Genomic DNA, 57,671 nt, shown 5'->3' with positions numbered 1-57,671 from the left:
GCGGGGACGCCTTCGCGACGGACGCGGACGCGGTCGCGGAACAGGTGCTGGACGGGGTACGGCCCGGCTCGCTCGTCGTCATGCACTGCACCCGCAGCGCGGCACCGGTCACGGCCGAGGCGGTCCGCGAGGTGGTGCCTGAGCTGCGCAAGCGCGGATACCGGTTCATCAAGGTGTCGGAGCTGATGGCCGGCTGACGCGCCTCAGCCCGAACAGGCCGTGCGCTGGGCCTCCTGCCATTCGCAGACCGGGCAGAGGGTGATCCCCTTGACCGACTCTGCGTACTCGGTCGGCTTGCGGCACTGCACGCACTCGGCGTACGGGGGCCCTGCGGCCTTCTCCCGCGACGCGGCCGGCGTCTCGCAGTACGCCCCGCCGGCACGCCCGCCCGCCTGGTCCCGCGTGCCCTCGTTCCCGTGCTCGTTCATGGGTACGAGCCTACTCAGCCGCGTACCGAAGTGAGTCTGCAGGCGAGCGCGGCCGCCGCGGCCGCGACGGCGGCGGCGCCCAGGAGCGGCAGGACCGGGACATGGACCGTGCCGGTGAGCGAACCGGTGACCAGCCCCGTCACCGCGTACTTCGCGGGCGATCCGGTGGTCACCAGCGCCAGCAGCGCCGCGAGCACCGTCGCGGCGACCGACCAGCCGCGCCGGTGCAGCAGCGGCCTGGTGCAGAGCGCGCCCACCGCCGCGCCCAGCAGGACACAGCAGGCGGTGGCGAGCAGTCCGGCGGCCCCGGCGGGCGGCAGCGGAACCCGGACCGTGTGACCGGTACTGGCCGGTTCACTGATCAGCAGCACGACCGCGGTGGCCGCCGTGCCCAGCAGCCCGGCGCACCCCGCCGCCGTGAGCAGGGCCGCCAGATGGGCCCGCGGCTGCCCGCCGGCCGCCGCGGCGACGACGCTCCGGGCGGCGGGCGGTTCCTGGGTGACACAGATCTGCACGAGCCATGCGGTGACGGGCAGCAGTCCGGCGGCGGTGTAGCCGAGCGAGTCCAGCACGGGCTGTCCCGAGCGGACTCCGACGCCGAGGAAGGCCGCGTACAGCAGGACGGGCGCGAGCCAGCGCTGGGAGCGCAGCAGGAGGGAGGCCTGGTAGTGGATCAGAGCGGTCATGGTGCCTCGCCGGGGTTGCCGGGTGCGGTCGAGAGATGCCTGATGTGCCAGGGCGGGCGGGCCGTGAGCAGGGCGCTCAGCAGGGGGTCGGAGTACGCGGCCGCGACGGTGAGCCCGATCGCTCCGTCCGGCGCCGGCGCACGGACAGGGGCACCCGGCAGTCCGTCGGGGAGCGGGGCGCCCGGCGGGCCCGTCACCTCGATCCGTACCCGGGGGCCGGCTGTCGTTCCGGAGGGGGCGGGGGGCGCCTCGGCCAGTCCGGTCCCCTCGATGCGCAGGGCGGTGTCGACGGCGCCCGCCAGCCGGCGGGGGTCGTGGTCGACGAAGACGACGGCGGCCCCGGCGGCGACACGTTCGGTGACGGCCCGGTCCAGTTCGCCGCGGGCCGCGGTGTCCAGGCCGGTCCAGGCCTCGTCGAGGACCAGCAGCTCCGGACCGGCGAGCAGCGCCTGGGCGACGGCGACCTTCTGGCTGGTGCCCTTGGAGAGCTCCGCCAGCGGTGTGCGGGCGTGGCCGGCGGCCCCGAAGCGGGTCAGCCACTCCTGTGCGCGCCCGGCCGCCTCCGCCGGGCGCAGTCCGTGGATCCGTCCGAGGTGGACGAGGTACCCGGCGGCGGTGAAGGGCAGCGCCGCCGGGAACCGTTCGGGGACGTACGCCGTGCGCGGCCGCGCTCCGGTGATCCGGCCCTCGGTGGGGGCGTCGATGCCCGCCAGGATCCGCAACAGGGTCGACTTCCCGGTGCCGTTGGCCCCTTCGACGCGGACGAGGGCGCGCGCGGGCAGGACGAGGTCGACCCCGCGCAGCACCCAGGGTCCGGCGAGGCCGTACCGCCGGCCCACTCCCCGCAGCCGCAGGACCTCGGTGACCGGACCGGCTTGCGTACTCAGTTCGACGACGCCTTCTCGGTCTTGAGCTCGCTGGGACGTACGATCACGAACCCCTCGCCGTCCAGACGCAGTTGGACGGCCTCTCCCGAGCCGCCGCGCAGCATCGAGCCGACGCTCTGCGAACGGTGCAGCGAGGTGGTGAGGTTGGCGCTCCAGCCGACGACCGCGTCCGTGTCGACGCACACCGGCTGCTGGGGAGTGACGGGGATCACTATGGGGTGCCCCTCACACATCAGGCCGAGCTTCCCGTAGCCGGTGAAGACGCTGTTGAAGAGACCGCCGCCGGTCATTCCGGCACCCTTCACGACCTTGATCTCGTAGGCGATCGTGGCGTCGAAACACAGGACGTTGCGGCCGTTGACGGTGAGGACGTCGCCCTGCTCCATGTCCACGATGAAGCAGTTGGCCGCCTCGTGCGCGAACCATGCCTCGCCCTGGCCGCGCACCGCCATCAGCGGCAGGCCCTCACCCGTGACGGCGCGCTTGAGCATGCCGCCGAGCCCCTGGCCCTTGCGTTCGAACTGGAGATCACCGCGGAAGGCGACCATGGATCCCTGGCGGGCGTGCATCTCCCCGCTGACCGCGTACTTGATGGATTTGGCGTTCTGCAGGGTCATCCCGGGGGCCGTTGCCTGCTGCACCATGTGCTCGCTGGAAAAGAGATCGCTCTTCATGCGGTGCATCCTCACCCGGACGGTTTCATTCCGCCAAGAACGGGTTTGGGGACGGCTGGCAGACTGGACGGGTGAGCACCAACGACACCCCCGCGTCCCCGTCCGCCCCGCTTCCCGCGCCCGCCGCACCGGACGCGTCCGCCCCGCTTCCCGCGGACAGCCCGTTCCGGTCCGAGCGCACCGGCCGGGACGAAGCACCGCAGTACGTACTGCCGTTGGTGGTGCACATCGAGAAGGCGGCGCCGCCGGCCCGTACCGACGCGCTCCGCACGGCCGCCCGTGCGGTGCTGGTCATGCTCAGCGACGAGCGGTCCGTGGGCGAGGGCGAGTGGGCGCAGCTGATGCGCGACTGGCAGGACGCCCGGATCCGCAAGGTGGTGCGCCGGGCGCGCGGCGCGGAGTGGCGCAAGGCCTGCGCGCTGCCCGGGATCACGGTCACGGGTGACGAGGCCGAGGTGCGGGTCTTCCCGCCGGTGCCGCTGGACGGCTGGCCCAAGGAGCTCGCCAAGCTCCAGGTCTCGGGCACGGACCTGGACGACCCCGAACCGCCGCCCGCCCCCGACCTCGCCGGCCCGGTCCTCTGGCTGAACCCGGAGCTCGGCATGTCGGCGGGCAAGGAGATGGCCCAGGTGGGGCACGGGGCCCAGCTCGCCTGGTGGGAGCTGTCGGAGACGGAGCGCAAGGCGTGGCGCGAGGCCGGCTTCCCGCTCTCGGTCGCCACCCCGGAGCCGGGCCGCTGGCAGGAGCTCACGGTGAGCGGGCTGCCGGTGGTGCAGGATGCCGGGTTCACCGAGATCGCCCCGGGGTCGTGCACGGTGGTCGCGGACCATCCGGCCCTGCGCCGCTGATCCGTCCGCACCCGTTGCGGGTTTCCGCCCGGTCCGTTGAACGGTCCGTTCCGTTTGCGGGTTTCCGGCCGGTCCGTTGAACGGTCCGTTCCGTCGATGCGTACCTCCTGACGCGGAACCTCAAATCGAGCTCTGAACGTCCCCCTATTCGGATTCACCGCCGCGCGGCGGGGCCATGACCCCTGCACGGAGTGGAGGAGGGGGACTCACCATGAAGCTGGGAATCGGGATCGGCTGGCGGCCGGAGATCGCCGACGCGGTGGAGGCACTGCCGGGCGTCGACTGGGTGGAGGCGGTCGCGGAGAACCTCTGCGCCGACCATCTGCCCGCCTCGCTGGCGCGGCTGAGGGAGCGCGGGGTCACCGTGGTTCCGCACGGGGTCTCGCTCGGCCTCGGCGGGGCCGACCGCCCCGACCCGGGCCGGCTGGCGGACCTCGCCGCGCGCGCCACGCTGCTGGGCGCTCCGCTGGTGAGCGAGCACATCGCGTTCGTCCGGGCGGGCGGGCCGCGCACCGGATCACCGGCGCTGGAGGCGGGGCACCTGCTGCCCGTGCCGCGCACATGGGCGGCGCTGGACGTGCTGTGCGAGAACGTGCGCGTGGCGCAGGACTCGCTGCCGGTGCCGCTGGCCCTGGAGAACATCGCGGCGCTGATCTCCTGGCCCGGCGAGGAGCTCACCGAGGGGCAGTTCCTGGCGGAGCTGGTGGAGCGCACGGGGGTGCGGCTCCTCATCGACGTGGCCAACCTGCACACGAACCGGGTGAACCGGGGCGAGGACCCCGCCGGGGCCCTCGACGAACTGCCGGTGGAGGCCATCGCGTACGTGCATGTGGCGGGCGGCGTCGAGAAGGACGGGGTGTGGCACGACACGCACGCCCACCCGGTCACCGCCCCGGTCCTCGCCATCCTCGCCGAACTGCGCTCCCGTGTCGCCCCGCCCGGGGTGCTGCTGGAGCGCGACGACGACTTCCCGCCGGCCGGTGAACTGGCGGACGAGCTGGACGCGATCCGCACCACGCTCGACGCGGGCCCCAGCGTCGTACGGCCGCCGGGGGGTGGCAGGGCGGCCGCGGGGGCGGCGAAGCCCACTGACCCGGCGGGCGGGTCCGGGGCCGGCGGGGTTCTCGCCGAGCCGACGCGGGCCCCGGCCCCGGAGGGCCCGTCCGGGAACCTCATCGCGCCCGTCGGGGCGACGCGGATCCCAGCCCCGGCAAGCGGGTCCGTGGGCACGGAGGGCGCCCGGGACCGGGTCGCGGTCGCGCAGACCTCGCTGCTCTCCGCCCTCGTCGCGGGCACCCCCGCCCCGGAGGGCTTCGACCACCGCCGGCTCGGTATCCAGAGCCGGGCCCTGGCCGCCAAACGCGCCGATGTCGTCGCCAAAGTGGCGCCCGAGCTCCCGGAGATCCTGGGGCACGGCTACCGGGACGCGTTCCTCGCGTACGCGAGGAGGCGTCCGATGACCGCCGGATACCGGCGCGACGCCCTGGACTTCGCCGAGCAGCTGCTCCTCGCGGGACGCCCCGCCGACGACGCGGCCCGCCGCCGGCTGACCCACTGGTGGCAGGACCGGGCGGCGCCGCGGCCGCCCCGCCGCACCACCCGGCTGGTCCGGGCCGCCCGTTCCGTACTCGTAGGAAGGTGACCGGGATGAACACACTGGCCCTGGTCCTGACACTCGCCGTGGCGGTCTCCTCGACGCTGCTGCTCCGTGGGCTCGCCCGCCTCCAGCAGGGGCCCGGCGGCCCCGCCCTCGACCTGTCCGAGGTGGCGTTCCTGAACGGCGGTCCCGGCCGGGTGGTGGACACCGCGCTCGCCGCGATGCACGAGGACGGCCGGCTGGTCGTCGGCGGGCCGGGCATCGTCGCGGTCCAGCGGCCGGTCGCCCACGACCCGGTGGAACGGGCCGTGCTCCAGGAGCAGGCCGCGGCCCCCAACGGCGCGCTGCACACCCTGCGGGCCGCGGTGATGCGCCATCCCGCGGTGCAGGAGGTCGGCGACGGACTGGCCGCACGCGGTCTGCTCAACGTGCCGGGGGCGAACCGGAAGTGGCGCCGCTGGGGAATGACGCAGGGGGTGGTCTGTCTGCTCGGCTTCCCGGTCTCCTTCGTGCTGACCATCAGCCAGGTGGTCGGCACGGACGACTACTCCGACATGACGTTCCCGTTCTTCCTCATGGCGTTCCCCGCCCTGGTCGCCGGGACCCTCATCGGGCTGATCGGCGCGGGCACCGCCCGGTCGCGGGTCACCCGGGCGGGCCGCAGGACGGCGGCGGAGTTCCGCACCGCCCACGCGTACCGGACCGACGCGGCCCATCTGATGGCGACGGGCGGGCCGCGGGCGCTCCCCGACCCCGTGCTGCGCATGCACCTGGTCACGGCGGCCCGGATGCGGCCCGCGGGGCCGCACACCCCCTCGCCCCACTCCTCGGACTCCTCCGGGATACTGCTCGTGCCGACGGTGTGGTGTGCGGGATCGAGCCCCGGCGGCAGCGGCTGCGGCAGCTCGTCCGGAAGCAGCGGCGGGGGGTGCGGTTCGGGATCGAGTTGCGGCTCGGGGTCCGGTTGCGGCTCGGGATCGAGTTGCAGCTCGGGGTCCAGCTGCTCCAGCGGTTCGGGGTCGAGTTGCGGGAGCAGCTCCGGATCGAGTTGCGGCAGCAGCTCCGGGTCGAGTTGCGGCAGCAGTTCCTGAGACGTCACTGTCCGCATGATGAACAGGCCATGGCGCCAGGGGCCCTTCTCGCATAGAAATCGGCCATGCTCTGGGTTCTGTTCCTGCTGGTCGCATGGGGTGCGGCAGCCATTTCCTGTATCCGGCTCTGCCTCGCGTCGGCCCGGCTGCCCGCCACCTCGGCCGAGGACGTGCGGCGCACCGCGGACGACCGTGAACTCACCCTGTACGAGACCGCGTTCCTGGCCGGCGGCCCGCACCGGGTCGCCGACCTGGCTCTCGTGACCATGCATCTGCGGCGGCGTCTGCTCCTCGCCCACACCGGCTGGGCGACGGTCGTCGACCCGGACGGCCGCGACGAGGTGGAGCGGACGGTGATACGCGCCATCGGCCCGCAGGGCCAGTCACCGATACCGCCGGTACGTGCGGCGGCGGCCGCGGCGGACTCCGTACGGGCCCTGGCCGACCGGCTCGTCGCCGCGGGTCTGGCCCGGCCCGGCGGCGCCGGGGCGGATGTCGCGTCGGCGGTCCGGGCGGTGCGCGGCGCGGCGCTGCTGGTGGTGGCGACGGGCGCGGCCGCGCTGTTCACGCCCGGCCGGGAGCAGCGTCCTGGCGGCGATGCGGTGCCGCTGCTCGTCTGGTTCGGGCTGCCGCTCGTGCTGAACCTGGGATGCCTGGCCATCGCCCGGATGGAAGTGCATCCGTACAGCTCCTGGGCCTCCCCCGCCGGTCAGCGGCTGCTGGACGCGTGCGCGGGGCCGGCGGACGGCGCGGCTCACGACGTGCTGGTGGCGGTCGCCGTGCAGGGCGTGGGCGCGGTGGACGATCCGGAGTTGCGGGCCGCGCTCACGGGCCGTCGGGTCCCGTAAAGGACAACGGTGCGGCGCGCAGGACGCGCGCCGCACCGGAAGCCGAACCCGGTGTCGCTGGAACAGCGGGCGGCACAGTGTGCCGTGTGCCCGCCGTCTGATCTTCCGGGTTGGGGTGGTCGGAACCCGCTCGCTACGCGAGCCCGGCCACCAGGTCAGCGACCGACTTGCGCCGGCCGGTGTAGAAGGGGACCTCCTCGCGGACGTGCATCCGCGCCTCGGAGGCCCGCAGGTGACGCATCAGGTCGACGATGCGGTAGAGCTCGTCGGCCTCGAAGGCCAGCAGCCACTCGTAGTCGCCGAGGGAGAACGAGGCGACGGTGTTGGCGCGCACGTCGGGGTAGCCGCGGGCCATCTTGCCGTGGTCGGCGAGCATGCGGCGACGGTCCTCGTCGGGCAGCAGGTACCAGTCGTAGGAGCGCACGAAGGGGTACACGCTGACGTAGTTGCGCGGCGTCTCGTCGGCGAGGAACGCCGGGACGTGCGACTTGTTGAACTCGGCGGGGCGGTGCAGCGCCATGTTCGACCAGACCGGCTCGAGGCTCTTGCCCAGCCGGGTGCGCCGGAAGAGGTTGTACGCCTCCTGGAGCTCGTCCGCCGTCTCGGCGTGCCACCAGATCATGACGTCGGCGTCGGCGCGCAGGCCGGAGACGTCATAGGTGCCGCGGACGGTGATGTCCTTGGCCTCGAGCTGGTCGAACAGCTCCTGGACCTCACCGGCGTACGCCGCGCGGTCCGTGTCGGCCGGCAGTACGTCGCGCAGCTTGAAGACGGACCACAGCGTGTAGCGGATGACGTCGTTGAGGTCCTTGGCCTTCTTGCCGGCGTTCGGACCCTTGCTTGATGTCACGGTCTCAGGAGCAGTCATACGGCTATTGTCCCGCCTCGCTCCGTGTGCCCTGAACCAGGGTCCCCGTGGCGATGATCTCCCCCGTGATCTCGCGGACGATCTCGTCCGCGGCGCGGTGGGCGCTCGCGATGCAGGCGGGGATGCCGACCCCGTCGTAGGCGGCGCCGCAGACGCGCAGCGCGGGCAGTTCGGCGACCTCCTCGCGGATCCGGGCGACCCGGCCGAGATGGCCCACGGGGTACTGGGGCAGTCCGCCGATCCACCGGGTGACCTCGGTGGCCACGGGCTTCGCGGTCAGTCCGGTCGCCGCGGCGAGGTCGGCCAGTGAGACGCCGGCCAGCTCGGCGTCCTCGCGGTGCAGATGGTCCTCCTCGCCGTAGCGGCCCACCGAGGTCCGCAGGAGGAACAGGTCAGGTGCCGCGTCGGCGACCCACTGCCACTTGTGGGTGGAGAAGGTGGCGGCCTTGATGGTGTGCCCGTCGACGGGGGGCACCAGGAAGCCGGAGCGGCCCTCGAAGGCCGCGAGCCCCGTCACCTCGGAGCGCCGGAAGGCCATGGTGACCAGGGCCATCGACGCGTACTCGACGCCCGCGAGATCGGCGGAGGCGGCCGGGGACTCGGCGGCGAGCAGGGTGGACGCGGACCAGGCGGGGGCGGCGAGGACGATGCCGTCGGCGGTGATCACCCGGCTGTCGGTGCGCACGTCCCAGCCGTCGGCCCCGCGGGTCAGGCCCAGCACGGGGGTGTCGGTGAGGATCTCGCCGCCCCCCGCGCGCACGGCGTCGGCGACGGCGCCGGGCAGCGTGCCGATGCCGCCTTCGATGCCCTGGAAGACCGGTCCGGTCTGCTGCCGGGCGGCGGCCTGCTCCTGGATGCGGGTGACCCCGTCGAGCAGCGAGCCGCCCTGCCGGGCGACCTCGAAGAGCTGGGGTACGGCGGCGCGCATCGAGATCCGGTAGGCGTCGCCCGCGTACACCCCGCCCAGCAGCGGCTCGATCAGCCGGTCGACGACCTCGCGGCCCAGCCGGTCGGCGACGTACGCGCCGACGGCGACATCGTCGCCGACGGCCGTCGGGGTGAGGTCGCGTTCCTGTGCGATCCGGGCCAGACCCTCGGGCGAGAGCACCCCGCCCAGGACGGCCGGGTCGCCCGGTACGCCCATCACATGGCCCTTGGGCATGGGTCGCAGCGTGTCGCGCGTCCACAGCGAGGCCGAGGCCGTGGCGGGCGGCTGGAGGCGCGCTCCGAGGCCGACGGTGTGCGCCAGGGCGACCGCCTCCGGGCGGCGGGCGAGCACGGACTCGGCGCCGAGGTCGACCTGCACACCCGCGACCTCGCCGGTCATGAGCTTGCCGCCGAGCCGGCCGGTCGCCTCAAGGAGGGTGACCCTCAGCCCGGCCCCCAGGAGACGGTGGGCGGCCGCGAGTCCGGCGATGCCGCCGCCGATGACGACGACATGGCCCGGGTCCTGGTCCGCACGGTGTGTTGAACGCTGCATGCCCCCACTCTCTCAAACCGCTTCCGAGTCCTGAACGTGACCGGTTCGAAACCGGTTTCACGCAACCCGGTCCACCACCCCGTACGTCGAACCGGCACTATCAATCACCCGTCCTGGGGGGACAGTTATGCAGGCAGCACCCATCACCCGTACCGGCAGACGAGCCGGCGGCCGCACACGCACCGCGCTCGCCGCCGGGCTGCTCACCGCCGTTCTCGCGCTCAGCGGCTGCGGCGCGGCCGGGGACAGCAGCGACGCCGGCTCCTCCGACAAGCGCGCACTGTCCGCCGGCGAACAGAACGGCGGGCAGAACAAGCCGGACGCCGCCGGGGAGGCGGCAGCCGACGCCAAGGAGGGTGCGGCGAGGCCGGGGACGCCGAACAAGCCGGATCCGGTGACCGCCACGCACGTCATCCGCACCGCCTCGCTGTCCGTGGAGGTGAAGAGCGCGTCCCGGGCGGCGGCAGCCGCGCGTACGGTCGCGCAGGACGCGGGCGGTCTGGTCGCCAACGAGACCACCGAACAGGTCGACGACACCCATGACTCCTCGCATCTCGTGCTGCGGGTGCCGCAGGGCGAGTACGACAGCGTGCTGCGGCAGCTCTCGGGGTCGGGGAAGCTGCTCTCGCGCACGTCGACCGCCAAGGACGTCACCGACCAGGTCGTCGACGTGGAGAGCCGGATCGCCACCCAGCGGGCGAGCGTGACGCGGGTGCGCAAGATGATGGACCGGGCCGAGAAGCTGGTCGATGTGGTGACCCTGGAGGGCGAACTGAGCAGCCGTCAGGCCGCTCTGGAGTCGCTGCTGGCCCAGCAGGCGTCACTGAAGGACCGCACGGCCCTGGCCACGATCACCCTGGACCTCATGGAGCCCGAGGCGGCCGCCGAGGAGGACAACGACGATCCGGGGTTCCTGGACGCGCTGAGCGGCGGCTGGCACGCGTTCGTGACGATGGTGCGGTGGCTCGCAATGGCGGTCGGCGCCGCGGCCCCGTTCCTGGCCGTGGCGGCCGCCCTGCTGGGCCTGTGGCGGCTGCTGCGCCGCCGGGGGCGCAAGGCGGGGCCGGCGGGCGAGTGAGGGCGCTCCCGGGGGCGCCGCGGCGCCCCCGGGAGCCGTCCCCGCCGTAGCGTGGGTCCCCGTACTGGGCGTCGAAGGGACCTGGCATGGCGGCGGAACGACTGGTGGTCATCGGCGGTGACGCGGCGGGCATGTCCGCCGCGTCCCAGGCGCGCCGGCTCAAGGGCCCGGCCGAGCTGGGCATCACCGCGTTCGAGCGGGGCCACTTCACCTCGTACTCCGCCTGCGGGATCCCGTACTGGGTCGGCGGTGACGTGGCGGAGCGGGACGAACTGATCGCCCGCACCCCGGAGGAGCACCGGGCCCGCGCGATCGATCTGCGGATGCGCACCGAGGTGACGGAGATCGATGTCGCGGGGCAGCGGGTGCGCGCCCTGGACCGGGACTCGGGCGAGACCTCCTGGACCGGATTCGACAAGCTGGTGATCGCGACGGGGGCCCGTCCGGTGCGCCCCGCGCTGCCCGGGATGGACGCGCCCGGGGTGCACGGGGTGCAGACCCTGGACGACGGGCAGGCGCTGCTGGACTCCCTGAACCGGGCTGGGGCCTTCCGGGCTGAAGGCCCTGAGGGCCGGCGTGCGGTCGTCGTCGGCGCGGGCTACATCGGGGTCGAGATGGCGGAGGCGATGCTGAAGCGCGGTTTCGAGGTGACCGTCCTCAACCGCGGCGAGCAGCCGATGGCGACGCTCGACCCCGATATGGGGCGCCTGGTCCACGACGCGATGGACGGGCTCGGCATCACGACGGTGAACGGGGCCGCGGTCACCGCGATCCGTACCGGGCCGGACGGCCGGGTCCGTGCCGTGGAGACGGCCGACGCGTCGTACCCGGCCGATGTGGTGGTGCTCGGCATCGGCGTCGAGCCGGAGACGACGCTGGCCCGCGCCGTCGGGCTGCCGGTCGGCCCGCACGGCGGGCTGCTCACCGATCTGTCGATGCGGGTGGTGGGCCACGACAACATCTGGGCGGGCGGGGACTGCGTCGAGGTGCTGGACCTGGTGGCGGGCCGCACCCGCCATATCGCGCTGGGCACGCACGCCAACAAGCACGGCCAGATCATCGGCTCCAACGTCGGCGGCGGCTACGGCACGTTCCCCGGGGTGGTCGGCACGGCGGTGAGCAAGGTCTGCGACCTGGAGATCGCCCGTACCGGGCTGCGCGAGAAGGACGCCCGAGCGGTGGGCCTGCGGTTCGTCACGGCGACGATCGAGTCGACGGGCCGGGCGGGTTACTACCCGGGGGCGCGGCCCATGACGGTGAAGATGCTCGCGGAGTTCCGCACGGGCCGGCTGCTGGGGGTGCAGATCGTGGGCCGGGACGGGGCGGCGAAGCGGGTGGACGTCGCGGCGGTGGCGCTCACCGCCGGGATGACGGTCGAGCAGATGACGGCCCTGGACCTGGGGTACGCCCCGCCGTTCTCACCGGTCTGGGACCCGGTCCTGGTGGCGGCCCGCAAGACGGTGACGGCGCTGCGGAGGGCGGGCACCGCCTGAGCGGTGCCCGCCTGCCCGTCGTTCAGCGCGCGGTGCGCGTGTGGACGTACTCGACCAGCCGCGACAGCGCGTCCGGGTCCATGTTCGGCATCACACCGTGGCCCAGGTTGAAGATGTGTCCCTCCAGACCGGCGGCGGCGTCCAGGACCTCCTGGGTCTTGGCCTCCACCGCGGCGGTCGGGGCGAAGAGCACGGCGGGGTCGAGGTTGCCCTGGAGCGCCTTGCCGGGGCCGACGCGGCGCGCGGCCTCGTCCAGCGGGACCCGCCAGTCGACGCCGACGACGTCCGCGCCGGCCTCGCCCATGAGGCCGAGGAGCTCACCGGTGCCGACACCGAAGTGGATGCGCGGGACCTCGTACGACGCGACGGCGTCGAAGACCTTCGCCGAGGCGGGCAGCACCGAGCGGCGGTAGTCGGCGGGGGCCAGGGCGCCCACCCAGGAGTCGAAGAGCTGCACGGCGGACGCGCCGGCCTCGATCTGGACCTTGAGGAAGGCTCCGGTGATCTCGGCGAGACGGTCGAGCAGGTCGGCCCAGAGCTCCGGGTCGCCGTACATCAGGGCCTTGGTGTGCTCGTGGTTGCGGGACGGGCCGCCCTCCACGAGGTAGCTCGCCAGGGTGAACGGGGCGCCCGCGAAGCCGATCAGCGGGGTGGCCCCCAGCTCGGCGGTGAGCAGGCCGATGGCCTCGGTGACGTACGGGACGTCCTCGGGGGTGAGGTCGCGCAGCCGGGCCAGGTCGGCGCGGGTGCGGATCGGCTCGGCGATCACCGGTCCGACGCCGGGCTTGATGTCGAGGTCGATGCCGATCGCCTTGAGGGGGACGACGATGTCGCTGTAGTAGACCGCGGCGTCGACCTTGTGGCGGCGGACGGGCTGCATCGTGATCTCTGCGACGAGTTCCGGCATCGTGCAGGACTCGAGCATCGGGATGCCTTCGCGCACCTTCAGGTACTCGGGCAGGGAGCGCCCCGCCTGACGCATGAACCAGACCGGTGTGTGCGGCACGGGCTCGCGCCGGCACGCCTTCAGGAAGGCCGAGTCATGGGTGGCGGAGGTCTTCGTCTGCTGGCCCGAGGGGCGGTCAATGGCACTCACGCACAGAATCTTCGCACGCATGCGGAAGGAGCCCTGCCCCGCACGGGTGTCCTTCCGCGCGCGAGCCTCCGGTTCCGCCTACTCTTCCCCGCATGGCTCCGGCTCAGGGACACTTCTCCGATCAATCCGATGGCGCTGACAGCAAGGACAGCGCGGAGGGTGGTTCCGTCCCGCCCGCATTCGCTTCGGCGGTGGACGGACTGCGCTCGGCGCGGCTCCGCCCCGAACTGGAGGTGGAGCCGACACGGCCCCCCAAACGCCTTGCTCCGTACGCGTACGCGCTGGAGGCGGCGGTCGTCGACGGCGACGACGATCTCGCCGACGGGCGGCTCGTCCTGCTCCACGACCCGGACGGGCACGAGGCCTGGCAGGGCAATTTCCGGCTGGTGACGCTGGTCCGCGCCGAACTGGAGCCGGAGATGGCCTCCGATCCGCTGCTGCCGGAGGTGTGCTGGTCATGGCTGACCGGCGCGCTGGAGGCGCGCGGCCTCTCGTACGGGGAGGCGGGCGGCACGGTCACCCGGGCGGGTTCGCACTACTTCGGCGCCCTGGAGGAGCGGCGTCCCGCGACACAGATCGAGATCCGGGCGTCCTGGACGCCGCGCGAGGGGCGCGGCGGGGTGCCGGACACGGCGGCCCATCTGGTGGCGTGGGGCGATCTGCTGTGCCAGATCGCCGGTCTGCCGCCCTCGGGCCCGCTCGACGCGGCGGTGGTGACGCTGCCGCAGCGGCGTGGGCCGCAGGTTTCGTAGGGGTGTTCCCGCCACTTCGAGAACCGTGACGCTGCGTCACGAAACTTCGCACAGTCACCGGCTCTCTTTTCGTACAATCGATCGCGCGTCCTATTTGCCCGAATTGTTACTCACCAAATCGTGATCTTCCTCTAAAGGAGCAGGGGTCTGCTGCCGAAGGAGTCAATGACCCTTCAAGCACGGTTCGCCCCGGCTTCATCCCCGAGCCGGCCCGTCCCGCCACTCCCCAGGAGGCCTGGTGTCCGTTCTCCTCGAGCAGCCCGCAAGCCTGGTCGCCTACCGCCCGAACAAGCCGACGGCCATGGTCGTCGTGGCCGACCCGCGCGTCCGTTCCACCGTCACCCGCCATCTGTGGGCACTCGGAGTACGTGACGTCATCGAGGCGTCGTCCATCGCGGAGGCCCGCCCCCGCGTCGGCAACCCGCGCGACATCTGCGTAGCCGACGTCCACCTGCCCGACGGTTCCGGGCTGACCCTGCTGTCCGAAACCCGAGCTGCCGGCTGGCCGAACGGCCTCGCCCTCTCCGCCGCCGACGACATCGGCGCTGTGCGCAACGCCCTCGCGGGCGGCGTCAAGGGCTACGTCGTCACCGGCACCCGTACCAACATCGGCCACCCCACCCGTCCCGGCGTCGCTCCCATCGGCGCCACCGCCGCCCGTATGCACCGCCGTCCCCCCGGCGCCCCGAGCCACCCGGGCGGCTACCGCGAACTGTCCGGCCGCGAGGTGGAGGTCCTGCGGCTCGTCGCCGAAGGCCAGTCCAACAAGGCCATCGGCGTCTCCATGGGGCTGTCCGCCCTGACCGTCAAGAGCCACCTCGCCCGAATCGCCCGCAAGCTCGGCACCGGAGACCGTGCAGGAATGGTCGCCGTCGCCCTGCGGACGGGCATCATCCACTGAATCCGCACCCCGCCGGTGTGCAGAAATGCGGAACCGGCTGGTTTACATGCATCGGCGCCCGCCGACGGAACGTTCCGTCGGCGGGCGCCTTACATACACAGATACCCTTGACACGTGACCGACGCCCAAGAGACCGCAGCAGACACTTCACTGCGAACCACCGGGGGCGCTCCCCCGGACGACGTCGCCCCGGCGCCGATCCCCTTGCTCGAACCGCGCGAGGGCATTCCACCGGTGGTGGCCTCCGACGATGCCCTGGCCGGGGTGATCGCGGCCTTCGCCGCGGGCACCGGCCCGGTGGCCGTCGACGCCGAGCGCGCCTCCGGCTACCGCTACGGACAGCGCGCCTATCTCGTGCAGCTGCGCCGCGAGGGCGCGGGCAGCGCGCTCATCGACCCGGTCGGCTGTCCGGATCTGTCCGGGCTCGGCGAGGCGCTGCACGGCAGTGAGTGGATCCTGCACGCGGCGACCCAGGACCTGCCCTGCCTGCGCGAAATAGGAATGGCTCCGACCGGGCTCTTCGACACCGAGCTGGCCGGACGGCTGGCCGGGTTCCCGCGGGTCGGCCTCGGCGCGATGGTCGAGAGCGTGCTCGGCTACTCGCTGGAGAAGGGCCACTCCGCCGTCGACTGGTCCACCCGCCCGCTCCCCGACCCCTGGCTGCGCTACGCGGCGCTCGACGTCGAGCTGCTCATCGACCTGCGCAACGCGCTGGAGGACGAGCTCGACCGGCAGGGCAAGCTGGAGTGGGCCCAGGAGGAGTTCGCCGCCATCGCCTCGGCGCCGCCCGCTCCCCCGCGCCAGGACCCGTGGCGCCGCACCTCCGGGATGCACAAGGTCCGCCGCCGCCGGCAGATGGCGGTCGTACGGGAACTGTGGAACGCCCGTGACCAGGTCGCCCGGCGGCGCGACATCTCGCCCGGCAAGGTGCTGGGCGACGCCGCGATCATCGAGGCCGCGCTCGCACTCCCCCCCACCGCCCAGGCACTGACCGCCCTGCCCGGCTTCGGCCACCGCATGGGCCGGCGCCAGCTGGAGCAGTGGCAGGCCGCCGTCGACCGGGCGAAGGAGCTGCCCGACGTGGAGCTCCCGCAGCCCGGCCAGACCCTCGCGGGCCCCCCGCCGCCGCGCGCCTGGGCGGACAAGGACCCGGCGGCCGCGGCGCGGCTGTCGGCCGCCCGCGCCGGGGTGTCCGAGCTCGCGGAGCGGCTGAACATGCCGCAGGAGAACCTGATCACCCCCGACACCGTGCGCCGGGTGTGCTGGGAGCCGCCGAAGAACCCGACGCCGGACGCGGTCGAGGCCGCGCTCGCCGGATACGGTGCGCGGCACTGGCAGATCGGACAGGTGACCCCGATCCTGGTCCGCGCGCTCACGCCGGAGGCCTGAGAAGGCATCGGACAGGGGCGTATTCACGCCAGGTTGTGCGGCCTTCGAGACCGCGTCATCCGCTTCCCATGGCCCGGAAGGACTCGTTTTCGAGTCCGTCCGGGCCATTTCGCGTGTGTGACCTTCGCCGCTCCCGCCGCAAGGACTGGGCAGTCTGGTTACCCGCAAGTAGCATGAGGGTGGCGGTGCGCCCCTGGGCGCGCCCCGCAGCAGTGCCATCCCGCACCCTGGAGGAGAGCCACCGTGCCTCGTACCATCCGGGACGTCGTCTTCGTCGACGGCGTCCGCACCCCGTTCGGCAAAGCGGGCCCGAAGGGCATCTACCACGAGACCCGCGCCGACGATCTCGTCGTGAAGGCCATCCGGGAGCTGCTGCGCCGCAACCCGGACCTGGACCCCGCAAAGATCGACGAGGTCGCCATCGCCGCGACCACGCAGATCGGCGACCAGGGCCTCACGCTCGGCCGCACCGCCGGAATCCTGGCCGGTCTGCCGCAGTCCGTCCCCGGTTACTCCATCGACCGCATGTGCGCGGGCGCCCTGACCGCCGTCACCTCGACGGCCGGCTCCATCGCCTTCGGCGCGTACGACGTCGTCGTCGCCGGTGGCGTCGAGCACATGGGCCGCCACCCGATGGGCGAGGGCGTGGACCCCAACCCGCGCTTCGTGTCGGAGAAGCTGGTCGACGAGTCCGCCCTGTTCATGGGCATGACCGCGGAGAACCTGCACGACCGGTACCCCACGATCACCAAGCAGCGCGCCGACGAGTACGCGGTGCGTTCGCAGGAGAAGGCCGCCAAGGCGTACGCCAACGGCAAGATCCAGCAGGACCTGGTGCCCATCTCGGTGCGCCGCACCAACGCGGAAGCCGGCGAGACGGGCTGGGGCCTGGTCACCGCCGACGAGCCGATGCGTCCGGGCACCACGATGGAGTCCCTGGCCGGTCTGAAGACCCCGTTCCGCGCCCACGGCCGCGTGACGGCCGGTAACGCCGCGGGTCTCAACGACGGCGCCACCGCCTCCCTGCTCGCCGCCGAGGACGTCGCCCGCGAGCTGGGCCTCCCGGTCAGGATGCGCCTGGTCTCCTACGCCTTCGCGGGCGTCGAGCCGGAGGTCATGGGCTACGGCCCGATCCCGGCGACGGAGAAGGCTCTCTCCAAGGCCGGCCTGTCCATCTCGGACATCGGTCTCTTCGAGATCAACGAGGCGTTCGCCGTGCAGGTGCTCGCCTTCCTGGAGCACTACGGCATCGCCGACGACGACGCCCGCGTGAACCAGTACGGCGGCGCGATCGCCTACGGCCACCCGCTGGCCTCCTCCGGCGTCCGGCTGATGACTCAGCTGGCCCGCCAGTTCGAGGAGCAGCCCGAGGTCCGCTACGGCCTGACGACCATGTGCGTCGGCTTCGGCATGGGCGCGACGGTCGTCTGGGAGAACCCGCACTTCGACGGAGGCAACAAGTGAGCACGACCACCACTGAGCTTCTGAAGGGTGCGGCCGAGCTGTTCCCCGGCGAGGTCGTCACCCAGGCGCACGTACGCCACCTGGACCTTCCGGCCGGTGCGGGCCGTTTCGCCCTCATCACGCTCGACAACGGCCTGGACCACACCAAGCCGACCACCTTCGGACCGCAGTCGCTGGCGAACCTGAACGCCGCCATCGACCAGGTCGAGAAGGAGGCCGCCGAAGGTGCGGTCACCGGTATCGGGATCACCGGCAAGCCGTTCATCTTCGCGGTCGGCGCCGACCTCAAGGGCGTCGAGCTGCTCAAGGAGCACAAGGACGCGCTCGCCATCGGCAAGGGCGGCCACGACGTCTTCCGCCGGCTGTCGGGCCTCGCGGTCCCCACGTTCGCGTACTACAACGGCGCTGCGATGGGCGGCGGTGTCGAGGTCGGTCTGCACTGCTCGTACCGCACCGTCTCCAAGGCGCTGCCCGCGTTCTCGCTGCCCGAGGTCTTCCTCGGTCTGGTCCCCGGCTGGGGCGGCTGCGCACTGCTTCCCAACCTGATCGGCGCCGACCGCGCGGTCTCGGTGATCATCGAGAACTCGCTGAACCAGAACCGCCAGCTCAAGGGCAAGCAGGTCTTCGAGCTCGGGATCGCCGACGCGCTCTTCGAGGGCGCCGACTTCCTGGAGCAGTCGCTGATCTGGACCGCGAACGTGCTGAACGGCACGGTCGCGGTGGAGCGCCCCGAGATCGACCGCGGCGACGCCTGGGACCAGGCCGTCGCCCGCGGCAAGGCCATCGCCGACTCCAAGGTGCACGGCGCCGCGCCGGCCGCGTACCGCGCGCTGGACATCATCGCCGCGGCCAAGGACGGCGACCTGGGCGCCGGCTTCGACCGTGAGGACCAGGCCCTCGCGGACCTGATCATGGGCGGCGAGCTGCGCTCGGGCATCTACGCCTTCAACCTGGTCCAGAAGCGCGCCAAGCGCCCGGCCGGCGCCCCGGACAAGGCCCTGGCCCGTCCGGTCACCAAGGTCGGTGTGGTGGGCGCGGGCCTGATGGCCTCGCAGCTCGCCCTGCTGTTCCTGCGCCGCCTCGAGGTGCCGGTCGTGCTGACCGACATCGACCAGGCGCGGGTCGACAAGGGTGTGGGCTATGTCCACGCCGAGATCGAGAAGCTGCTCGGCAAGGGCCGCATCAACCAGGACAAGGCCAACCGCCTGAAGGCCCTGGTCTCCGGTGTGCTGGACAAGGCGGAGGGCTTCTCCGACGCCGACTTCATCATCGAGGCCGTCTTCGAGGAGATCGGCGTCAAGCAGCAGGTGTTCGCGGAGGTCGAAGCGGTCGCCCCGGCGCACGCGATCCTCGCCACCAACACCTCCTCCCTCTCGGTCACCGAGATGGCGTCGAAGCTGAAGAACCCCGAGCGGGTCGTCGGCTTCCACTTCTTCAACCCGGTCGCGATCCTCCCGCTCCTGGAGATCGTCCGCGGCGAGCGGACGGACGACGCCTCGCTGGCCACGGCCTTCGGTGTCGCGCGGAAGCTGAAGAAGACCGCGGTGCTGGTGAAGGACGCCCCGGCGTTCGTCGTCAACCGCATCCTCACCCGCTTCATGGGCGAGATCCAGAACGTCATCGACGAGGGCACCCCGGTCGAGGTCGCGGAGAAGGCCATCGAGCCGCTCGGCCTGCCGATGTCCCCGCTGGTGCTCCTGGAGCTGGTCGGCCCGGCCATCGGCCTGCACGTCTCGGAGACCCTGAACCGCGCCTTCCCGGAGCGCTTCACCGTCTCCGAGAACCTGGCCGCCGTGGTCAAGGCCGGCAAGCGCGGCTTCTACGTCTACGACTCCGGGAAGCCGGAGCTGGACCCGGAGGTCGCCGCACTCCTGAAGCAGGGCGACTCGGTCCTGTCCGAGGAGCAGGTCCGCGACCGCGTCCTGGACGCGGTGGCGCAGGAGATCGGCCTGATGCTCGACGAGGGCGTCGTCGCCGAGGCCCAGGACATCGACCTCTGCCTGATCACCGGCGCGGGCTGGCCCTTCCACCTGGGCGGCATCACGCCGTACCTGGACCGCGAGGGCGTCTCCGAGCGGGTGAACGGGAAGAAGTTCCTGGCGCAGGGCGTGGCGAGCGTTCCCGCGTAACTCTCCTCGCTTGCCCGAACCGAGGCCCGGCACACATGTGCCGGGCCTCGGTTCATTCCGGGATCACCGCCAGGGCGGTGGCCACCGCCCGTTCGGTCCGCTTGCCGCCCGGCGATTCCGTCGGCCTGTTCCACACCCGGTCCTCGACCACCATGGTCGTCGATCCTCCGCCGTCCAGGTTGACGGCGTCGGCCGCCCCCATCGCGATCATGATCTCCGCCGCCTCCTGGAGGGACACACCGACGCTGATGCCGGGCCTTCGCCCGTCGAACGTCACCAGGAGCAGGGTTCCGTCGGCGGTGACGCCCGCCACGGTTCTGGGCTCCCGCTGTGCCGGCGCGGTCCGGGAGAACCCGTTGGCCTCGGCGTTGATCCGTGTCCGTCCGTCCCGGACCAGCGCGGGGCCTGCCCCGATGACCGAGGTCTGCGCACCGGACAGGCGTACCTCCCGGCTGTCGTGGACGGCGGATGTCACCGTGATGTGCGCCCCGGGCCGGGCATGGCGCGCGAGCCACGCCGCGCCCTTGCCGGTCCCGGACAGGACGCGTCCGCCCGGCGGGACCGGGCCTCCGGCGGGAGCCCGCAGGGCCGAGACCTTTCCGGTGCGGTCGAGGAGGGCGTCCACGCTGCCCTTGCCGCCCCCGGGCGAGGAGGCGCCCCACGCGGACCCGATGGCCACGATCTCGTCCGGGTCCACGCACAGCTGGTTGTGGACGGGGAAGGACACCGGTTCCCCGGTACGGTCGAGCCGGTCTCCGCCCACTCCTCCACAGCCCACGATACGGCCGGGCACCCGGTTGATGCCGTCCAGCTCCCGGCGCGCGCCGTCGGACGCGACGAGGGACGAGGAGGTGGTGACCTCGTCGACACGGGGCCGTGCGGAGGGACCGCCGAGAATGAGCGCGGTCCGTCCGTTGGCCGCCTCACTCAGCAGAGTGCCGCCCGTGGCGTACACGCCGAGCGGGTCCCCTTCGTAACCGCTGAACGCCGGTCCGCTGCGGATGTCGAAGAAGGAGGCGTTCACCGCGGCCCAGGCGCCCGCGTCCTGTGCCATCCGTCGTACGGTCTCGGACTCGGCCAGGCTCGTGCCGTGCACGCCCTTCACCGTCACCCGCGCACCGGGCGACACGGCGACGGCACTGATCCGGACGGGGCTGCCGTCGGCGAGCCGGCGGGTGGTCCGGGTCAGTTCCACCCCGTCGGGCGCGGACGGGCGGGGCGGGGCGGTGCGCTCCGGCGGAGGCGCGCCGGGGCTTCCCGCGTGACCGGCGCCAGGGCTGCACGCGGACAGCAGAATGCCGATGACCAGGGTGTACACGCCGATCGGACGGCCTGCCCTTGTCACACTGCCCCCTTTTGACGCACTCGGCGGTTCCGGTCCGTGGACGCCGCGGGCCTCAGCCCGCGATCACCCCGGGCGTCGTGCCCAGATCGCCCACGAAGACGGTGACCCGCGCACGCGTGAGCCGGTCCGCTCCATCGGCGAGCACGTAGTCGAACGAGTCGTAACCCGCGAATCCGGTGACCGGGCTGTAGGTGACCAGACCGTCCCGGCCGACAGCCGTCTCGCCGAAGCGGGCCGGGCCGACGCCCACCAGCCGCACTCCGTCGCCGAGCCCGTCCGTGAGGCCGTTGAGCGCGCCCCGGTACCCCGGCGGCACCATGAGCTTCCTGCCCTGGGCCGGGAGCGGCGCGATCCGGTAGCCGAGCTGCTTGATCGACCTGGTGCTCGCCGTGAGGCTGCTTCCGCCGTCGGCGATGATGCCCGCCCGCAGCTGCGGAACGAGGAAGGCGTCCCGGGGCACGTTCTCGTGGACCGTCAGCGCGAACCGGGCAGTGCGTTCCTCGCCCGGAACGGTGGAGGTCGCATACCGGTCCCCCACCGCGAGAAGGCTCATTCCGGCGGCCCGTTCCACCGCTGCCGCGCTGCTGAACGAGTCGACCATCAGGTAGCCGTAGTAGCGCGACCCCGGTCCCTCGGGGATGACCTTGAGTTCGAACTCGGCCGTCTCGCCCGGCCGTAGCGGACGTGCCGGGTCCTTGTCCGCGTGAAGCTCCACGGTGCAGACGATGGCCGGATTGTCCGGCTGGACGCTCCTGAGGCGTGCGAGCGGGTACATGCGCCGCGTGTCCGTCACAGTTCCGCCCCCGCACCGGAGGTCCGGGCCGCGGTGAGGGCGGCATGTGCCTCGTCGTCGAGCCAGGTCACCGCGTCGGTCGGGAAGTCCTGGCGGTCGAGGTCGACGGCCCAGTTCGGCGGGATGATCTGCTGGGCGACCAGCGAGTAGGCCACGAAACGGGCGCAGGCGATGGCTCCGGCGGGAACCAGGTGCCCGGGATCGTCGAAGCCCTCCGGATAGTTCGGATGCTCACCCGGCCGGAGGTGGACGAAGAACGAGCGCGTGCCCTCGTCTCCCAGATCCGTCCACCACGAGAGGCTCTGGTGGTACAGGTCGATGTAGGGCGTACTGGTTTCGACGGCGACGTCACTCATCGCCATGGCGTATTCCACGTGCTCCCGCGAGAGGTTTCCGTGCACGTCGAAGGTGTCCCGCTCGTGCGTGCTCACCAGGACCGGATGCGCGTTGCGCGAACGGGCGCCGTCCACGAAACGGCGCAGGTGGGACCGGAAGTCGCCGAACGCCTCGGGCCTCAGCCACTTCTCGGGCTTGGCGTCATTGATGCCGAACGAGATGAGCAGGTAGTCGCCCGGCCCGATGTTCTCGAGGATCCAGTCCAGCCGGCCGCGTTCGCTGAACGTACGGGAGCTGGCGCCCGCGCGGGCGCAGTTCACTATCTCGACCCGGCGGTCGAAGAAGAGCGGAAGCACCTGCCCCCAGCCGGTCATCGGCGCCCGGCTCGTTTCCCGTGCGACCGAGGTCGAGTCACCGGCGATGAAGATCCGGTAGGCGGGTGCTGTGCCCGCCCCGTTCTCATGCAGCATTTTCCCACGCCCTTTCCGTCTGCCGCACGTGATCCGGCACCACCGGTCCCGGCGGGGCGAGCGCACTCGCTCCAGCGGTGCCCAGGCTGTCGATCGCCTCGAAGACCCGCTCGCAGTTCCCGTGGTCCCGGTGGGCGAAGAACTGCTCGGCCCGCTCGCGGTACGGGGACTGCACGACGAAACGATTCTTCACCGAGGCGATGATCTCGTCCACGGCCTCGTCCACCGTGCGGCAGACCGGACCGAACCCGTCCGTCGAAAGGTTGAAATAGCCCCGCTTGTAGTGACGGCCGTAGAAGTCCTCCTCATCGAAGGGGACATACACGATCGGGGTGTCCATGTACGCCACGTCGAAGAAGACGGACGAGTAGTCCGTCACCATCAGGGCGCACTCCTTCATGGCCTGCTGCACATTGCGTGCCTGCGGATCGGCCACGATGATCGACGGCGAATCGAGCTGGAAGTGATGCAGATAGGGCCGGATCTCGTAATGCGGAAAGAATTCCAGGTCCACACCGAAATGATCCAGCGCCTGCGCGAGCCGGGGGTCGGACAGGAGTGCGCGGTAGAACCGGAAGTACTCGGACTGCGTGAACGACGTCTTCGCGGGGCCCGCGCCCTTCTTGTACGAAGCCGTGACGATCCACTGGCGCCAGGTGGGCATGAGAAGGATGCGCGGGCGCTCCCTGGGCTCCTTGTTCAGGGCGTCGAACCGGGTGAATCCGGCGAGGACGGCCCTCGGTCCGTAGCCCGCCTCCTCGGCGAAGAACTCCCGTTCCTGGCGCCCGCCCGTGATGATCATGTCGTAACTGGTGATCCACTGCGATGCGCCGCTGGTCACGTCGTTGTACGTGATCCCGTGCTGGAGGAAGATGCGCTGGTACCGGATCAGCTCACCGAACCGGTGCAGGTACAGGGCCTTTCGGTACCCCTGCGGGACCAGATAGGACTCGGAGTCGTACGCACCGATGAGCTTGGTCGCGTGGAGCAGGTACATGCGGTGCTTCCACGAACCCAGTTTCAGCACGTTTCCGTAGGGACTCACCTTGGCGAAGTCGGGGGAATCGCCGTCGATGACGTAATAGGCGTTGCGCCGCTTCCGGTTCTCCCTGATCCACCTGAAGAAGTGGTACGAGTTGTCCTGCGCCGTGTCGGAGCGTTCGCCGATGATCCAGATCTCGCGGAAGTGCAGCAGGGGATACGTCAGCCAGTAGGCAAGCCGCATGCGCCAGCCCGGATTACGCCTCTTCATGATCCGGAGTTCACGCGCGGTCCGCCACAGGGTCTGCTTCAGACGGGCCTTCACCGTGCGGCCGATCAGCCGGAAGTGCAGGGAGTCACCGTCGCCGATCGTCATCATGTACGGGTGTCCGCCCACCTCGCCCATCCCCTTGAGACGGTGCAGCGGAAGGCGGGCCTTCATGGCCACATTGCGCTGGCGGCCGCCGTCGGGAGAATGCACGCGCAGCCGGAAGTCGCCCGCCCTGAAGCCGCCTTCGGCCAGTCTGCTCAGCGGGATCTCGGCATACCAGCCGGCATAGACGTCCTTGCCGTTGCGAGCGTTGTTCAGGTCCCGCCGGTAGATCTGACGGAGCGGAACGACGATCTTCCCCGCGCGGGTCTGGTGGACGAACTCCAGACGGTTGACGAACTTCGAGTCGATGTTCATGCCGGGGAAGGACATGCAGCCTTCGACCACCAGAACGGAGCCACGCGAGCGCACGGACTCCACGACGACGTTGGGGTCCTTCACCCGGGCGGCACTCGACTGCCGTGCCGGATTCCCGAACATGCGGAAGAATCCCTCGTCGTCCACGTGAACGGCCAGCGGGACATTGTCCAGAACGTCCTCGGGCGCGACGAAGAGATCGAAATTCCCCGTCTTCGCCGCATAATGGTCGAGCTGCTGCGCCGGATTTGTGACGAACTCGTCGATCACATCGTCCGGGATGTCCGCGTAGTGCGACCGCAGGCCGGGGAATATCTCCTCCAGCTGCGACCTGCCCATCATGTTGCGGGCGTTGCAGAGGAATCCCTTGTAGGTACGCGTCACGTACCGGTGGAACATCCTGCGGATTTCCGGTGATTCGTCCGCCACCACGTTCAGGAGGAAGTGGTTGAGCTTCAGGTGGTCCCAGTAGTTCGCCGGCTTGCTCCACAGGGAGTCCATGATGGACGAACCGTCGGGACGGCCGCGGTAGTAGTAGACGGGCCGGTCGACGATGCTGATGGCGCGGGAGCGCAGCATGGCGGGCAGGGTCAGCCAGGCGTCCTCGAAGTGGACGCCCTCCCCGAAGCGCAGACCCAGTTCGCGCAGCAGGCCGGTGCTGAAGAGCTTGTTGCACGCCGAACCGCTGAAGATCAGGTCCGGCACCTCGGCGAAGTCCCGGACGAGACGGTCTCCCGTACCGAAGTACTGCTTCCAGGGCCCGTAGGGGCGGTCGGGGAAGTTGACGAGGTCTCCGACCACGACATCGGACGCGTCGCGCCGGGCCGCTTGGAGCATCTGCGCCAGCGCGTCCTCGCCGAGGATGTCGTCGGAGTCCAGGAAGGTGACGTAGGGCGCCGTCACTTCGTCGAGGCCGTTGTTACGGGCGTTGCCGAGGCCGCCGTTCTCCTGGTGGACGACGACCACATTGGCGTAGAACCGGGCGAAGTGGTCCAGCATGCGCGGGGTGTCGTCGGTGGATCCGTCGTCCATGAGGATCACCTGGGTGGCGGCGAAGCCGCGCTGGGCGGCGATCGAGCCGAGACAGTCGTCGATGTACTTCTCGACGTTGTAGCAGGGCACGACGACCGCGAGGTCGTACACGCCGCTCACCCGCGGCAGCGGCGGGGAGATCTTGTTCCGCCACCACATCCAGGGGGCGTTCGGGTCGCTCTGTTCGGCGTCGAAGGTCCTGCGGCCGTCGGCGGCGCATCGCACGGCGAGGTTGCCGCTGACGGTGCGGTACCCCTCCAGGTCCTGGTCCCCCGCCCGGAAGGTGAACTCGGAGAGGTCGGCGTCACGCACGTTGAGCGGTGACCGGGAACGGGTCCGCTTCCACTCGACGACGACGGAGATGTTCCAGACGGTGCTGTCGGAGAAGTCCGTACCGAGCAGGGACTCCAGGTCCACCACCGCGCCGAAGCTCACGAACCGCTCGTCGACCTCCGTGCCCGGGATCGCGGCGGTGAGGTCCCGCTTCGTGTACCGGTTGCGCACGGCCAGAGTGAGCTTGAGGTCGTCGCCCGCCGCTATCCGCCCGAACCGGTTGACGAGGCTGCCCTCGAACCGGAGCTTCCCGCCCGTCACCGACCAGCTGTCCAGCTGGGCGAAGAGCGGTACCTGGGAGAGGTTGGCGGCGGACAGCCCGAGTTCCGTCACATCGAGCATGCGCCGGGCCTCCGGCAGATGCAGATGATCGCCCGACCAGTAGACGCGGCCTTCCTCCTCGACCAGGAAGGACGACAGCGTGCTCTTGCGCTGTACGTAGTCCAGGGTCGTGAGTGCCGCCTCGATCTCCTGGTACATGAGGAGGAACGCGCGGACCCGGTCGACCGGGTCACAGAGCTCGAACGCCTCCTCACTGATCGAGAAGAGGTAGTCGCTCGCTATCTGCGCGAAGCCCTGCTGGAAGTCCGGGCCGCCCTCGGCGAGTGCCCTCATGTAGAGGCGGAGGTCGTGGGCGAGGAACTTGGAGTCCTTGCGCACCTTGAGCTGCCACAGACCGCGGTCCAGGAGGAACGCGTCGGTGGCGCGGTGCACCGCGACCCGGTCCGCGATGCTGCGCAGCTCACCGGTGCGGCCGGTGATGGAGCCGCCTTCGGATTCCCACATCCACCGGTACACGGGGTCGGTGATGACCGTGATCCCGTCGGCCAGGCAGCCGGCCACCGTGGAGAAGTAGGTGTCCTCGTAGAAGACCCCCTCGGGGAAGAAGACCCCGTTCGACCGGAGGAAGTCCACCCGGTACAGCTTCGCCGCCGCGATCGGGTCGGTCAGCATCAGCGGGAATTCCACCAGGTTGGGGACGGTGCGCCCCAGCGCGAAGACCTCGGGAGCCCATGCCTGGCTGTCGCCGGTGGCACGGTTGATCCGGACGGCCTTGCCCGCGGTGATGTCACTGCCCGTCTCCAGCGCGCTGGCCAGCAGCAGCTCGCACGCCCGCGGCGGCAGTTCGTCGTCGGCGTCGAGGAACATCACATAGCGGCCGGCGGCCTGGGCGATGCCCATGTTGCGCGGTGCCCCGACGCCGCCGCTGTTCTGCCGGCGGCGCAGTACCCGCACCCGCGCGTTGTTGCCCGCGAAACCCTTGACGACGTCGAGGGTGTTGTCCGTCGAGGCGTCGTCGACGATGACCACCTCGACCAGCTCGTACGTCTGGTTGACGGCGGACTGGACCGCCTTGCCGATCGTCGTCGCGGCGTTGTAGGCGGGGATGACCACCGTCACCCAGACATCGGGGGCGTCGCGCTCGTTCCTCATCGGACGCCCTCCCGCTCACCCGGGTATCCGTGCTGCTGCGGCGGCAGCGGATGGTAGGTATCGGCCTCGTACGGCCCGCCGTGCGCCGGCAGGACGTGGCCCTCCAGCGCCTGCTGCGCGTTCGTCTGCGCGTGGTTGTCCCAGGTGTTCGGTTCGTACGAGGTGTACGGCTCGGGGTACGGCTGGAAGAAAGGGTCCTCGTCGGGCTGCGGATCGATGAGCCGCTGGTCCACCAGGAACTCGTCCTGCACTCCCCTGCGGTGACGCCCGCGGTGCAGATGGGGGGCGATCGTGCCGGCCTTGGTGGGGACCGTGCTCAGTTCCTCCATGACGGCGGTGAAGTCACGGGTGGAGAGCCAGAACTTGTACATGATGATCAGTTCGAAGATGCCGAGGAGGACCGCGGAGACCAGGGTGGTCTCCAGGATCCGGCCGGTCAGCGGACCGACGATGAAGATGAACATCTGGAACTCGATGCCGCTGATCAGGTGCGGTCTGATCCGGCTGCGGAGCAGCGCCTGGCGGAACCGCTGGTACCAGGGGAAGCGGTGACGGAACTGCGCGTGCAGGTCCACGACGTGTCCGGAGTCGGCCTGCTCCTTGAGCGTCTCGGCCTCCGCTTCGGGGTTCTCGCGCAGCAGGTCTTCCATGAACTGGATCTGCGGCGCCGCCGGCCCGGCCGCCGCGCCCCTCGCGGCCTCGGCCGCCGCCAGCTCGGCTTCCTGCTTCTCCCGGGTGACCTTCTCGATCTTCGTACGCATCGACATGCGCATCTTGTAGATCTGCAGAGCGTCCACGTAGCGGAGCATGTCGAGGAAGACGACGAGCAGCGCGGCCAGCAGGTACCGCTCGTCGCCGTTGCGCAGGTACTGGCCGCCCATGAGCGCGAGGGCGCAGAACAGTACCCGGATACGGTCGAAGACGTAGTCGAGCCAGCCGCCGAACACGGTGCCGTTGCCCTTGAGGCGGGCGAGCTTGCCGTCGATGCAGTCGAAGATGAAGCTCAGGTGGTAGAGCGCGGCCCCGAGAATGAGGGACTGGGTGTCGCCCTTGAGGAACAGCGCGGCGGAACCGAGGCCCACGAAGAGCGCGGCCCACGTCACGCGGTTCGGTGTGATGAAGCGGAACCGGGCCATGACGATGAGCATGCGGGTCGCGACAGGGTCGACCAGGACCACCGTCCACCAAGCGTCACGCTTCTTGCATGTGAGTTTCTGGACAGCACGCAGGGACAGCTTGGCCATAACCCCTCAGTCACGAGAACGACAGCGAACAGCCCGTTCGATGCACGTTCAGGCGGGGATTGCCTTCATGTTCGCAACACGTACACGGGTCCCTCACATGAAGGCTTTGCAGACTTTATCAAAAAATCAACAGATACTCATCGACGTTGATCGTTTACGCGCAGCCAAGCGACCAGTTCCGACCCCGGACGTCACACTGAGTGCCAGGGGCCGAACTCGAAGCCCCCTGTTCGTGACTCTCGGTTCGCAACGGAGAGCTCTGCCGCCGCCGTGACCGTCGCCACCGTGATCATCCCGGTACGGTCCCGGACCGCCGCCGGCACGCCGTACGGCTCCGCGCCCCCCAGCGTGTTCCACCACACCCCGGCATCGGGCCGCCCCTCGGCGAACGCGCCGACCGCGCACGATCCACCGGCATCGGGGCGCACGAGCAACGAGTAGTTCCACCCGTCGGCCTCGACGCCGCGCACCCCCGTGACCGGCCCCTCGCCCCCGTCCCCGCCGAGCGGGACCGGGGCGGGCGAGCCCAGTTGCCACAGGCAGGGCTCGTTCGTCCGCAGGTCGCGGAAGACCACGGTGCCCGGTTCGGGCCCCGCCGCCATGGATCCGGGGCGGGGCGCGAACGGCACGCCGCGGTCCTCGGCCCACTCCGCGTCGTACCCCGGGCGGTACCAGCGCACGACGGCGGCGGAGTCGCGCGTCCGGGCGAGGAGCTCGACCTCCCCCTTGGGCGTCGTGACCGTCACCAGTTCGTCGGCCACGCGCACACCCGAGAGGTGCCGCCAGGGGGACCAGGCCCCCTCCGGCCGCTGCTCGCGGAAGCTCACGCTGTGCCCGAAGTTCCGCGCGAAGACCACGAAACCGCCTGCGGCGTCGAACCCGGCCGCGGGAAAGCCGGTCTCCCGGCTCTTGTACGCGTCCCCTGCGTTCGGGCTGCCCAGGGAGTGCCACGGTGTGAGCGGGTGCCCGGTGCGGTACTGGGCGGCGTGCACGATCTCGACGTCCTCCCCGCCGTCCTTGCGAGCGGTTCTGCGCAGCGCGAGGAGATGGGCGAGCCCTGAGAAGTCCCGCACGACGCGCAGGCCGGGCATCAGTCTCGGGCCGGGCAGGAGCTCGGGGCCGTCCCAGGCGGTGCCGTGCTGCCGCAGCTGGGTCCACCGCAGTACACCCGCCGCGGAGGGGAGGAACGCGGTCGATCTGCCGTCGAAGCCCTCGGCCAGCCAGCCGGTGACGGCCGGGTAGCGCGGACAGGAGGCGGCGGCGCCGTGGGCGGTGGCCGCCTCATGACGCCGGCAGTCCACCAGGACGGGAGCCGACGACTCCAGCTGGAACTCGCGTGCGGCCCGCAGCGCGAGCAGGGCAGCGGCGGCGCGGTCGGCGGGCTCGTCGTACACGGGGCGGCCCAGATCCGTGTCCCAGTCCGCATGGACCGGGTCGGGGTCCGGGATGCGAATCCGCTGCGGGCGCAGGGCACGCAGTTCCTTCAGGAGCCCGGCAGCACCGGCCTCGCCCTGCCCGTCCACGAACCGGGGCGCACCCGCCACCCGGCATCCGCGCCCGGAGGCATCGGCGAGCGCACGGTCCAGGGCGGCTCGCCCTTCCCCGCCGTCGTCGCGGAGACAGATCACCCCGATCACGGACCCGCCGGCGCGTTCGGCCCCGACGAGCACCGCGGCGTCGGCCGCGCACTCGGCGACGACGGCCACCCGGGCACTGTCAGCGGTGGCGTTCATATCCGGCTCCAGTCGCTCAGGGTCAGGCCGGGCCCGTCCGTCTGCCGTGCGAGGGCGAGACGGCCGTCGGTCCCGATCGCCGCCACGACCGCACGGCCGTGTCCGTCGAGGGCCAGCGAGGGATCCCCGGCGCAGGCCGTACCGCCGTCCGTCCACCACATTCCGCCCCGCTCCTCCTCCGTCGGGCAGGCACCCAGGTGGACCGCGCCGTCCGTACCCCGCAACGCCAGCAGCGTGCAGTCGAAGCCGTCCACCGTCGCGCGCAGCGCCGCGGTCCGTCCGTCGCCGGGGGTCCCGCCGAGCGGCATCGGCCAGCTCCCGGCCCGGAAGGCGACGACGCCCGTGCCGCGGACGTCGGTCAGGTAGTGCGTCATCCGGCCCGGAGCGGTCTCCAGCGCTGTCACGGACCCGGGCAGCGGAATCACTCCGGCGTCATAGCCCCGGACCATGGCCCCGCCCTGGCTGTTCTGGTGCAGATGAAGGGCTGCCGCACGGGTGGGGACGAGCACCTCGACCAGCCCGGCGGCCGTCGCCGCGAGCGAGGGCCGGTCGGTGACGCCGGCCACGTCGAGCTCCTTCCAGGCCTCCCACTGCCCGTGCCTGTCCTCGCGTCGAAGCGCCGCGCCTCCCCACGCCGTGGGTACGCAGACGTACAGGGCGCCGCCGTTGGCCACGGCTGCCGTGGGAGCCCCCACCTGCTCGGACCGGCCGAGGTCCTTGAAGGGGTTGCCCAGCGACCGCCACTCGGTGACGGGACGGCCGGTCTGGAACTGGGTGGCGCACATGATGTCGACGGCCGGCCTGCCGTCGGCCTTCGGCCGCACCCGGCGTCCGATCAGGTGGGCGTAGCGGTTCGGCCCCTGGGCCACCGTGAGGTGTGTCAGGTTCTTCGCCGGATACGTGTCCGGCCCCGACCAGCGCGCACTTCCCACGGCCTCTTCGGTCCACCGGAGCAGCGTGCCCTCGGTGTGCACATAGGCGGTGAGCCGGCCGTCCTGTCCGGCCAGCAGCCAAGGGCCGCCCAGGACCCGGCCGAGCGGTCCCGTGTCCGTGGCGGACGGCGCGTTCTGCCGCTCGGCTCCGTGCAGCGAGGCACCCCGCATGGCTTTTCCTCAACCTTCCAGGGCAGCGGGTCCTCACATCGAGGGCCCCGAACCGAGACATCATAGGCAGGAACGGTCACCCGGACGGATGGCCGTCGCCGCTGCTCAGCGCCGTGCGCCCGGCCGGAGCAGGCCATGGATGTCCCGCGCCGGGGCCATCACCGGGCAGGATTCCCGGTGTTGTGGGTGCGGCCCCGACCGGTCAGAGGGCCCGCCACGGCTCGAAGCTCAGCCCCGGGCCGTCCGTCTGGCGCGACACCCGCACGGTGCCGTCCTCGCCGGCCACCGCCATCACCACGCGGCCCCGGGCGTCGTGCTTCAGGGCCGGTGTCTCCCGGCTGGGCACACCGGTGTCGGACCACCACAGGCCGTTCGCCTCGTTCTCGGTGACCCCGGCGCCGACGACCGCCGTGCCGTTGGCCCCGCGGTGGGCCAGCACCGTGCAGTCGATGCCGTCCAGGTCGGTGCGGATCGCGGCGTGGGCGCCGTCGCCCGGTTCACCGCCGAGCGGCATCCGGTCGCCGCCCTCGCGGTAGGCGACGACGCCGCCCTCGGGGTCGGTCCAGTAGTACGTGGCACGGCCGGGGGCCGTCTCCAGTACGGCCAGGGAGCCGGGCCTGACCGTGACCGGCGAGCGCCGGACGTCTCCCCAGCCGCCGCCGGGCTTCTCCTGCGCCCAGTGCAGCGTCTCCTTGTGCGTCGCCGCGAAGATCTCGAGGCAGCCGGTGGCGAGCACGACGACGGCGGGGACCTCCTTGATGCGCGTGCAGCGCAGGTCCTCCCAGCCGCGCCATTTGCCGTCGGCCCGCTCGCGGCGCACCATCATGCCGCCGCGCCCGTTGCGCACGACGATGTGCACCTCGCCGGACTCGGTCACCACGACGGTGGGATCGCCGAACCTGGCGCCCACATCGGCTTCCTTGTGCGGGTTTCCCAGTGAGTGCCAGGCCGCGACGGGGCGTCCTGTCTGGTACTGGATCGCGTGCACGATGTCGACGGTGACGCCGCCCCCGTCCGCGGGCCGTTCGCGCCGGCCGGCGAAGTGCACGTACGCGTGCGTGTTCTGCGTCACGGACAGATGCGTCAGTTCCGGCAGCGGTACGAGATCCGGCGCGTCCCACTCCGGGCCACCTGGAGTGGTCTCGGTCCAGCGGCGCAGTCCGCCCTCGCCGGGAACGTAGACGGTCAGCCGGCCGTCCTTGCCCCGGGTGAGCCAGATGCCTCGTAGCACTGGGGTCTCAGGGGCAACCTTCGAGGTCGCGCGGGCATCCTGTCCGAGCATGAGTCTGCGATTACCTTTCCAGAACTGACGTCTGACAACTCGCGCAACATTTCGAATCCGTTACATCCTAAGCCCCGGCACCTACACGTTTTCGGGGCCTCACCAGCGTACGATTCGCCGCCCCTCCGATTGCGCTGCGTGCCCGGACTGTCACCTCGAGCAGCACGTTTCGTACGTACACCAGAGCGACTGTCTATAGTGCTCAGTCACCAGGAAAACGCGGACCGGCTCCACCCCCCACCCGAGTCCCACCCCATCGCCTACGCCCTGACCAGGCCATACGTTGTGAGGACTCACTCAGGATGAGCCAAGACGCCATCACGCCCGACCACCGGAGCTCCCCGGAGAACCCTCGGCGCGGGCGCAAGCGCGTACGAACGCGGGGGCAGCGAATACGCCGGGCGGTCCTGCTGTCCGTTCTGGTCCTCGTCATCGCGGCGGGCGGCACCGGCTACTGGCTCTACAACAGTCTCGACGGGAACATCAAGGGCGTCGACATCGACAAGGCGCTCGGTGACGACCGCCCCGAGAAGCTCCCCACCAGCGGACAGAACCTCCTGGTCCTCGGCTCCGACTCACGGGCCGGCGCGGAGAACAAGGAGCTGGGCGGAGGCGGCGCGGTCAGCGGGGCCCGTTCCGACACCGCGATGGTGGTGCACATCCCCGAGGGCCGCAGCAAGGCGGTCGCCGTGTCCATCCCCCGCGACACCCTGGTGACCCGTCCCGAGTGCACCAAGGCCGACGGCTCGAGCGTGAGCTCCGCGAACCGCGTGATGTTCAACTCGGTCTACTCCCAGGTCGGTCCGGCCTGTGTGGTCAAGACCGTCGAGAAGATGTCCGGCGTCCGCATCGACCACTACCTGGAGATCAACTTCGCCGGGTTCAAGGACCTCGTCGATGCCATCGGCGGCGTCACCGTGGATGTCCCCGAGGACATCCACGACAAGTCCTCCGGACTCGATCTGACCGCCGGAACCCACAAGCTCAACGGCACCGAGTCGCTGTCCTACGTCCGCACCCGCCACGGCATCGGCGACGGCAGCGACCTCGGCCGCATCGGACTCCAGCAGCAGTTCATGCTCGCCCTGCTCAGCGAGGTCAAGTCTCAGGACCTGCTGGGCAGTCCGACCAGCGCCTACAAGATCGCCAGCTCCGCCACCAAGTCCCTCACCACCGACGAGGGCCTCGCCTCGCTCAAGTCGCTCACCCAGTTCGCCCGTTCGATGAACGGCGTCGACCCGGGCTCGATGGAGACCATCATGCTCCCCGTCGCGTACGACAAGATCGACCCCAACCGTGTCATCGCCGCGCAGCCGCAGGCCGCGACCCTCTGGAAGTCGATCCGCGAGGACGCCACCATCCCCGAGTCCGCCAAGAAGTCCCCCGCCACCGGCGGCTGACCGACCGGCAGACGCACAACGGCCCCGCCGGGCCCTGACGGGACCGGCGGGGCCGCCGTCGTCACACCCGGGTGCGGTTGATCCGGCTGTGCCCCCGCCCGTAGGCGAAGTAGATGATCACGCCGATGACCATCCAGATGCCGAATCGCAGCCAGGTCTCCGCCGGCAGATTGAGCATCAGCCAGACCGATGCGGCAACGGACAGGATCGGGATCAGCGGTACCCACGGGGTACGGAAGGCGCGGTGCAGGTCGGGCCGGGTGCGGCGCAGGACGATGACTCCCAGGGCGACGACCACGAAGGCGAAGAGCGTGCCGATGTTCACCAGCGTCGCGAGCTCGTTGATGCTGGTGAAGCCGGCGATCACCGCGATCAGCCCGCCGAGCAGGATGGTCGGGCGGTACGGGGTGTGGAACCGCGGGTGGGTCTTGGAGAAGAACCGCGGGAGCAGACCGTCACGGCTCATCGCGAAGAACACCCGGGTCTGGCCGAGCAGCAGGATCAGGCAGACCGTGGTGAGCCCGATCGCGGCACCGAAGCTGATGACACCGGCGTAGAACGGATGCCCGACGGCCTTGAAGGCGTCGGCGAGCGGGGCGCTCACGGAGAGCTCGGAGTAATGCTCCATTCCGGTGACGACGATCGATACGGCGACGTAGAGCGTCGTGCAGATGACCAGCGAGGCCATGATCCCGCGCGGCATGTCGCGCTGCGGGAGCCTGGTCTCCTCGGCGGCCGTGGCCACGACGTCGAAGCCGATGAAGGCGAAGAAGACGACGGAGGCCGCGGTGAAGATGCCCATGACGCCGAAGTTCGTGGGCTCGTAGCCGAAGATCAGCTGCACCAGCGGGGCGTTGAGTCCCGATCCGGAGGGCTGCGGCTGGGCCTTCGGGATGAAGGGCGAGTAGTTCGCGGTGTCGATGAAGAACAGGCCCGCGATGATCACGATCAGGACCACGGCCACTTTGATGGCGACCACCACCGTCGTGACCCGGGCGGAGAGCTTCATGCCCAGCACCAGGATGACGGTCAGCACCAGCACCAGGGCGAAGGCGAGGATGTCGAAGCCGAAACCTTGCGCCACATCGGGGCCGGAGAGCGCGTCCGGCAGGTGCCAGCCGGCGTTGTCCATCAGCGAGCGGACGTAGCCGGACCAGCCGACCGCCACCACCGCCGTGCCCAGCGCGAACTCCAGCACCAGGTCCCAGCCGATGATCCAGGCGACCAGTTCGCCGAGGGAGGCGTACGAGAAGGTGTACGCGGAGCCGGCCACCGGGACGGTCGAGGCGAATTCCGCGTAGCAGAGCGCGGCCAGGGCGCAGACGACGCCCGCGACCACGAAGGCGATGGCGGTGGCGGGGCCCGCGGTCTCCTTGGCCACCTTCCCGGTGAGTACGAAGATGCCGGTACCGATGATGACGCCCACTCCGAAGACCGTGAGGTCCAGTGCGGAGAGGGACTTCTTGAGGGCGTGCTCCGGCTCCTCGGTGTCGCGGATGGACTGTTCGACCGTCTTGGTCCGGAACAGCCCGTCTCCGCTCGGGGGCAGGTCCTGCTGCGTGCTCACCGGCGTACCTCCACGCACTCGTCGTGCACGCCATGATTCGGACCCGGTCGCCCGCGGCACGCCTCGCACGGCGGGATTTCACGCGAATGGGCCGGTCGCACCACCCGTACAGGGTGGGCGACCGGCCCAGTCGGCAGTGCGGCGGTACGGATCAGTCCCGGACGGGCTCCACCACGGAGCGGCTCTCCGCGTCCGTGTCGTAGCGGCCGTCGAGCCTGGCGACCAGCCCGGTGACCTGGCGTGCGATGTCCGGCGCGGTCAGCCCGATCTCGGCCATGACCTCCTTGCGGGAGGCGTGGTCGAGGAAGACCGGCGGGATACCGAAGTCGCGCAGCGGTACGTCGACATCGGCGTCGCGCAGCGCCTGGGCGACGGCGGAGCCGACACCGCCGGCCCTGCTGTTGTCCTCGACGGTGACGACGACGCGGTGCTGCGCGGCGAGCGGAGCCATGGCCTCGTCGACGGGCTTGACCCAGCGCGGGTCGACGACCGTCGTCGAGATGCCCTGGGCCTCCAGCAGGCCGGCGATCTCCAGGCACATCGGGGCGAGCGCGCCGATGGAGACGAGGAGTACGTCGGGCCGGGCGGTGCCGGGCTCGCGGAGCACGTCCATGCCGCCCACCGTGCCGACGGCCTTGACCGACGGACCGACCGCGCCCTTGGAGAAGCGGACGACGGTCGGGGCGTCGTCGACCTCGACGGCCTCGCGCAGCTGGGCGCGGACCTGGTCGGCGTCGCGCGGGGCGGCGATCCGCAGCGACGGCACGCACTGCAGGATCGACATGTCCCACATGCCGTTGTGCGAGGCGCCGTCCGTACCGGTGACCCCGGCCCGGTCGAGCACGAACGTCACACCGCACTTGTGCAGCGCGACGTCCATCAGGACCTGGTCGAAGGCGCGGTTGAGGAAGGTGGCGTACACCGCGAAGACCGGGTGCAGACCGCCGGTGGCGAGGCCCGCCGCGGAGACCGCGCCGTGCTGCTCGGCGATGCCGACGTCGTAGATCCGGTCCGGGAAGGCCTTCTCGAACTTGGTCAGGCCGACCGGCTGGAGCATGGCCGCGGTGATCGCGACGATGTCCTTGCGCTCCTTGCCGAGCTTGACCATCTCCTCGCCGAACACGGAGGTCCAGTCGAGGCCGGAGGTGGCGACGGGCAGACCCGTGTCGGGGTGGATCTTGCCGACGGCGTGGAAGCGGTCGGCCTCGTCGAGCAGCGCCGGGGTGTAGCCGCGGCCCTTCTCCGTGAGGCAGTGCACGATCACGGGCCCGCCGAAGCGCTTGGCGCGCTGGAGCGCGGACTCCAGTGCCTCCAGGTCGTGGCCGTCGATCGGGCCGACGTACTTCAGCCCGAGGTCCTCGAACATGCCCTGCGGGGCGATGAAGTCCTTCAGGCCCTTCTTGGCGCCGTGCAGGGTCTCGTACAGCGGCTTCCCGACGACGGGAGTGCGCTCCAGGAGGTCCTTGCCGCGGGCGAGGAAGCGCTCGTAGCCGTCCGTGGTGCGCAGGGTCGCCAGGTGGTTGGCGAGGCCGCCGATGGTCGGGGCGTAGGAGCGCTCGTTGTCGTTGACGACGATGACGAGGGGGCGGTCCTTGGCGGCGGCGATGTTGTTCAGCGCCTCCCAGGCCATACCGCCGGTGAGAGCTCCGTCACCGATGACCGCGACGACGTGGTCGTCCTTGCCCAGCACCTCATTGGCCTTGGCCAGGCCGTCGGCCCAGCCGAGCACGGTCGAGGCGTGCGAGTTCTCGATGATGTCGTGCTCGGACTCGGCACGGGAGGGGTAGCCGGAGAGGCCGCCCTTGCTCTTGAGCTTCGAGAAGTCCTGCCGGCCGGTGAGGAGCTTGTGCACATAGCTCTGGTGGCCGGTGTCGAAGAGGACCTTGTCCTTCGGCGAGTCGAAGACCCGGTGCAGGGCGATGGTCAGCTCGACCACGCCGAGGTTGGGTCCCAGGTGGCCGCCGGTCTTGGAGACGGCGTCGACGAGGAAGGTCCGGATCTCTTCGGCGAGCTGCTCCAGCTGCTCGGGGGTGAGCCGGTCCAGGTCACGCGGTCCGCCGATGCGGGACAGCAGATCCCATCCGTCGCCCGCCGCCTGACGCGCTTCGCGCGGCTGTGTCACCGTGCCTCCTTGCGATTGTGCTGGTCGAGCATGCCGATCCGGTGAGTCTAACGGCCTCCCTCCCGGCAGGGCGCGGGCGCCCGACGGCCTGCGACTCCGCTTGCGGCGTTGTCGTCGGTCAACGACGCCCCGCGTCGCCTCCCTCCTCCGCCTTGCCATCGAAGCCACAGGACGCCGCTCGCTGATCCGCGCCCTGCCGGGAGGGAGTCCGTAATGTTCCGTCCGCCCGCTCGGGCATCGGGCGGGGGTGTGCTGTCCCACCCGCGCCGGTACGTGGCAGTGCCCGGCGCCCTGTGGAGGGGCGCCGGGCGCTGTCCGGCGTTACGTGTCACCGGGCCCCGCCGGGCCCGGTGGGTTACGCGCGGCCTGCGGTCTTCTGCGTACGGCGGGAGACCGAGTCGATGACCACGGCGGCGAGGAGAACCGCGCCGGTGATCATGTACTGCACGGCGTTGGCCATGCCGATCATGTTCAGGCCCTGCTGGATCGACTGGATGACGATCATGCCCAGGAGCGCGGACCAGACCTTGCCCCGGCCACCGAAGAGGCTGGTGCCACCGATGACGGCCGCCGCGATGACCAGCATCAGGGTGTTGCCGCCGCCGACGCTCTTGGTCGCGCCGCCGGAGAGGCTGGCGATGAAGAGACCGCCGAAGGCACCCAGCGTGCCGGAGAGCGCGAAGACGGTGATCCGGATCCGGTCCACGCTGATACCGGCGCGGCGTGCGGCCTCCGGGCTTCCGCCGACCGCGAAGACCTGACGGCCGAAGGTCGTACGGCGGGCCACGAAGTCGGCGATCACGAGCACGGCGAGGAAGAGCACCAGGGCCAGCGGAAGACCGCGGGCACCGGCCGGCTCGTTCAGGACGTACGCGACGACGAAGCACAGGACGGCGACGACGCCGGTGCGCAGCACGATCTCGGTCATCGGGCGGGCGGGCAGGTTCGCGGCCTTGCGGCGCTTGCTGTCCACCAGGAGCGAGGCGGCGTACGCGAGGACGGCGACCAGGGCCAGGCCGTAGCCGACGCCCTTGTCCTCGAAGAAGTAGTTGGTGAGGTTCTCGACGACACTGCCGGACGGCGTGTTGATCGAGCCCTCGCCACCCATCATCCAGTCCTGCAGACCGCTCCAGCCGAGGAAGCCGGCCAGGGTGACGACGAAGGCCGGCACACCGATCTTGGCGAAGAAGAAGCCGTGCAGGGCGCCCAGTGCCGTACCCGCGAGAATGGCGGTGACGATCGCCAGCCACTCGGGCCAGCCGTGGTTGACGTTGAGCACGGCCCAGGTGGCCGCGCCGACGCCCGCGACGGAACCGACCGACAGGTCGATCTCGCCGAGCAGCAGCACGAACACGATGCCGACCGCCATGATGCCGAGGCCGGAGCTGTACACGGCGATGTTGGCGACGGAACCGGCGGAGAGGAAGTTGCTGTTCTGGAGCTGGAAGACGATCGCGATGACGATCAGGCCGACGAAGACGGGGAGCGAGCCGAGCTCTCCGCCGCGCACCTTGCGGGTGAACTCCGACCAGTAGCCCTTGAAGCCCTCCTCACGTATGAGGAGACGCGGGTCCACTGCGGGGATCGGGGCCGCGGACTGCTCGGCCTGGGCCGGCACCGTGGCGGTCTTCTCGACCTTCGTGGTGGAAGGACCGGGGGTCTTGGCGAGGTCGCTCACTTCGCGTCCTCCTTCGTGGCTGTGCGTGCCTTGCGGCGCGTGACGGCATTGTCCGTGGCGCCGGTGATCGCGGCGATGACCTCTTCGTGGGACGTGGCGGCAACGTCGAAGACACCGTTGTTGCGGCCCAGCCGGAGCACGGCGACCTTGTCCGCGACGGCGTTCACATCGGCCATGTTGTGGCTGATGAGGATGACGCCGTGGCCACGCTCGCGCAGCCGCTCGACGAGGTCGAGGACCTGTGCGGTCTGCTCGACGCCGAGGGCGGCGGTCGGCTCGTCGAGGATGACGACCTTGGGGTCACCGATCAGGGCGCGCGCGATGGCCACGACCTGGCGCTGACCGCCGGAGAGCGCGGCGACCGGGATACGGACGCTGGGGATCCGGATGGACAGGGTGTCCAGGAGCTCCTTGGCGCGCTTCTCCATGGCGATCTCGTCGAGGACGGAGGCGCTGCGCAGTTCGTTGCCGAGGAAGAGGTTGGCGACGACGTCGAGGTTGTCGCAGAGGGCCAAGTCCTGGTAAACGGTGGCGATTCCGAGGTCCTGGGCGTCGTTCGGCCGGTTGATCCGGACCGTCTCGCCCTCCCACTCGATGGCGCCTTCGTCGATCGGGTGGACGCCCGAAATGGTCTTGACGAGGGTTGACTTGCCGGCGCCGTTGTCGCCGACCAGGGCAACCACTTCGCCGGGGTGAATCTCCAGGTTCACATCGGTGAGCGCCTGGACGGCGCCGAACCGCTTGGAGATTCCGCGCAACGCCAGCACGGGCGTAGCGGACACGTGAATCATCTCCTTCGCCGCCTGACCGGCGGGGATGGTGCCAGTGCCGTGACCGGCCATGTCTGCCGCGACGGGGCAGGGCCTGCCGGGAGGGGCACTGGTGTACAGGGGGGTGCCAGGTCGGGTCGTCGGGCCGCCGTCGTCGCCCGGTGGCCGGGGGGCCCGGGGCGGCGGCGGTCCGACGACCCGACCTGGGAAGAAGAGTCCGGCCCCGCCCCCGCTTGCGGGGCGTTGACGGGGCGGGCGCCGGACTGGCTCAAGGGCCCGTGGGGGCCCGTCGCCGGAGTTACTTGATGCCGGCGGCGTCGCAGGCCGCCTTGAACTCGGCGGTGCAGATGTCGGAGGCCTTGTAGACCTTGTCCGCGACGATCGTGGAGGCGATGTTGTCCTTGGTCACGACCGTGGCGTCGTACAGACGCGACGGGGTGGCCTTGAACTCGCCCGAGAGGCTGTCGACCTTGGTGTTGGTCAGCGAGTCGATCTTCTCGCCCTTGAGCAGCTTGACCGCGATCTCGGCGGTGGTGTCCGCCTGCGGCTTGATCTGCTTGTAGATCGAGAAGGACTGGTCGCCCGCGATGATGCGCTGCAGACCGGCGAGCTCGGAGTCCTGGCCGCCGACCGGAACCTTCACACCCTGCTTCTTGAGGGCGGTGATGATGCCACCGGCCATGCCGTCGTTGGCGGAGTAGACGCCCTGGAAGCCGTCCTTGCCCAGGGAGTCGATGGCGGCACCCATCTTCTTGTTCGCCTCTTCAGGCGACCAGTCCGGGATGTCCTGCTCGTAGACGACCTTCTTGACCTGGGTGTCCAGGACGCTGTGCGCGCCCTTCTTGAAGAAGGGGGCGTTGGGGTCGAGCGGCGAGCCGTTGATCATGACGACATTGCTGCTCTTGGCCTTGTCACCCAGCGCCTTGACGAGGGCCTCGCCCTGGAGGCGGCCGATCTTCTCGTTGTCGTACGAGATGTACGCGGAGATCGGTCCCTCGGCGAGCCGGTCGTACGCGACGACCTTGACGCCCTTCTTGTCGGCCTGCTGGACCCAGGACTTCGCGGCCTTGTAGTCGACCGTGTCCAGGACGATGACCTTGACGCCCTGGGTGACCAGCGCGTCGAACTGCTTCTTCTGGGTCTCGGTGTCACCGGCGGCGTTGTTGTACTTGACGTCGCAGTCGGAGCAGAGCGCCTTGATCTTCGCCTCGATCATCGGGCGGTCGAAGGTCTCGTAACGCGTGGTCTTGTTCTCCGGCAGCAGCAGACCGATGGTCTTGCTGTCACCACCGCTGCCGCTGTCCTTGTCGTCGCCCGCCTTGCCACAAGCGGCGAGGGAGACGGCCATCGAAACTGCGGCCGTGCCTATGACGATGCGTCGCGTCATTGCGTTCATTGCGGGTGTGCCTCCCTGACGAGGCCGCAACGTTGCGGCCGAGGTGGGTTGGAGTCAACTCGGCCGCAGGCGTGGCGTCAAGGAGTAAATTCTTAACGAGATGACAACGGTGCCATTCGTTATCTAAGTGAAGGCAGGCGCCGCTGTGGGCAGGGTGCTCTCCAAAAGGGTCGAATCCCCCATCTCGCTCAGGACGAGCGCGAGGGCGCCCAGCACCTCCGCCCGTCCTCCGAGGGCACCGGGGAGCACCGAGAGCTGCCGTGCGGCGCTGGGGATGGCGTAGCGCGACACGGAGTCGCGGATGGGCCCGAGGACCAGTTCGCCGGCCTCCGCGAGCGAGCCGCCGAGCACCACGCGGCTGGGGTTGAGCAGGTTGCAGAGGTTGGCCACCCCGCTGCCGATGTGCCGCCCGACGTCCCCGATCACCCGGCGGCAGCCGGGGTCGCCCTCGCGGGCCAGCTGGACCACCCGCTCCATGGTGAGATCGGGCCCGTGGCTGGGCTGGAGCAGGGGCAGTACGTACCGCGCGGCCGTGAAGGTCTCCAGGCATCCGCGGTTGCCGCAGCGGCAGACGGGGCCCGCTTCGTCCAGGGTGATGTGGCCGATCTCGCCGGCCGTGCCGCCCGGCCCCCGGTAGATGTGCCCGTCGATCACCAGACCGGCACCGACGCCGCTGGCGACCTTGATGTACGCGAGGTCCCGGACCCCGCGGCCGCTGCCCCACACCAGCTCGCCAAGCGCCCCGAGGTTGGCGTCGTTGTCGACGTACACCGGCACCCCGAGGCGTCCGGCGAGTTCCTCGCTGGGGTTGATGCCCGTCCAGCCCGGCAGGATCGACGTGGAGCCCAGCGTGCCGGACTCGACGTCGATCGGGCCGGGAACACCGAGCCCCACCCCGATGACCTTGCCGGGGCTGATCCCGGTGGTCTCGATCAGCCGGTTGACCAGCTGTTCCGCCCGTCCGAAGCCCTCGGCCGACGAGGCGTCCACGTCCAGCGGCTCGGACTCCTCGGCGAGCACCTGGTGGGCCAGGTTGCCGACCGCCACCCGCAGGTGCGTATGCCCGAAATCGACGCCGATGACGACGCCCGCGTCCCCGCTGAGCGAGACGCTGCGGGCCCGGCGGCCGCCTGCCGAGGTGGGGGTCACCTCGACCGTGCCGCCCTCCTTCAGTTCACGAACGATATTGGAGACCGTCGCCGCGGAAAGGCCCGTGCTCCTGGCGATCTCCGCCTGGGTGAGCGAACCCGCCATACGTACGGCGCGCACGACCCGCTCAAGGTTGGCGCGATGCAGAGATGTCTGCGACCCGGGAGTCTCCATCGACTCACTCACTCCTGCCAGTTTCTCCAACATGTGAACTCTAAGCTGAGCGTTTTGGGGTACTCCCCGTCAAGACCTTGAGCAGTCGAAGCCTCCGATGAGCACCGGACCCACGCACGAAGGGGTCGGCGAACTCCCCCGTACACAGACGAACCGCCCGCCGGCATGACTGCCGGCGGGCGGTTCGGTGACGCGGATGGAGCGGAAAGGCCTTACTACTTCACCGCTCCCGCGGTGAGACCTGCGACGACCTGGCGCTGGAAGATGATGTAGGCCGCGAGGACCGGCAGCATCGCCATCACCAGACCGGCGAAGAGACCGGACCAGTCGCCCTTGTAGCCCTGGCCGTTGGCCAGTTCGACCAGACCCTGGGAGAGCACCCGGTACTTGGGATCGGTGTTCAGCACCGTCGGCAGCAGGTACTGGTTCCACTGGCCGAGGAAGTTGAAGATACCGACGCTGATCAGACCGGGCTTCGCCATGGGCAGCATCACCTGGAAGAACGTCCGGGTGTGCGAGGCCCCGTCGAGCATCGCCGCCTCGGCCACGGAGCTGGGCAGCGTCCGGAAGAACGAGGTGAGGAAGAAGACGGTGAACGGCAGCGAGTACGCGATGTAGACCAGGATCAGTCCGTGCCGCGTGTTCAGCATGCCCATGTTGTTCATCACGAAGAACAGCGGGACCAGCGCCAGGATGATCGGGAAGCTCATCCCGCCGATGAACAGGTAGTAGATGAAGCGGTTGCCCGGGAAGTCGAACCGCGCCAGTACGTACGCCGCCATCGAACCGAGCAGCAGCGTGCCGATGAGCGAACCTCCCACCACCACGATGGTGTTGAAGAAGTAATCACTCATGTGCGCCTGACCCCAGGCGCGCGACCAGTTCTCGAAGTGAAGCTTGTCCGGCAGCGCCCACGGCGTCGACAGGATCGAGTCGTCGGTCTTGAAGGAGGCCATGATCGCCCAGAGCAGCGGCATGACCACCAGGACGGCCCAGATGATCAGCACACCGTGGGAGAAGACGTTGAGGACCTTGCCCTCGCTGCTCTTCTCCTTGACGTCCGGGGCGGGCGCCTTGGACACGGGGGCCGGTTCCGTCACCGTGACCACGGGAGGAGTTTCAGTGGCCTTCACGTGTGCTCACCTCGTACTGTCGAGCCGGCCGCCGGGACCGGGCTGTCTTGCCTGCTGGGGATCCGGGCACCGCGTCCCGGGAAGCGCAGCATCAGAACTCCAGCCGCTCGCGCCGGCCCAGTCGCATCACGATGGCGGCGAACGCCAGGGTGATGATGAGCAGTCCGACACCGATCGTCGTCGCGTATCCGGCCTGACCGTCGCGGAAGGCCGTCTGGTAGACGTACAGCGGCAGGACCGAGGTCGAGTAGTCGGGGCCACCGGGTCCCACGGTCATGACCTGTACGGCCGTGAACGCCTCGACCCCGAGCGCCAGGATGCCCATGTAGACCCACCCCGACTGCACGGTGTCCCAGAGCAGCGGCAGGGTGATCTTGAAGAACGTCGTGACGCGGCTGGCCCCGTCCAGGAGCGCGGCCTCGTAGAAGTCCTTCGGAATGGACGCCATTCCGGCGGAGAAGAGGACGACGAAGAATCCGACCGTCGACCAGACCAGAACCATCATGACGCAGATGAGCGCCAGATTGGGATCGCCCAGCCAGTCGGGCTGGATGGAGTCCAGCCCGATTCCCTTGAGTCCCGAATTCAGCATTCCGCTGCGCGGGTTGAACGCGAACTGGAAGAGCAGGGCGACGATGACGATCGAGAGGACCTGCGGGAAGAAATAGGCGATCTTGTAGAACCCCGAGCCCCGCACGCCGGCGACCGCGGCGTTCTTACGCCGCCGGCCGCCGACATTGAGCATGAAGGCGAAGAAGAGCGCGAGGCCCAGCGTCACCAGCGGCAGCAGCAGCACGAGCAGCACGCTGTGCTGCAGCGACTTCCAGAAGATGTCGTCCTTCAGCATCCTGGTGTAGTTGTCGAAGCCGACCATCTTGAAGTCCGGGCTCAGACCGGTCCAGTCCGTGAACGAGTAGTAGATGGCCTGGACGAACGGCCACATGACGAAGACCGCGTACAGCGCCAAGGGGACTACCAGGAAGCCCACAATGAACCGGTACTTACCGTGCTGCATCTCTTACCGACCCCGATCTTTCCGCGGGTGCCGCCGCTGGTGACGGTTACTCACTGGTGCTTGTAGTGCTTGATGGACTGGTCCTTGGCCGCGGCGTCCGCGTAGGCCTGGATCTTCTTGATGGCCTCGGCCGGAGTCAGGCGGCCCGCCATCATCTCGCCGATGCCCGCCGTACCGATCTGCTCCTTCTGGAGCTTGGCGTACCAGTCCTGCAGACGCGGGTTCACCACGTTGTCGCCGGCCTTCTTCAGCACGTCGACACCGGCCTGCATGGCCGTGGAGAGGGTCAGACCGTCGGTACCGCCGTTGAAGGCGCTCAGCGACTTGACCTGCTTGGTGAAGTTCTTCGAGGCCGCCTCGGAGAGCATGATGCGCAGCTGCTCCATCCCGCCCTCCTTGTTCTTCGCCTTGGCCGGGACGATGAAGGGCTCGCCGCCCGCGGCCCAGACGGTACCGAACGGCAGCTTGTCGGACGAGTCAAGGCTGGACGGCGCGCCGACCATCATCTTGAAGTCCTTCGGCGTGGTCGGTGCCGCCTCGTTCTCCACCCACGAGCCGTTCGGGATGAAGAGCGCCTTGCCCTTGGTCCACTCGGTCTGCGACTGGATGTGGGTCAGGCCCGGGGTGCCCTTGAGGATGTACCCCTTCTTGTACAGCTCGTAGTACGCCTCGAACGCCGCCTTGACCGCGGGGTCCTTCCAGGCGTTCGGCTCCAGGTTGTCGATCTTGTCGAGAACCTCCCGGCCACCGATCTTGGCGATGAACGGGTAGAGCGAGAACGGCAGGTAGTACGGGTACTTACCGGCGTACGTCCAGCCGGCGATGCCCTTCTTCTTCGCCTTCTCGCAGAGGGCGAGCATGTCGTCCCAGTTCTCCGGGTACTGCGCGTCCAGGTTGTCCAGCGCGGTCTGCGAGTACCAGACGCCGTAGACGGTGTACGCGTAGTACATGACCCAGACCGGGTCGCCGTCGAACTGGCCCATCTCCAGCACACCCGGGCGCAGGGTGTCGCGGACCTTCTTGCTCGGGTCGTCGATGGACGGGGCGTCCATCAGCGGCGTCAGGTCGAGCAGCTGCTTCTTGCCGACGAGGACACCCATGTCCATCTGCTCGGCGCCCGAGTTGTCGATCAGGTCCGGCGGGGTGCCACCGTTGAAGCGCGGCTGGAGCTGCGACTGGATCTTCTGGGTCGCGGTGTGCTTGACCTTGGCCTTCGGGAACGCAGTGGTGTACTGCTTCTCGGCGTCGATCGCGTACTGCTGACCGAAGCCGCCGTCGAAGATGACGACGTCGAGACCGGCCGTCTCATTGACGCCCAGCGGGTTCTTCGCGCTGGTCTTGCCCTTCTTGACCGATTCGTCGCTGCTGTCGCTACTCGCACAGGCCGACAGGAAGCTCATCGTCGGAACAGTGATCAGACCGAGTGCGGCAGACCGCTTGATCACGTCGCGACGGCCAAGGCCCTCATTCTTGTGGGCGGAGGTGGATCCCATGCTCAAGTCCTCGCCTTCTCCAGGACTCAGGCGGTGTGTACCGGTCGCCCGTCGATATTCGCCTCAGGCGAAGGGCCCCGCCACCGCGGTCAGTTGCGCTTGGGTGGTACAGATTTCAGGCTAGCCATTGCAGTGGGGGGCGAAGGGGACCGGACAGCGGATGCCGTAGCGGCGTCCGGATGCCCTCCCCCGTGTCCCCCTGCCGCACAGTCGTAAAACTCCTGTGCAGATGCCGACAGGTATAGTCCACTTGCATCCAACTGAGCAAGATCGAATGCAGGTTTGAACGGCAGTCTTTCCCGAGTTGAGACCTCGCGGATACCTCGGCACCGCACGGCCTCCTCCGGATGTAACGATTCCCGCAATCCGGTCGATTCGACTGCGGACTCCCGCCCAACACCCTTGACACCACCAGCCACTTCCCTCCCTACTAGTTCCTGCGCATCCTCTGACAACGTTGTCCAGCGCACTTCCTCGGGAGGAATGGCTCGGCATGCAGCCCCGACACGGTTCTCGCAAGAGACAAAGCAGCTCGGCCGCGATCATCGCGGCCTCACTGGTCCTGCTCGTGACCGCCCCGACCGCGGCCGCCGCGCAGGGCGGGAAGAGCCAGAAGCCCACGGGTGAAAGGACTTTCAGCTCATCCTTCGAGGCAGACGAAAAGCAGCCGGACTGGCGCAATACCGTCGAAGAAGGCACTGACGGAAAGAAGCGGGCATCGGGTATCGACGGCGGCTTCTCCGCCGGAATACCGGGCAATGTGACCGACAAGGTCACCGAGGTCCGCGCGAGCGACGAGAACACCGGCGGCGGCGAGGTGAAGGAAAACCTCGTCGACGGCGAATCCGGTACGAAGTGGCTGTCCTTCGAACCCACCGCCTGGGCCGAGTTCGATCTCGTCGAGCCGGTCAAGGTCGTTACGTACGCGCTGACTTCGGCCGACGACCACGACGAGCGCGACCCGAAGGACTGGACCCTCCAGGGCTCCGAGGACGGCAGGAACTGGACGGATCTGGACTCCCGGACCGGCCAGACGTTCACCGAGCGCTTCCAGACGAAGTCGTACGACTTCACGGCGGACAAGGCCTACCAGCACTTCCGCCTGGACATCACGAAGAACAACGGCGCCGACGACGCGACCCAGCTCGCCGACGTCCAGTTCTCCGACGGGGACACCTCCGCCCCCGCCCCCGACGACATGCACAGCCAGATCGACCGCGGTCCGTCCGGCTCCCCCACCGCCAAGGCGGGCGCGGGCTTCACCGGGAAGAAGGCGCTGCGGTACGCGGGTACGCACAAGGCGGACGGGCGCGCCTACTCGTACAACAAGATCTTCGACGTCAACACGGCCGTCACCCGGGACACCGAACTTTCCTACCTGGTCTACCCCCAGATGGGCGAGACGGATCTGTCCTACCCGGCCACGCACATCGCGGTGGACCTGGCGTTCACCGACGGCACCTACCTCAGCGACCTGCGCGCCACCGACTCCAACGGCGGTCTGCTGACCCCCGCTGGCCAGGCCGACGCCAAGCGGCTGTACGTCAACCAGTGGAACAAGGTCGACGCGCGGATCGGCTCGGTCGCGGCGGGCAAGACCGTGGACCGGATCCTCGTCGCGTACGACTCCCCCAAGGGCCCGTCGAAGTTCCAGGGCTGGATCGACGACGTCAGGATCGCCCCTAAGGCGCCCGAGAAGCGCAAGGCGCACCTCTCGGACTACGCCTCGACCGTCCGCGGCACGAACTCCAGCGGCGGCTTCTCCCGGGGCAACAACTTCCCCGCCACCGCGGTCCCCAACGGCTTCAATTTCTGGACCCCGGTCACCAACGCCGGATCGACCAGCTGGCTGTACGACTACGCGCGCGGCAACAACGACGACAACCTGCCCACCCTTCAGGCCTTCAGCGCCAGTCATGAGCCGAGCCCCTGGATGGGCGACCGGCAGACCTTCCAGCTGATGCCGTCGGCGGTCTCCGGCACCCCGGACGCCTCGCGGACGTCGCGCGCGCTGCCGTTCAGGCACGAGAACGAGACGGCGAGGCCCCACTACTACGGGGTGACGTTCGAGAACGGCCTCAAGGCCGAGATGACGCCGACCGACCACGCGGCGCGGATGCGGTTCACCTACCCCGGTGACGACGCGAGCATGGTCTTCGACAACGTCTCCAACGACGGCGGTCTGACCCTCGACCCGGGGACGAGCTCCTTCACCGGCTTCTCCGACGTGAAGAGCGGCGGCTCGACCGGCGCGACCCGGCTCTTCGTGTACGGCGTCTTCGACGCGCCCGTCACCGGCAGCGGCAAGCTCTCCGGCGGCGGCGGTGACGACGTGACCGGCTACCTGCGCTTCGACGCGGGCAAGGACCGCACCGTCAACCTGCGCCTCGCCACCTCACTGATCAGCATCGACCAGGCGAAGCAGAACCTGGCCGCCGAGATCCCCGCCTCGCGCTCCTTCGACCGGGTCGAGGGCAAGGCGCAGGACGCCTGGGACGACCTGCTGGGCAAGATCGAGGTCGAGGGCGCGTCCGCCGACCAGCTGACCACGCTGTACTCCAGCATGTACCGGCTCTACCTCTACCCGAACTCGGGCTTCGAGAAGGTCGGCGGCAAGGACAAGTACGCCTCGCCGTTCTCCCCGCAGGTCGGCTCGGACACCGCGACGCACACCGGCGCGAAGATCGTCGACGGCAGGGTGTACGTCAACAACGGCTTCTGGGACACCTACCGGACGACCTGGCCGGCGTACTCCTTCCTCACGCCGAAGAAGGCCGGCGAGATGGTGGACGGCTTCGTCCAGCAGTACAAGGACGGCGGCTGGATCTCCCGCTGGTCCTCCCCCGGCTACTCGGACCTGATGACGGGCACCTCCTCGGACGTCGCGTTCGCCGACGCGTACGTGAAGGGCGTGAAGTTCGACGCGGAGGCGGCGTACGACGCGGCCCTGAAGAACGCCACCGTGGTCCCGCCGTCCTCGGGCGTCGGCCGCAAGGGCATGGAGACGTCCCCGTTCGCCGGGTACGCCAACACCTCGACCCACGAGGGCCTGTCCTGGTCGCTGGAGGGCTACCTCAACGACTACGGCATCGCGCAGATGGGCCAGGCGCTCTACAAGAAGACGCACAAGCAGCACTACAAGGACGAGTCCGAGTACTTCCTCAACCGGGCCCGTAACTACGTCGAGCTGTTCGACGACAAGGCCGGCTTCTTCCAGGGCAAGGACGCCAAGGGCGACTGGCGCCTCCCCTCCGACCGGTACGACCCCCGCGTCTGGGGCTACGACTACACGGAGACCAACGGCTGGGGCTACGCCTTCACCGCCCCGCAGGACAGCAAGGGCCTCGCCAACCTGTACGGCGGCCGGGACGGTCTGGCCGAGAAGCTGGACACGTACTTCTCCACCCCCGAGACGGCGGGCCCGGAGTTCGTCGGTTCGTACGGCGGCGTCATCCACGAGATGACGGAGGCCCGTGACGTACGGATGGGCCAGTACGGCCACAGCAACCAGGTCGCGCACCACGTCACGTACATGTACGACGCGGCGTCGCAGCCGTACAAGACGCAGGAGAAGGTCCGCGAGGTCCTCGGCCGTCTGTACACGGGCAGCGAGATCGGCCAGGGCTACCACGGCGACGAGGACAACGGCGAGCAGTCGGCCTGGTTCCTCTTCTCCTCGCTCGGCTTCTACCCGCTGGTCATGGGCAGTGGCGAGTACGCGATCGGCTCCCCGCTGTTCACCAAGACGACCGTGCACCTGGAGAACGGCCGCGACCTGGTCGTCAAGGCACCGAAGAACAGTGCGAAGAACATCTACGTCCAGGGCCTGAAGGTCAACGGCAAGAAGTGGACCTCCACCTCGCTGCCGCACGACCTGCTCGCCAAGGGCGGGGTGCTGGAGTTCGACATGGGCTCGAAGCCGTCGGCCTGGGGCACCGGCAAGGACGCCGCCCCGGTCTCGATCACCAAGGACGACAAGGTGCCGTCGCCGAGGAAGGACGTGCTGAAGGGCGAGGGCGCGCTGTTCGACAACACCTCCGCCACCTCGGCCACGGCCACCACGGTGGAGCTGCCGGTCCCCTCGGCGACGAACGCGGTCCAGTACACGCTGACGTCGGGCGAAGCGGCCAAGGCCCCGAGCGGCTGGGTCCTTCAGGGATCGTCGGACGGCACGACGTGGAAGGACCTCGACAGGCGGTCCGGCCAGTCGTTCGCCTGGAACAAGCAGACGAGGGCCTTCACGGTGAACGCCCCCGCCTCGTACGCGCACTACCGGCTGGTGCTCAGCGGTGAGTCCACGCTCGCCGAGGTGGAGCTGATCTCCTGACCGGATGAGCCGTACGTCCGCTCCCGTCGGGGGCGGGACCCCCGCACACGCGGGCGGTCCCGCCCCCGACTGCGTGCTGCCGGGCCCCGGTTACCCCACAATTGGTCTACACCAAGTTTCTCCCAAATCCGTGCGCACCCTTGACCCGGCGCATTGGTCCAGTCCAATCTCACGGGTGTGCACCACCTGGCATGAACACCTAAAGCTTCCGAGATCCGGCCCGCCGCTCCACCGACGTCGCAGCGCCGTCACGGCGACCGCGCCGCCATGCGGGGAGATATCGGTCGCACCGTCTCCCCGCACCCCCACGGAGGTAGAACCAATGCCCGCAAGCCCAGTCGGCTCAGGGGTCACGAAGGTCCGCGGCCCGGCAGCACGAGCAAGACGCAACGGAGCCCTGGCGGTCGCCGCCGTACTCGTCGCCTCGGGGGCCGCCCTCGCGGCCGTCCCGGGTCACGCCTCCGCAGCGGACGTCGAACTGCTCACCAACGCCGGATTCGAGGCCGGCTCCCTGGACGGATGGACCTGTACGACCGGTTCATCGGTCTCCACGACCGCGCACAGCGGCACGGGCGCACTGGCCGGCACCGCCACCGCGTCCGACACCGGACAGTGCAGCCAGACCGTGGCCGTACAGCCGAACACGTCCTACACCCTGGCCGGCTGGGTCCAGGGCTCGTACGTCTACCTCGGCGCCACCGGCACCGGGGTCAACGCCAACACCTGGGAGCCCTCCGCCCCTTCGTGGAAGCAACTGTCCACGACGTTCAAGACCGGCGCGAACACGACGTCGGTGACCGTCTTCACCCACGGCTGGTACGGGCAGGGCACCTACCGCGCGGACGACCTGAGCCTGACCGGCCCCACCGGCGGCCCCACCACGCCGCCCACGACACCGCCCACCACCCCTCCGACCACACCGCCCACCACCCCTCCGCCGACCACGCCCCCGAACGGGCCCGCGGGTGACGGCAAGGTCAGCACCCCCACCGGATTCGCCTCGGCCGAGGTCACCGGCAACGCGGCCGTGCTGAAGTGGAAACCTTCCACGGTCACTTCGCAGGACGGCAGCGTGGCGTCGTACAAGGTATGGGCGCAGGGACAGCTCGTGGCCACCTCCATGGGGACGACCGTCGCGGTGAGTTCGCTGCTGCCGAACCACGCCTACACCTTCACCGTGCAGGGATACAGCGGCACTCACGCCTCGGCCCAGTCCGAGCCGCTCACCGTGACCACCGGGGCGGCGCCCGCGAAGAAGCCCTACTCCTCCGCCTACTTCGACCAGTGGGGCATCTACGAGAACGCGTACTACCCGAAGCAGATCGGAACCAGCGGCGCCGCGGCCGGACTCGACGTGGTCACCTACGCGTTCGAGAACGTCCACCCCACGACGCACAAGTGCTTCGAGGCGATCAAGGCCTCCGACGCCGGCAACGAGGACAACCCGAACGCGGGCGACGGTGCCGGTGACGCGTACGCCGACTACCAGGCGGACGTCTCCGCCGCGGACAGCGTCGACGGCACCGCCGATGTCTACGAGCAGCCGCTGAAGGGCAACTTCAACCAGCTGCGCGCACTGAAGGCGAAGTACCCGAACCTGCGGCTGACCGTGTCGCTGGGCGGCTGGACCTACTCCAAGTACTTCTCCGACGCCGCGGCCACCCCCGCGTCCCGCGCGGCGTACGTCTCCTCCTGCATCGACATGTTCATGAAGGGCAACCTCCCGAAGAACATCTCGGGTGACCCGTCCGGCGGCGCCGCGTCGGCCGCGGGCATCTTCGACGGCATCGACATCGACTGGGAGTACCCGGGATCGGCCGGAGGCCACACCGGAAACCACTACTCGCCGGCGGACAAGGCCAACTTCACCCTGCTGCTCAAGGAGTTCCGCACCCAGCTCGACGCGTACGGTGCCACGCTCGGCAAGCGGTTCCTGCTCACCGCCGCCCTTCCCAGCGGCCAGGACAAGATCGCGTTCCTGGAGACCGACAAGATCGGCGACTACCTGGACTACGCCGACGTGATGACCTACGACATGCACGGCGCCTGGGACGCCACCGGGCCCACCAACCACCAGGACCCGCTGCACGACAGCCCCGCCGACCCGGCCACCCCGGTGCAGCCCGGCACCGCCAAGTACAACCTCGACACGGCGGTCACCGCCTACACCGACGGGCTCCCGGAGTACGGCATCGCCGGCGGCTTCCCCGCCTCCAAGCTGGTGCTCGGCGTCCCCTTCTACTGGCGCGGCTGGACCGGCGTGCCGGCCGGCCCGAACTTCGGGCTCTACCAGAGCGCCACCGGCCCCACCGCCGCCAAGCCGCTGAGCCAGGAATCCGGGCTCGCGGCCTGGAAGGAACTCCAGCCCACCGCCGCCCAGACCCACTGGGACCCGGTCACCGAGAGCTCCTGGATCTACGACGGAACCAACTTCTGGACCGGTGACACGCCCCAGGCCATCAAGGCGCGCGCCGCCTACGCCAAGAGCAAGGGCCTGGCCGGGATGTTCGCCTTCTCCCTGGAGAACGACGACGCTTCGGGCACGCTGCTCAACGCGATGACCGACAGCCTCGGCTGAGGTCCGCACGCCCTGCGGCCGTGGGCCGCCCGGTGTTCCCGGGCGGCCCACGGCCTCGGTACTTCCCGCGCCCGTACGGGCTGTTCAGCCCACCCGGCAGCCGAGTTCGAGGCCGGGGTCCGGTGCGCCGCCCTCGCTGACGTACCCGAAGGAGGTCGATTCACCGGGGTCCAGCGAACCGTTCCAGTCCACGTTGTGAACCATCACGTCCTGCCCCTGCGCCGTCATCGCTCCGTTCCAGAGACTGGCGACGCTCTGCCCTGCGGGCTGCGTCCAGTCCACCATCCAGCCCAGCATGGGCACGTCGCCGGAGTTGGTGACGGTCACCTGCGACTGATAGCCGCCGCTCCAGCTGCCGGTCGTGCTCACGGTGGCGGTGCACGCACCTGGCGGAGGCTCGGTCGGGGTGGTCGTCGATCCGTCCTTGACCCCGGTCACCTCGCCGTTGCCCCCGTCGAAGACCACGTCGGAGCAGGAGTAGAACGTCTCCTGGCTGTCGGAGCGCTGCCACACCATGTAGATGATGTTGCGGCCGTCCTTGCCCGACGGAAGCGCCCCGGACCAGGCGTAGTTGGCCTCGACCGTCCCCGGAGTCCCGTTCAGCGGGGGGTGGTCGACGGTGAGGAAGGGGCTCTCCTCCATGTCGTCCCAGGTCAGCGGCTGTGTCGGATCGTAGCCGTCCTTGGTGATGTAGACGTAGAACGAACCGGGGTGCGCCGCCCAGGCGTTGTAGGTGAAGTCGACGGTCGCACCCGAGGTCAGATGGGTCAGCGGCCAGTCGCCGCTGGGGGTGTTGAAGCCGGTGAAGTTGGGGTTCCCGCCACTGCACAGCTCGCCGTCGGGGACGAAGCCGCGGGTGCGGCCGGCACCGTCGGAGCGGAGCACGGAGAACCAGTTGTAGAACGGGGTGGTCCCGCTCTGCTGCGCTGCGGCCCGGCAGGCAGGGTTGACCGGCTTGATCTCTCCCGTGTCGGTCAGCCCGTCCTGCCAGCACAGGAAGGTGCGGCTGGCGGGCTTCATCGGTGTGCCGTGGGCCTCGGCCCGGCCACCGGAGGTGACGAGGACCAGCCCGAGGGCGGGGATGGCCGTGAGCAGGGCGAGCAGGGTGAGGAAGAGGGCTCTGCTGCGGGCGCCGGCCAGGAGCCGGCCTCCGCTCGGTAATCGGCGGCTCGATCGGTGGATCACGAGGTACGTCCCTTCGCTGCTGTCGTCCGGGGGGCTTGGCGGAACAACGTTCGGGTCGTGCTGTGGGGTGCCTTGCCGTGCCTTGCCGTGCCTTGCCTTGCCGTGCCTTGCCGTGCTTGGGAGCGCTCCCACTGCTCGGGGAGGCTAGCGGTCCGGTGCGGGACTGTAAACGCCTCGGTTCCGTTTTCCCTCGGTCACCCGTGGGGGTGGGTCCGGGCTGTTCGGTCGTCCCGCGCGGCGCATGGCCGCTACATTCCGCTCATGCCTCATCCGAAGGATCTGGACCCGTACACCGATCCCCGCGCCTTCTACGGCGCCGAGTTGCGCCGCCTGCGGGAGGCGGCGGGGATGTCGCAGGGCGAACTGGGCTCCCGGGTGTTCTGCTCGGGGACGTACATCGGGCTCTTCGAAGCGGCGGAGCGGCGCCCCCAGCTCGAACTGTCCCGTGCGCTGGACGAGTTGCTGGGGAGTGGCGAGCATCTTCAGCGGCTGTGCCGGCTGGCGCGGAAGTCGAAGGTGGCGGGGTACTTCGCCGATGCCGCCGAACTGCAGTTGCAGGCGTCGTTCATCGGGAGCTACACGTCGATGCTCGTGCTCGGAATCCTGCAGACCGAGTCGTACGCGCGGGCCCTCACCCGGGCAGCACATCCCTTCGCCACCACGGAAGTTGTAGAGGGACACGTCCGTACGCGCATGGAGCGCACGAGTCTCCTCGACTCGCCCACCGCACCCGTCCTCTGGGTGGTAATTCACGAGGCGGCGCTGCTCCTGCCTGTAGGAGGAAACGCCGTGATGGCCGAGCAGCTCACCCACCTGGCCGAGCAGACAGACTCCCGCCCGCGCGTCGTCGCGCAGGTGCTCCCGTTCTCCGCCGGAGCGCATCCCTTCCTGCATGCCTCGATGACGCTGATGCAGTTCGCCGACGCTCCCGCCGTGGTGTACACGGAGAGCGCCTACAGCGGCCAACTCGTGGAAGAACCCATGCTGGTGGAGCAGTACAGCGCCGCATACGATCTGGCCAGGGCCGCCGCGCTGTCGCCGGAGGCGTCCCTGCAACGGATCGTCTCGGCGGCGAAGGAGTTCGCGACGCCATGAGCACCACACCTGACCTGACCACCGCTGCCTGGCGCACGTCGTCGTACAGCAATGGCGACGGCGGCGAGTGCGTCGAGATCGCCGACAACCTCCCCGGCATCGTCCCCGTACGCGACAGCAAGACGGGCCCCGAGGGACCGGCGGTCACCTTCGCGACGACCCACTGGGCCCCCTTCGTCGCGGCCCTCAGGGACGGCTCGCTCTGACGGGAACTCCCCGGAGCCCGTCGCGCGTCATGAGGATCGTGACGGACATGGACGACATGATGCTCGACGAACTCAGCGAGATCTGGGACGACATACGCGAGAACTACGACACATCCAACAACAGCTCCTACGACCGGACGGTGCTCGACTGCGCCGCCGATCTCGCCGCCGACCCCGGTGGCGATTCGGCCTATGCGTGGGCGATCGGGCTGGCCATGATGGCCCCCTACCTCACCTGGCTGCCGGCTGCAGGCGTCGCACAGCAGGCTGTGACGGCGCTGGAGGCGGCTGACAGGGCTCTGCGGGACCGCAGTTGCCCACACAGCTCGCATCCCTACGAGAGCCACGACGACGAGGCGGACGAGGACCTCGCCGGGCTGCTTCCGGCACTCGCGGACGAGACGGCGGACTGGAACGAGGAGCGTCCTCGGGACGAGTGGCGTTGCCCCCGCAACGCGGCCGGATTCGCGCGGATCGCTCTGGACATCGTCCACCCCGGATCGGCCACGGACATACCGCCCCGTCTGCCGTTGGAGGCGAAGGACAGCATCAGTACGCTGTCGGCCCTGCTGCACGGGTACCCGAAGCCGTGGACCGACATCAACGACGAGATCAGCAGCCAGGCGTCGGAGCTGTCCGGCGCGGCCCCGGCGGACCGCGCCGGGCGTCTGATGGTGGTCAGGGCCGTGACCTGGTACGCGGTCTCCGGCATGGTGCGTGCGAAGTCCGTACTCGACCACCTGGTACGGGCGGTGGAGGAGGTGCTGCCCCACTTCACCGACCGCGACTGCGCCCACGACGGGCACCCGTCCCTGCCGGGCAGCGCGCCGAACGCCGCGGAGCTCGGCATCATGCTGAGCAGTGCCGGCGGACGGGAGATCTACGAACGCGACCGCATCGCGTCGGGCCGGAACGCCCCGCTCGACGCGGTGGTGTGTCCGGTCCTCATGGCGGAGGTCGCGGACGAAACACTGGCTGTGCTGCGCAAGCGGCGCGACGAGCTCTTCGGAGAGCGGGACACCTCGCACGCCGACGCCGAGTACCTGCGTGCGGACGGCCGGCTGGACATCGGGAAGCTCGTGGAGCGGACGGACTACAAGAGCTGGAACGAGGAGTACGCCGACGATCTGGGTCTGTGGGCGGCCCGTCGTCACGGGCAGTCCGCCGACGAGCGGGATCGCACCGTGCTGCTGCTCGTGGCCCATCAGACGATGAAGATCTCGTACCCGAGTCCGCCCCTCTCCGTCGTCCGGGGCGTCCTGGCCACCATGCGTGCCGTCGCCGCGGCTCCCCTGCCTGCCGAGTGCCTGCACGAGGACGAGCACCCGCCGCTGCGGCGCGGGGGCTTCCGCGACGGCATGGCGCACTTCTGGGCACCGGAGGAGTTCCCGGCGGCCGAGGAGTCCCTCAGCGCGGAGTCCTGGACGTGTCCGCGGTTCGCGGCCGCCGTCGCCCAGGAGTCCATCGACGAACTGGCGGGTCTGTACGAGGAGGAAGAGCTCGCCGACGCGGGCTGAGGTCCGGCGGCCACGGCCTTCACGGCCCCTTCAGAGCTGCGAGGTCTCCGGTACGGCGGTGGGGAACAGGCTCTCCGGCAGGGTCACGTTCCAGGCCGTGATGACCGGCTGGCCGTGCTCCCTGCCGAGCCGGGACACGGCGCCCGTGGCGAGCTGGAACAGCGTGCCCTCGGCCGGGGTCAGACCGAGGTAGCGGGCGGTCAGGACGCGCAGGAAGTGGGAGTGGGCGACGAGGGCGATGTCCTCGTCGCCGGCCCGTTCAGCGGCTTCCCCGACCTCGGCCAGCACCCGGTCGGCCCGTTCGCCGACCCCTGCCGGTGTCTCGCCGGGGTGGGCGTCGGGGCCGGCCGTGACGCCGTCGGTCCAGAGGTTCCAGCCGGGGC

Annotated in this window: 44 protein-coding genes (2 of these 44 cut by a window edge); 18 read left to right on the top strand and 26 right to left on the bottom strand. The window is 70.0% G+C overall.

The genetic code is table 11. The features are described from left to right. Positions 1 to 197, top strand: the end of a protein-coding gene (locus OG782_RS29900) for a polysaccharide deacetylase family protein (RefSeq protein ID WP_406456219.1). 673 nt of this gene lie to the left of the window's left edge; 197 of the gene's 870 nt are visible here — the last part of the coding sequence; its start codon lies off the left edge, out of view; the stop codon is at positions 195 to 197. A gap of 6 nt (positions 198 to 203) precedes the next feature. On the opposite strand, the gene OG782_RS29895 is transcribed toward OG782_RS29900, so the two are convergent. Genes OG782_RS29895 through OG782_RS29880 form a run of 4 tightly spaced genes read right to left on the bottom strand, consistent with a single transcriptional unit; the run spans position 204 to position 2,675 of the window. Then, a complete protein-coding gene (locus OG782_RS29895) occupies positions 204 to 428 on the bottom strand; it encodes a hypothetical protein (RefSeq protein WP_406456217.1) in 225 nt (74 codons plus the stop codon). A gap of 14 nt (positions 429 to 442) precedes the next feature. After that, entirely contained in the window at positions 443 to 1,114 is a 672-nt protein-coding gene (locus tag OG782_RS29890) for an ABC transporter (RefSeq protein ID WP_406456215.1), read from the bottom strand. Further along, the gene (locus OG782_RS29885) at positions 1,111 to 1,968 is read right to left on the bottom strand and encodes an ATP-binding cassette domain-containing protein (protein WP_406459342.1); all 858 of its coding nucleotides are present in this window, start codon (positions 1,966 to 1,968) and stop codon (positions 1,111 to 1,113) included. The genes OG782_RS29890 and OG782_RS29885 overlap by 4 nt, the downstream gene beginning before the upstream one ends. A gap of 29 nt (positions 1,969 to 1,997) precedes the next feature. Beyond that, positions 1,998 to 2,675 carry an AIM24 family protein gene (locus tag OG782_RS29880; protein ID WP_406456213.1) on the bottom strand — a complete coding sequence of 226 codons (678 nt, stop codon included), beginning with the start codon at positions 2,673 to 2,675 and terminating at the stop codon, positions 1,998 to 2,000. 71 nt (positions 2,676 to 2,746) lie between these two features. Here OG782_RS29880 and OG782_RS29875 point away from each other — a divergent pair, with 71 nt between their 5' ends. The 4 genes from OG782_RS29875 to OG782_RS29860 all read left to right on the top strand — a co-directional run bounded on the left by OG782_RS29875 (position 2,747) and on the right by OG782_RS29860 (position 7,059). Next, entirely contained in the window at positions 2,747 to 3,523 is a 777-nt protein-coding gene (locus OG782_RS29875; protein ID WP_406456211.1) for a peptidyl-tRNA hydrolase, read from the top strand. Positions 3,524 to 3,734: 211 nt separating this feature from the next. Continuing rightward, complete coding sequence (locus tag OG782_RS29870) at positions 3,735 to 5,165, top strand: DUF692 family multinuclear iron-containing protein (RefSeq protein WP_406456209.1); 1,431 nt, start codon at positions 3,735 to 3,737, stop codon at positions 5,163 to 5,165. Positions 5,166 to 5,170: 5 nt separating this feature from the next. Beyond that, positions 5,171 to 6,211 (top strand): TIGR04222 domain-containing membrane protein, encoded by a 1,041-nt coding sequence (locus OG782_RS29865; protein ID WP_406456207.1) that lies wholly within the window; start codon positions 5,171 to 5,173, stop codon positions 6,209 to 6,211. A 65-nt stretch (positions 6,212 to 6,276) separates the two neighbouring features. Beyond that, the gene (locus OG782_RS29860; protein WP_406456205.1) at positions 6,277 to 7,059 is read left to right on the top strand and encodes a TIGR04222 domain-containing membrane protein; all 783 of its coding nucleotides are present in this window, start codon (positions 6,277 to 6,279) and stop codon (positions 7,057 to 7,059) included. 133 nt (positions 7,060 to 7,192) lie between these two features. Here OG782_RS29860 and hemQ read toward each other — a convergent pair whose 3' ends face one another. Both hemQ and hemG read right to left on the bottom strand, forming a co-directional pair. Then, positions 7,193 to 7,927 carry a hydrogen peroxide-dependent heme synthase gene (gene hemQ / locus OG782_RS29855; protein WP_406456203.1) on the bottom strand — a complete coding sequence of 245 codons (735 nt, stop codon included), beginning with the start codon at positions 7,925 to 7,927 and terminating at the stop codon, positions 7,193 to 7,195. Between the two features lie 4 nt (positions 7,928 to 7,931). Then, positions 7,932 to 9,407: a protoporphyrinogen oxidase gene (gene hemG / locus OG782_RS29850; RefSeq protein WP_406456201.1), complete on the bottom strand. Its 1,476-nt coding sequence runs from the start codon at positions 9,405 to 9,407 to the stop codon at positions 7,932 to 7,934. A 127-nt stretch (positions 9,408 to 9,534) separates the two neighbouring features. On the opposite strand from hemG, the gene OG782_RS29845 reads away from it, so the two are divergent. Together OG782_RS29845 and OG782_RS29840 are read left to right on the top strand one after the other, a co-directional pair. Continuing rightward, a complete protein-coding gene (locus tag OG782_RS29845) occupies positions 9,535 to 10,485 on the top strand; it encodes a DUF4349 domain-containing protein (RefSeq protein ID WP_406456199.1) in 951 nt (316 codons plus the stop codon). An 86-nt stretch (positions 10,486 to 10,571) separates the two neighbouring features. Beyond that, positions 10,572 to 11,978 (top strand): FAD-dependent oxidoreductase, encoded by a 1,407-nt coding sequence (locus OG782_RS29840; protein ID WP_406456197.1) that lies wholly within the window; start codon positions 10,572 to 10,574, stop codon positions 11,976 to 11,978. A gap of 22 nt (positions 11,979 to 12,000) precedes the next feature. Here the strand turns inward: OG782_RS29840 and hemE are convergent, their stop codons facing one another. Continuing rightward, entirely contained in the window at positions 12,001 to 13,074 is a 1,074-nt protein-coding gene (gene hemE, locus OG782_RS29835) for a uroporphyrinogen decarboxylase (RefSeq protein WP_406456195.1), read from the bottom strand. A 92-nt stretch (positions 13,075 to 13,166) separates the two neighbouring features. On the opposite strand from hemE, the gene OG782_RS29830 reads away from it, so the two are divergent. From OG782_RS29830 to OG782_RS29810, 5 genes are all read left to right on the top strand, one after another. Continuing rightward, complete coding sequence (locus tag OG782_RS29830) at positions 13,167 to 13,826, top strand: DUF3000 domain-containing protein (protein ID WP_406456193.1); 660 nt, start codon at positions 13,167 to 13,169, stop codon at positions 13,824 to 13,826. Positions 13,827 to 14,064: 238 nt separating this feature from the next. Next, entirely contained in the window at positions 14,065 to 14,727 is a 663-nt protein-coding gene (locus tag OG782_RS29825; protein WP_352125450.1) for a response regulator transcription factor, read from the top strand. 114 nt (positions 14,728 to 14,841) lie between these two features. After that, positions 14,842 to 16,116, top strand: coding sequence for an HRDC domain-containing protein (locus OG782_RS29820; protein ID WP_406456190.1), 1,275 nt, complete (start codon positions 14,842 to 14,844; stop codon positions 16,114 to 16,116). 243 nt (positions 16,117 to 16,359) lie between these two features. After that, positions 16,360 to 17,580: a thiolase family protein gene (locus OG782_RS29815; protein WP_406456188.1), complete on the top strand. Its 1,221-nt coding sequence runs from the start codon at positions 16,360 to 16,362 to the stop codon at positions 17,578 to 17,580. After that, positions 17,577 to 19,709, top strand: a complete 2,133-nt coding sequence (locus OG782_RS29810; RefSeq protein ID WP_406456186.1) for a 3-hydroxyacyl-CoA dehydrogenase NAD-binding domain-containing protein — start codon at positions 17,577 to 17,579, stop codon at positions 19,707 to 19,709. The genes OG782_RS29815 and OG782_RS29810 overlap by 4 nt, the downstream gene beginning before the upstream one ends. A 52-nt stretch (positions 19,710 to 19,761) precedes the next feature. On the opposite strand, the gene OG782_RS29805 is transcribed toward OG782_RS29810, so the two are convergent. From OG782_RS29805 to OG782_RS29770, 8 genes are all read right to left on the bottom strand, one after another. Beyond that, positions 19,762 to 21,054, bottom strand: coding sequence for a phosphodiester glycosidase family protein (locus OG782_RS29805; RefSeq protein ID WP_406456185.1), 1,293 nt, complete (start codon positions 21,052 to 21,054; stop codon positions 19,762 to 19,764). A 52-nt stretch (positions 21,055 to 21,106) separates the two neighbouring features. Then, positions 21,107 to 21,769, bottom strand: coding sequence for an Ig-like domain-containing protein (locus tag OG782_RS29800; protein WP_406456183.1), 663 nt, complete (start codon positions 21,767 to 21,769; stop codon positions 21,107 to 21,109). A gap of 74 nt (positions 21,770 to 21,843) precedes the next feature. After that, positions 21,844 to 22,653, bottom strand: coding sequence for a rhamnogalacturonan acetylesterase (locus OG782_RS29795; RefSeq protein WP_406456181.1), 810 nt, complete (start codon positions 22,651 to 22,653; stop codon positions 21,844 to 21,846). Continuing rightward, on the bottom strand, positions 22,643 to 27,121 hold the full coding sequence (locus OG782_RS29790) for a glycosyltransferase (protein WP_406456179.1): 4,479 nt from the start codon (positions 27,119 to 27,121) through the stop codon (positions 22,643 to 22,645). The genes OG782_RS29795 and OG782_RS29790 overlap by 11 nt, the downstream gene beginning before the upstream one ends. Next, positions 27,118 to 28,365, bottom strand: a complete 1,248-nt coding sequence (locus tag OG782_RS29785; protein ID WP_406456177.1) for a CDP-alcohol phosphatidyltransferase family protein — start codon at positions 28,363 to 28,365, stop codon at positions 27,118 to 27,120. The genes OG782_RS29790 and OG782_RS29785 overlap by 4 nt, the downstream gene beginning before the upstream one ends. A 191-nt stretch (positions 28,366 to 28,556) precedes the next feature. Beyond that, positions 28,557 to 30,098, bottom strand: coding sequence for a hypothetical protein (locus OG782_RS29780; RefSeq protein ID WP_406456175.1), 1,542 nt, complete (start codon positions 30,096 to 30,098; stop codon positions 28,557 to 28,559). Next, a complete protein-coding gene (locus OG782_RS29775; RefSeq protein WP_406456173.1) occupies positions 30,095 to 31,201 on the bottom strand; it encodes a hypothetical protein in 1,107 nt (368 codons plus the stop codon). Before OG782_RS29775 ends, OG782_RS29780 begins: the two co-directional genes overlap by 4 nt. A gap of 202 nt (positions 31,202 to 31,403) precedes the next feature. Then, positions 31,404 to 32,483 carry a hypothetical protein gene (locus OG782_RS29770; protein WP_406456171.1) on the bottom strand — a complete coding sequence of 360 codons (1,080 nt, stop codon included), beginning with the start codon at positions 32,481 to 32,483 and terminating at the stop codon, positions 31,404 to 31,406. A 302-nt stretch (positions 32,484 to 32,785) separates the two neighbouring features. Between OG782_RS29770 and OG782_RS29765 the strand changes: the two genes are divergently transcribed. After that, a complete protein-coding gene (locus OG782_RS29765; RefSeq protein WP_406456169.1) occupies positions 32,786 to 33,883 on the top strand; it encodes an LCP family protein in 1,098 nt (365 codons plus the stop codon). Positions 33,884 to 33,944: 61 nt separating this feature from the next. On the opposite strand, the gene OG782_RS29760 is transcribed toward OG782_RS29765, so the two are convergent. The 9 genes from OG782_RS29760 to ngcE form a co-directional block, all read right to left on the bottom strand. Further along, the gene (locus tag OG782_RS29760) at positions 33,945 to 35,450 is read right to left on the bottom strand and encodes an amino acid permease (RefSeq protein ID WP_406456167.1); all 1,506 of its coding nucleotides are present in this window, start codon (positions 35,448 to 35,450) and stop codon (positions 33,945 to 33,947) included. Positions 35,451 to 35,601: 151 nt separating this feature from the next. Further along, positions 35,602 to 37,524, bottom strand: a complete 1,923-nt coding sequence (gene dxs, locus OG782_RS29755) for a 1-deoxy-D-xylulose-5-phosphate synthase (RefSeq protein WP_406459340.1) — start codon at positions 37,522 to 37,524, stop codon at positions 35,602 to 35,604. Positions 37,525 to 37,927: 403 nt separating this feature from the next. Beyond that, positions 37,928 to 39,250, bottom strand: coding sequence for a sugar ABC transporter permease (locus OG782_RS29750; protein ID WP_406456165.1), 1,323 nt, complete (start codon positions 39,248 to 39,250; stop codon positions 37,928 to 37,930). Then, entirely contained in the window at positions 39,247 to 40,041 is a 795-nt protein-coding gene (locus OG782_RS29745; protein WP_406456163.1) for an ATP-binding cassette domain-containing protein, read from the bottom strand. Before OG782_RS29745 ends, OG782_RS29750 begins: the two co-directional genes overlap by 4 nt. Before the next feature lie 277 nt (positions 40,042 to 40,318). Further along, positions 40,319 to 41,416 (bottom strand): substrate-binding domain-containing protein, encoded by a 1,098-nt coding sequence (locus OG782_RS29740; protein WP_406456161.1) that lies wholly within the window; start codon positions 41,414 to 41,416, stop codon positions 40,319 to 40,321. A gap of 123 nt (positions 41,417 to 41,539) precedes the next feature. Next, a complete protein-coding gene (locus OG782_RS29735) occupies positions 41,540 to 42,739 on the bottom strand; it encodes an ROK family protein (RefSeq protein WP_406456159.1) in 1,200 nt (399 codons plus the stop codon). A 215-nt stretch (positions 42,740 to 42,954) separates the two neighbouring features. Continuing rightward, on the bottom strand, positions 42,955 to 43,872 hold the full coding sequence (locus tag OG782_RS29730; protein ID WP_406456157.1) for a carbohydrate ABC transporter permease: 918 nt from the start codon (positions 43,870 to 43,872) through the stop codon (positions 42,955 to 42,957). Between the two features lie 91 nt (positions 43,873 to 43,963). Next, positions 43,964 to 44,887 (bottom strand): carbohydrate ABC transporter permease, encoded by a 924-nt coding sequence (locus OG782_RS29725; RefSeq protein ID WP_406456155.1) that lies wholly within the window; start codon positions 44,885 to 44,887, stop codon positions 43,964 to 43,966. 50 nt (positions 44,888 to 44,937) lie between these two features. Further along, positions 44,938 to 46,380 carry an N-acetylglucosamine/diacetylchitobiose ABC transporter substrate-binding protein gene (gene ngcE / locus OG782_RS29720; protein ID WP_406456153.1) on the bottom strand — a complete coding sequence of 481 codons (1,443 nt, stop codon included), beginning with the start codon at positions 46,378 to 46,380 and terminating at the stop codon, positions 44,938 to 44,940. Between the two features lie 493 nt (positions 46,381 to 46,873). On the opposite strand from ngcE, the gene OG782_RS29715 reads away from it, so the two are divergent. Next, a complete protein-coding gene (locus OG782_RS29715; protein WP_406456150.1) occupies positions 46,874 to 50,707 on the top strand; it encodes a GH92 family glycosyl hydrolase in 3,834 nt (1,277 codons plus the stop codon). Positions 50,708 to 51,029: 322 nt separating this feature from the next. Continuing rightward, positions 51,030 to 53,285 (top strand): glycosyl hydrolase family 18 protein, encoded by a 2,256-nt coding sequence (locus tag OG782_RS29710; protein ID WP_406456148.1) that lies wholly within the window; start codon positions 51,030 to 51,032, stop codon positions 53,283 to 53,285. An 84-nt stretch (positions 53,286 to 53,369) separates the two neighbouring features. Here the strand turns inward: OG782_RS29710 and OG782_RS29705 are convergent, their stop codons facing one another. Then, positions 53,370 to 54,470 carry a lytic polysaccharide monooxygenase gene (locus OG782_RS29705; RefSeq protein WP_406456146.1) on the bottom strand — a complete coding sequence of 367 codons (1,101 nt, stop codon included), beginning with the start codon at positions 54,468 to 54,470 and terminating at the stop codon, positions 53,370 to 53,372. A 261-nt stretch (positions 54,471 to 54,731) separates the two neighbouring features. Between OG782_RS29705 and OG782_RS29700 the strand changes: the two genes are divergently transcribed. Genes OG782_RS29700 through OG782_RS29690 form a run of 3 tightly spaced genes read left to right on the top strand, consistent with a single transcriptional unit; the run spans position 54,732 to position 57,288 of the window. Beyond that, positions 54,732 to 55,565: a Scr1 family TA system antitoxin-like transcriptional regulator gene (locus OG782_RS29700; RefSeq protein ID WP_406456144.1), complete on the top strand. Its 834-nt coding sequence runs from the start codon at positions 54,732 to 54,734 to the stop codon at positions 55,563 to 55,565. After that, positions 55,562 to 55,771, top strand: coding sequence for a DUF397 domain-containing protein (locus OG782_RS29695; protein ID WP_406456142.1), 210 nt, complete (start codon positions 55,562 to 55,564; stop codon positions 55,769 to 55,771). Before OG782_RS29700 ends, OG782_RS29695 begins: the two co-directional genes overlap by 4 nt. Positions 55,772 to 55,800: 29 nt before the next feature. Then, positions 55,801 to 57,288 carry a hypothetical protein gene (locus OG782_RS29690; protein WP_406456140.1) on the top strand — a complete coding sequence of 496 codons (1,488 nt, stop codon included), beginning with the start codon at positions 55,801 to 55,803 and terminating at the stop codon, positions 57,286 to 57,288. 30 nt (positions 57,289 to 57,318) lie between these two features. Here OG782_RS29690 and OG782_RS29685 read toward each other — a convergent pair whose 3' ends face one another. Next, positions 57,319 to 57,671, bottom strand: the 3' portion of a protein-coding gene (locus tag OG782_RS29685; protein WP_406456138.1) for a histidine phosphatase family protein. The gene runs 289 nt beyond the window's last position; only the last 353 of its 642 coding nucleotides appear in the window; the start codon falls outside the window, past its right edge — the gene reads right to left on this strand; it ends in the stop codon at positions 57,319 to 57,321.

It is taken from the genome of Streptomyces sp. NBC_00876 (assembly GCF_045207435.1).
Classification (GTDB): domain Bacteria; phylum Actinomycetota; class Actinomycetes; order Streptomycetales; family Streptomycetaceae; genus Streptomyces.
This window is presented reverse-complemented; position numbering and strand designations above follow the sequence as displayed.

Excerpts from the sequence above, each read along its gene's own strand:
- OG782_RS29895 (WP_406456217.1), bottom strand. The coding sequence starts at position 428 with ATGAACGAGCACGGGAACGAGGGCACGCGGGACCAGGCGGGCGGGCGT.
- OG782_RS29890 (WP_406456215.1), bottom strand. The coding sequence starts at position 1,114 with ATGACCGCTCTGATCCACTACCAGGCCTCCCTCCTGCTGCGCTCCCAG.
- OG782_RS29880 (WP_406456213.1), bottom strand. The coding sequence starts at position 2,675 with ATGAAGAGCGATCTCTTTTCCAGCGAGCACATGGTGCAGCAGGCAACG.
- OG782_RS29870 (WP_406456209.1), top strand. The coding sequence starts at position 3,735 with ATGAAGCTGGGAATCGGGATCGGCTGGCGGCCGGAGATCGCCGACGCG.
- OG782_RS29865 (WP_406456207.1), top strand. The coding sequence starts at position 5,171 with ATGAACACACTGGCCCTGGTCCTGACACTCGCCGTGGCGGTCTCCTCG.
- OG782_RS29860 (WP_406456205.1), top strand. The coding sequence starts at position 6,277 with ATGCTCTGGGTTCTGTTCCTGCTGGTCGCATGGGGTGCGGCAGCCATT.
- hemQ (WP_406456203.1), bottom strand. The coding sequence starts at position 7,927 with ATGACTGCTCCTGAGACCGTGACATCAAGCAAGGGTCCGAACGCCGGC.
- hemG (WP_406456201.1), bottom strand. The coding sequence starts at position 9,407 with ATGCAGCGTTCAACACACCGTGCGGACCAGGACCCGGGCCATGTCGTC.
- OG782_RS29845 (WP_406456199.1), top strand. The coding sequence starts at position 9,535 with ATGCAGGCAGCACCCATCACCCGTACCGGCAGACGAGCCGGCGGCCGC.
- OG782_RS29840 (WP_406456197.1), top strand. The coding sequence starts at position 10,572 with ATGGCGGCGGAACGACTGGTGGTCATCGGCGGTGACGCGGCGGGCATG.
- OG782_RS29830 (WP_406456193.1), top strand. The coding sequence starts at position 13,167 with ATGGCTCCGGCTCAGGGACACTTCTCCGATCAATCCGATGGCGCTGAC.
- OG782_RS29795 (WP_406456181.1), bottom strand. The coding sequence starts at position 22,653 with ATGCTGCATGAGAACGGGGCGGGCACAGCACCCGCCTACCGGATCTTC.
- OG782_RS29790 (WP_406456179.1), bottom strand. The coding sequence starts at position 27,121 with ATGAGGAACGAGCGCGACGCCCCCGATGTCTGGGTGACGGTGGTCATC.
- OG782_RS29785 (WP_406456177.1), bottom strand. The coding sequence starts at position 28,365 with ATGGCCAAGCTGTCCCTGCGTGCTGTCCAGAAACTCACATGCAAGAAG.
- OG782_RS29780 (WP_406456175.1), bottom strand. The coding sequence starts at position 30,098 with ATGAACGCCACCGCTGACAGTGCCCGGGTGGCCGTCGTCGCCGAGTGC.
- OG782_RS29775 (WP_406456173.1), bottom strand. The coding sequence starts at position 31,201 with ATGCGGGGTGCCTCGCTGCACGGAGCCGAGCGGCAGAACGCGCCGTCC.
- OG782_RS29770 (WP_406456171.1), bottom strand. The coding sequence starts at position 32,483 with ATGCTCGGACAGGATGCCCGCGCGACCTCGAAGGTTGCCCCTGAGACC.
- OG782_RS29765 (WP_406456169.1), top strand. The coding sequence starts at position 32,786 with ATGAGCCAAGACGCCATCACGCCCGACCACCGGAGCTCCCCGGAGAAC.
- OG782_RS29745 (WP_406456163.1), bottom strand. The coding sequence starts at position 40,041 with ATGATTCACGTGTCCGCTACGCCCGTGCTGGCGTTGCGCGGAATCTCC.
- OG782_RS29740 (WP_406456161.1), bottom strand. The coding sequence starts at position 41,416 with ATGAACGCAATGACGCGACGCATCGTCATAGGCACGGCCGCAGTTTCG.
- OG782_RS29735 (WP_406456159.1), bottom strand. The coding sequence starts at position 42,739 with ATGGAGACTCCCGGGTCGCAGACATCTCTGCATCGCGCCAACCTTGAG.
- OG782_RS29725 (WP_406456155.1), bottom strand. The coding sequence starts at position 44,887 with ATGCAGCACGGTAAGTACCGGTTCATTGTGGGCTTCCTGGTAGTCCCC.
- ngcE (WP_406456153.1), bottom strand. The coding sequence starts at position 46,380 with ATGGGATCCACCTCCGCCCACAAGAATGAGGGCCTTGGCCGTCGCGAC.
- OG782_RS29715 (WP_406456150.1), top strand. The coding sequence starts at position 46,874 with ATGCAGCCCCGACACGGTTCTCGCAAGAGACAAAGCAGCTCGGCCGCG.
- OG782_RS29710 (WP_406456148.1), top strand. The coding sequence starts at position 51,030 with ATGCCCGCAAGCCCAGTCGGCTCAGGGGTCACGAAGGTCCGCGGCCCG.
- OG782_RS29700 (WP_406456144.1), top strand. The coding sequence starts at position 54,732 with ATGCCTCATCCGAAGGATCTGGACCCGTACACCGATCCCCGCGCCTTC.
- OG782_RS29695 (WP_406456142.1), top strand. The coding sequence starts at position 55,562 with ATGAGCACCACACCTGACCTGACCACCGCTGCCTGGCGCACGTCGTCG.
- OG782_RS29690 (WP_406456140.1), top strand. The coding sequence starts at position 55,801 with ATGAGGATCGTGACGGACATGGACGACATGATGCTCGACGAACTCAGC.